Below are 57,671 nucleotides of genomic sequence, written 5' to 3'. Positions count from 1 at the left end.
GAATGCCGATTTTTTTGTGGTCGACAGTCGTCAGCCAGTCCATGAGACCGGTATGGCGCTTGACCGGATGTGCGTGAGCCAAGGCTGGTACCCCCTTCAATACCGATAGGTGAATGCTACTTCTGCTTGTATTCGGACAGATACTTGGCGATGCCGTCGATCTGTTCCTTAGTCAGGTCAACCTTCGGCATGGAGTTGCCCGGCTTAACCGCTTGCGGATCGGAGATCCACCGTTTCAGGTTGTCGTAAGTCGAGCCTTCGTTTTTATACTTCGGATCGTCCGTGTTGACCAGGATGCCGCCGATCGTTTCACGGTCGCCGATGTTGGTCAGGTTCGGATACAGCTGCAGGCCTTTGTCGCCTACCGCATGGCAGGTGAGGCATTGCTTCTGGAACACGTCGCTGATGGCCGCATCGGCCGGCAGCTGTCCAGGCTCCTTCATTCCCGCTACCCAGCGGTCGAAGGAATCGCTGCTGACGGACTTCACCTTGAAGTCCATGAGAGCATGGGAAGGTCCGCACAGCTCGGCGCATTTGCCGAGGTAGACTCCGTCATGCTTGGAGCTGAAGTACATTTTATTGACGTTGCTTCCCGGGTTCGTATCGATCTTGCCGGCAAGCGATGGAATCCAGAACGAGTGGATGACGTCCGCGGATTTGGCGGAGATGGAGATCGTCTTGCCTGTCGGAATCATCAGTTCCTGAGCGGTCTTGATTCCGTACTGAGGATATTCGAACTCCCACCAGTATTGATGGCCGGTCACGATGACCTGTACGGCGTTGTCGTCCTTGGAATAATCCTTGGCCAGGCCGAATACCGACTGGACCGTAGGAACGCCAAGAATCAGAAGGAGAACGATCGGAATGACGGTCCAGATGATCTCGAGCTTGTGGTTGCCTTCCACTTGTACCGGAACCTTGTTGTCTCCGGGACGACGGCGGAATTTGACGATTACATAAAAGGATAGTGCGAAAACAACCACGATAACGAGCACCATGATCGTGATGGTGAGCTTCATCAGATTGAATTGTTCGAGCGCCACCGGACCCTGCGGCCTCAGCGTGGACAAGTCGGCCCGTCCGCATGCCGATAGGAACAGAGCCATTCCTGCGAGCAACGGCAGGAGACGTCGTGCAAGATGCCACCGTTTCATCATTCATCAACCCCACTTTTGACGTTTTCGGCATTTGCCCAAGCAAAAACGGAGAACCGCCGGAAGGCAGTCATCCGTTTACGGAACGATTGTAGGAGTTGGAAAACCACCCGGATTCAACCGGTGAAACGCTTTCTCTTCCTTATGTACGTCTTGAGGCAAATGCTTCATGCACAGCTGTAAAAATGGCAACTCCTGCATGTCAATTACTTTATTAAATATAAAGTTGAAGCCCCTAATTGTCAATGTTCCACAGAGAGTTCACAAATTGTTCTCAAAGCTGTCAAAAAGAGCTTCGGACACCGAAAAAGGCTTCCAATTCATGGTTTGAACGCCTGTCCTCCTTATCATTGTTCACCAAACCCATGGTCAATTATGTATAGGTCCGGGACCGCATATTTACTCCTCCGGGGCGAATCCTATAGGCACTCGCCACAAACGAAAGGGGAGGCCCACTTCATGAGACAGCCATCACGGGTACTTGCTTCCGCCCTGATCTTATCCTTGCTGCTCGGAGGCTGCAGCTACAAGCAGCATGTCCAGAACAGCGACCAGAATTACGGCACCCGCCAGAAGAACGATCCCAAAATGCAAGGAAGCCGGATGTACGGAACGCTCGGCACCGATTCCACCCAGCACCATAACCGCTTCTTCGAATACAGCTCTCAGCTCTCCCGCGACGTCACCCGCCTCAACGGGATCGGACAAGCCATCGTCATGCTGACCGACAAGAACGCCTATGTCGGGATCGTGCTCGACGGCACAGCCACCCATGCGGTCCGCAGCGGCAGCAAGGTCATCCGCGAGCAGAACAACGGCGGCTGGATGGAGGGCGTTTACAACCATCAGACCGGCAGCGACAAGTGGGACAACCGCCAGCTTGTCACACCCTACAATTCGTATTTCTCGGTCAACGACCACAACGAGCTCTCGAGCAAGCTGAAGCAGACGATCGCCGTGCGCGTCCGCAAGCTCGCTCCTGCGGTTCAGGAGGTTCACATTACGGCCAATCGCGATCTGGTGAACCAATTCGTCGAGTACTCCCGCGAATCCTGGGCCGGCAGCGATCTGAGCCCTTATGTGGAGCCGTTCAACATTTTGGTGCAGAAGCATTTTGCCGGCGGCAACGAAATGCCCGTTCCTCTGCAGATCATCAAGCAAAAGGCCGATAAAAACGGCGGCAAGGCAATCATCGGCAAATACAGCGGCTCCGATCCGGAGACCGGAAGCTTCGGCAATCCCGGCGACGCCGGCGGCGCCAGCCAGAATCGCTGACAAGCTTCTATATAATATAGAAACAACACGGGGAGCGTCACTTCAGCTCCGGCTGCGCGAGGCGGATGACTTGATCCAGCTGGCGCGATCCGGACAGAAGGGCCTCCCTTTCTTCGTCGGTGCGGGCGAAGTGGCCGAACTGATCCAGATCCGCCTTGGCCTGCTGCAGCGTTGCGAGCAGCTGCTGTCTGGGCGTCAGGCTATTCGGTTCGAGCGAGCCGTCCAGTGAACCCGTTTGTACCGTCAGCTGCTTCTTGGCGTCGACCTGCGCCAGAAACACGTTTTCCGGCTTCACCTTGAGCTTGGCCAGCTCATGGCGCAGCCAATCCTCGTCCAGCCCCGTCTCCTTGAGCGGCTCCTGCAGCACTTGACCGTCCATCATGACGGTTTGCGTCTCCTGCTCCCTCGACATTTTCCAGCCTAGCATGGAAGGCGTCAGCGGCTGGTTTTCCTTTTTGAGCAGCAAGTTGATCTCCCCGCTTTTTTCCATCACGGCAAATTCGATTTCAGAAACCTTGAACACGCTCTTTTTTCGCAGCTGTTCGAGAAGCTCGTCGAGCGTCAGCTTTTCCTTGAATAGGTTCTTCTCGAGAATGGAGCCGTTCTTGATGAGCACGGTTCCTTTTCCGTCGACAAAACCGCCGACAGCCCGGCTTTTCATCGTGGCATATTCCATGCCGATCGACATAAGCGACCAAGTGCCGATCGCGACAAACCCCAGATACCATTGCGTATCGGTGTCCATGGAGATATAGCCGGCGATATTGCCGATGGATATGCCCGTTATGTACTCAAACAACGAAAGCTGGGAGATTTGGCGTTTGCCGAGCAGCTTCGTTACGATAAACATGACCACCACCGAGCTGAGCGTTCGAAACACGATTTCCAGCCATTGCGGCATTGTTGGACTCCTCCCTTCCGTATCTTTCCTATGTTGTCCAGAGAATACGGAAAAATGCGTCAAAAAGGGATTGCGCCGAAAGCATGTATTGGTATATGATCTTCTTCCGCTCTCTTACGCATTTCACCTAATTTGGAGGATATCCCCTTATCTGAAGAACTGAGGTGACTCATGCTTTTCTATGCGCTGTCTCGCGCCAGCTTCAACCGCAACCTGCAATACCGCGCATCCCATCTGCTTCACAACGTTGCCAGCGCCTTGTTCGGCTTCATCTACCTGTCGATATGGACCGGAATCGGCGAGACCAAGGATCTCGGAATTTACGGGCTTTCCGGTCTTGTGTCCTATGTAGCCCTCAACCAGTGCCTCCTATGGGTGACTTCCTTCACCTCCAACGGCCTCGGAATTCCGCAGCTCGTACGTACCGGAGCGATCGCGACCGAGCTCGCCAGGCCGGTGCATTTGTTCTACCAGCTGATGTGCAGGGAATGGGGACAGATCGCTTACCAGGCAATGTACAAAAGCTTGCCGATCTACATCGTCTACCTGTTCGCCGTTCCGCTGCGGCTCCCTGCCCTGCCTGCCGCCGCTGCCTCGGCGGCTGCCGTAGTCTGCGCCGCCTATCTCTCCATCTGCGTTCACTATCTCATCGGCGCAGCTGCGCTCTGGACGACGGAATCCTCTTGGTTCCAGTGGCTGAACTACGCTTTTTCCACTCTCTTGTCCGGCTTCCTGATCCCGATCGAGTGGCTGCCCGGCTGGCTGGGATGGATCAGCCGCTGGTCTTTCTACCCCAGCCTGAGTTACATACCGAGCCGGATCTACCTTGGCTACGACGGCATCGCCGCCATCTATCCGTCGCTGATCTGGTCCGTCGTGCTCACTTTCGCCTGCCTGGCCGTCACCGGCTTCATGCGGCGCAGGGTGGAGGTGCAAGGCGGATGAACCGAGCCGAATGGAGCCGATTCATGACTATGTACCGCATTCTGATTCGCTCCAGCTTCCGAAGCCGGATGCAGTATACATTCAACTTCTGGGTCGGCACTGCCGCCGCGGCGATGATCAATGCGGTCGAGTTCGCGCTGCTAGCTGTCGTGCTTCACCGGTTCGGCACGATTCAGGGCTGGAGCATCGCAGAATCCGGCTATTTGTATGCCGTAATCACTTTGTCCAAAGCCATGTACCGCAGCTTCGCATCGGATGTCCATCATCTGGAGAAATACCTCGTCAGCGGCGATCTCGACGGACTGCTGCTGCGCCCGGCGCCCGTGCTGCTGATCTTGATGACGCAAAACTTCTCTCCCAGATTCGGCGAGACGCTGCTCGGCGCGTCCATGCTCGCCATCTCTCTCGGAGCGATCTTTGAAGACGATCCCGCCATCTGGACCGCAATCCCGCTGACGGTACTCGCTATCGCATCGGGAGCCGTCCTTATGTTCGGAATTGGACTGCTGACAGCCTCGTCCGGGTTCTGGCTGACCCGGATCGATGCGCTTCAGGTGCTCACCGAAGACGCTGCCCGAACTGCCGCCCAATATCCGCTCACCATTTATCCAGGCTGGCTGCAGGGGCTGCTTACCGGACTTATTCCGGTCGCCTTCATTAATTATATGCCCGCTCTCTATATCATTCGCGGCACCCATGGCGCCTGGACGCTCGGACTCAGCGTCGCCGTATCGGGAGCGATGCTCCTCCTGTCCCTGAAGCTGTGGAAATTCGGCCTGTCGCGCTATCAAAGCACCGGCTCATGAAGAAAAGGAGAATGGAAATGATCGAGGCGATCGGACTTACAAAGGAATTCCGGGTGCCGGACCCGGATGCATCGGCCAAGCGGCGCGGCTTGTTCAGCCGCCGCTCCATTCCGAAACAGGCCGTTTCGGACATCAGCTTTACGATTCCTGAAGGCGAATTCGCCGGATTCATCGGTCCGAACGGAGCCGGCAAATCCACGACCATCAAAATGCTGTCCGGAATTCTGCATCCCACCCAAGGAGAAGTCAGACTGGGGGGAATCAATCCCCACCGCAAGCGCAAGGAAGCCGCGCGCACGCTCGGCGTGCTGTTCGGCCAGCGCACCCAGCTGTGGTGGGATTTGCCGCTGCGCGATTCCTACGATATTCTGGCCGCTATGTACGGCTTGACCCCCGAACGGAAAAAAGACCGGATCGAAGAGCTTGAGAACCTGCTGCGCCTGTCGGATTTCATGGACACGCCGGTCCGCAAGCTGTCGCTCGGCCAGCGGATGAGAGGCGATCTGGCGGCGGCGATGCTGCATGAGCCGTCCATTCTCATTCTGGATGAACCGACGATCGGCCTCGATGCCGCATCCAAGCGGGATATCCGTTCTCTCCTGCGCGATATTAATGAGAGGATGCGGACGACCATCCTTCTTACGACGCATGATATGGACGATATCGAGCAGCTGTGCGGCCGGGTGCTCGTCATCAGCAAAGGCAAGCTCGACTATGATGGCGGCATCGCGCAGCTGCGGGCCCGCATCGGGCTGCCCGCCGTCATGGAGGTGACCTTCCGGCAGGCGGAGAGCGCCGCGGCCGCGGCCGGCGAGCTTCAAAGCCTGGGCGATAGCGCCACGGAGGCGGCAGGCGGACTTCATGGTCCGGAGCCGCTCTCCCCAGCTGCTGCCGGCATCCGCCTGAAATCCCTTGAAGACCGTACGCTCGTCCTTGAATGCGATCTGAAAACCTCCAGCAGCGTCCAGGTGCTTCGTGAGCTTGAAAAGTACGGGGAGCTGGAAGATATCCGGATGAGGGAGCCGGAATTCGAGGATGTCGTCCATAAGCTCTACTAACGCGGAAGGAAAGGATGACAAAGGCGCCAAGCAAACCGGAAACCGGTCTGCTTGGCGCCTTTTGGGGCTTAAAGCCAGCTGAAAGAAGACTTAAACCGATATGAGAGGTTTCTCATTTTATTCTCACAAAAGGCCAGAAAGCCGCATGAAATCTAGTTCTTAGGTCTCAGAGGAAAGGGTTGGCAGCTTTCAGCTGTGTTATGGTGTTTATGCGGAATTGATCAGCCGCTCCAATACTTCCACAAGAAGAGAGGAATCATACATCATGAAATACAACCTCAACCAACTTACAAAAAAAATCGCAGCCGCTGCGATTGCACTTAGCATCGCCATTTCCGGAGGCGCTCTCCTGTCGGCACCGAAAGCAGAGGCGGCAACCGCATCGGCTTCCTCGAAAGCCACGACCGTCATCAATGCCGCCAAAGCGCAGATGGGCACTCCTTACAAATTCGGCGCTTCGACCAGCACGACCAAGTACTTCGACTGCTCCAGCTTGATGAAGTACGCCTACAAGAAAGCAGGCATCACGCTTCCGCGTACGTCCAAAGCACAATCCAAGGTCGGCACCTACGTCTCCAAGAGCAATCTCAAGCCCGGGGATCTCGTCTTCTTCTACTCTCCTGTAACGCATGTCGGCATGTACATCGGCGGCGGCAAAATCGTTCACACCTACGGCAAGCCGGGCGTCACGACCAGTACCATCAACTCCGGCTGGTGGAAAGACCACTACAACACGGCTCGCCGCGTCCTCTAGGACAAGCTCGGCCGCTGCCGGATCGATCAGCTCCCTTCGGGGAGCTTTTTTTGTCTTCCCGAGGAAATGCTGCGGGATCACAATGCGCACAGAAGCAGTCTGCCCATTGTCTTTTTCCTCTATGTTACCTTTGACGCATCTCCGGGCTCTACGGTTGCAGGCAATCCGTGGAAGCCGGCTTCCCATGAAAAAAAGCGCGCTCCTACGAGCGCGCTTCTTCCTTGAGCGGGAGCCACGCCAGCACGCGCTGGATCGCCGCATCCCAATATCCCCATTCATGCTCGCCCGGTCCTTCCTCATAATGAAGCGGCAGGCCGAGACGAAGAGCATGCTCCTTGAACTCGACGTTCTCTTCATACAAGAAGTCCTCGGTTCCGCAGCATTGATACAGCATCGGCTGCCGCTCCGCCGGGAGCGCCGCCGTCTGCTCCGCCAAGTGGAACAGATCATTGATGCTGCCGGGAAGCTGCTCCTCCGGACCGAATATATTCTCGATCTCCTGACGTTCCGTCACGCCCTGATCGTATCGGCGGCGGGTGTCCATCGCCCCTGACAAGCTGGCGACGGCCGCGAAACGGTCCGGGCGCGCAAGGCCCAGCTTCATCGCTCCGTATCCGCCCATAGACAGGCCGGCTGCAAAGCTGTCTTCCCGCTGTCGCGAGATCGGGAAGAACTGGCAGGCGAGCTCCGGCAGCTCCTCGCTTACGAAGGTCCAGTACCGCCCGCCGCGATGCATGTCCGTGTAGAAGCCGCGATGCACGGCCGGCATGACGACGGCAAGGCCGAGTCCGGCTGCATACCGTTCAATGGATGTGCGCCTCAGCCAGATGGAATGGTCGTCCGAAAGGCCATGGAGAAGGTACAGCACCGGGTAGCGGCCGCCTTCTCCCGCCTTTCCTTCCATCCCGATCTGACGGGTCGTCTGCTGCGGCAGGATTACGTTCATGGAACAGGACAAGCCGAGAACGTCGGAGAAAAAATCGCATTGGATAAGTGCCATCGAAAGACTTCCCTTCATCGATAGATTAGCGGGATGCGAGATCCCAGATCTGCTTGAGGATCAACAACGAGCTGACGGCAATGAACAGGGGCCGAACGTACTTGGCTCCCTGGCGGATGGCGAGCCGGGATCCGGCGAGCGAGCCGGCGACCATGAAGACGCCCATCGTCAGGCCGATTGTCCAATCGATGCTTCCCAGGCCTGCGAACGTAATGAGGCTGGCGATGTTGCTGCCGAAGTTGAGCACCTTGGCATTTCCCGCCGCTCGGACGAAGTCGAACCCTGCCATAAGGAAGGCGAAGATGAGGAACGATCCCGTTCCGGGTCCGAAAAAGCCGTCGTAGCCGCCGATGAGCAGAGCCGCGGCAGCCAGCAGCAGGCCCGCCCGGCGTGTCAGGCTGCCGCGGTAAACGCCTTCGCCGCCCCAGCTGCGCTTGAGCAGCGTATATACGGTGATGGCCAGCAGCAGCACCACGACAAGCGGCTTCAGCCATGCGGATGGCACCGCTTGCAAGAGCAGCGTGCCGCATGCTGAGCCGATGAGTGTCAGCGGGAACAGCCGCTTGACGACACTCATCTCCACCTTGCCGGATCGCATGAAAGCAAGCGTGCTCGTAAGCGAGCCCATCGTGCCGGCAAGCTTGTTCGTCCCGAGCGCCAGATGCGGCGGCAGTCCGGCCGTCAGCAGGACGGGCACGGAGACGAGGCCTCCGCCTCCGACGACAGAATCGACAAATGCGGCCAGAAAACCCCCGGCCGCCACTAAAGCGAAGATGTCCCCTGTCATGAATGTTTTCGACCCCGTTTGTCATAAAGTGGACGGCAAGTGAGTTCATTGTAAAGCGAACGGGGCATGGATGTCCATGCCCCGTCGGGATGTTCAGGCTTCTGCAGCTGCTTTGGTTCCCGCTCCCGGCCCCGCCTTCTTTCCGGTCGGCTTGCGGCGCGCTCCCTCGTTCACTTCCAATCGCTTGGAAAGCAGGGAGAGGCCGTAGTTGACGAGGAAGTAGAGGAGGGCGGCGAGGAAGATAACCGGGAAGAAGTATGATTCCTGCTGGCCTCTCACAATGCCTACATTGTGCATGAGCTCCGGCGCGGAAATAATGACGGCCAGTGACGTGTCCTTCAGCAGCGAGATGAACTGGCTGACTGTAGGCGGAACCATCCGGCGAAGACCTATCGGCAAAATGATATGCCGGAGGGTCTGGATGTACGTGAGACCCGAGGAGCGCGCTGCTTCAATCAGTCCTTTATGGACAGACGCCAGCCCGCTGCGGACAATTTCGGAAATCATCGCAGCCTCGAATGCCGTCAGTGCCAATACAGACGCCCAGAAAATCGATAGTTTGATGCCCATCTGGGGAAGCGCGATATAGGCAAACAAAATGAGCAGCAGCAGCGGCAAATTGCGGAGTGTCTCTACAATCGCGCCGACGATAGCCGACAAAACCGGAATTCGCGCGTAACGGATGACTCCGCTCGCAACGCCCAGAACAAAGCTCAATATTATAGCAACAAAGGCAAGTTTCAGCGTATAGCCGAAGCCTTCCAGTATAAATCGCAGATTATGCCAGGAATAGGCGCCTCCAAAGTCCATATGTCGCGTCCTCCTCCCGACCTAAGCCGCATTGGCCATCCGCCGCTCCAATACGCGGGTCGCATAGGCAAGCGGAAAAGTCAAAATAAGATAAAACATTCCTACGAACAAGTACGTGCTGACCGCATCGTAAGTGTCCAGATTTACTTGATCGCCGAAATACATGAGATCCAATCCGGCGAATACTCCCAGGATGGAGGAGTTTTTGACCAAGTTCAGGAACTGGTTGCTGATCGGCGGAATTACGATACGGACTGCCTGAGGCAGAATGATGAATCTCATGGCCTGAACGTACGTCAATCCCGTCGAGCGGGCTGCCTCCATCTGCCCTGCCGGTACGGACTGGATTCCGGCACGGATCGCTTCGGCAATGAAGGAAGACGTGTATACCATAAGTCCCAGAGTTCCGGAGGTAAACCCATCCAGTTGAAGCCCAAACGAAGACAGACCGTAATAGAAAAGGAAAACGACCAGAAGCAGTGGAATATTGCGGAAAAATTCCACATAAGCCGTGCCGAAGCCGCGAAGAGCCGCAAAAGGCGAAATGCGGAACACAGCGATCAGCGTGCCGAGCACGAAACTGCCTGCCAGCCCAAGCAGGCTGGCATAGATCGTATACTTGAATCCTTCGAGGTAATCGTCCATGTTGTTGGTCAGTACCGAGAAGTCCAGCATAGGCCTACTCCGTCGGAGGCTTCTCGCCTATCCATTTTTCATAGATGGTGGCGTATTCGCCGCTGTCCTTCATTTCTTTCAGCGTTTCGTTGACCAGAGCGACAAGGTCGGTATTGCCTTTCTTGGCGGCGATGCCATAAGGCTCATCCGTGAACGTGCCGCCTACGACCGTGTAGCCCGGATCTTGCTTGGCCATGCCGTACAGAATGGCGTTGTCGGTCGTGAGCGTATCTCCTTTGCCCGCCTTCAGAGCGGCGAAAGCTTCCTGGTAATTCTCGAACTGCATCACGCGCAAGCCCGGGACCTTGTCTTCGATGTTCTTGATTGAAGTCGCTCCTTTGACGCCAAGCACCTTGGAATCCTTCGTGATGTCCTTCAGGCCTGTGATCGGGCTGCCTTGCTTGACGAGCAGCGACTGGCCGGCTTTGAAGTACACGTCGGAGAAGTCGACCTGCTTCTTGCGCTCGTCGGTAATCGTCATCGTCGCGACGATGAGATCGATGTCGCCGTTGTCGAGCATCTGGATGCGGGTCTTGCTCGTTACTTCCTTGAGCTCGATCTTGCTCTCGTCGCCGAAGATCTTCTTGGCGATCGCCTTGGAGATGTCGATGTCGAAGCCTTCGACGTTGCCGGAAGCCGTATCCTTGAGGCCGAACAGCTTCGTGTCGTATTTGACGCCGACGATGAGCTTGCCGCGGTCCTTGATATCCTTGATGACGCCTGATTCCTCGCTGCCTCCAGCGGAACCGTTGCTTGCGGAGCCGCCTCCATTGTTATCGTTTTTCGCGCCGCATCCGGAAACCACGAGGGCAACTGCCAGCAGCAGAGACGCGCCTGCGCCCCAAAGCTTGTTTTTCTTCATTGTCCGTTTCCCCTTTTCTTTATCTGGTTTAGTGGTTGATGACCCGGCTCAGGAAGTCGCGGGCGCGAGGCTGCTGCGGACGTTCGAAGAAGTCCGCCGGCTTCGCTTCCTCGACGATCCGTCCGCCGTCCATGAACACGACCCGGTCCGCCACTTCGCGGGCAAAGCCCATCTCATGGGTAACGACGACCATTGTCATGCCTTCCTTGGCAAGCAGCTTCATGACGCTGAGCACCTCTCCGATGACCTCCGGATCCAGCGCCGAGGTCGGCTCGTCGAACAGCATGATCTTGGGCTTCATGGCCAGGCCTCTGGCAATGGCAACCCGCTGCTGCTGGCCGCCCGACAGCTCGGACGGGTATGAATCCGCCTTGTCGGGAATGCCGACCTTTTCGAGATACATCTTGGCGGTCTTGCGCGCTTCTTCCTTGCTTACCCCTCCGGCATTCACCGGAGCGAGCGTAATATTGTCGATGACCTTGAGATGCGGATACAGGTTGAAATGCTGGAAAACCATGCCGATGCGGCGGCGGAGAGCGTTGATGTCCGTCCCCTTGTCATGCACGGCCGCGCCGTCCACCTCAAGCACGCCGTCCGAGATGTCCTCCAGCCGGTTGATGCAGCGCAGAAGCGTGCTTTTGCCCGATCCGGAAGGCCCGATGATGACGACGACCTCGCCTTCGGCGATATCGAGGCTGATGTCCTGAAGGACATGAAAATTCCCGAAGTGCTTGTTGACCTGCCGGAAAGAAATCATGGCATACCTCCGTTCCGATAAAGTGAAAGTAAGAGGCTGATCGTGCTGTTACGCTTTTTTCAATAAGAATATGTTAACTATCATAACTTATAATCTGCTCATTTTGAACTATATGCCGAAAATTTTCTCCTCCATGTCATAGCAAGCGGTTACAAAAAGAAATGAATTCTTACTCATGAAAGATATTTTCCCATGAATAAGAAAGATTTTAGCCCTTTAGGCCCAGGTTCTTCCATTAAGCCTCTATACCCGGTTTCTTCAGCCTCATAAACAGCGCTGCCGCCGATTGCATCGCATAGACGGTCTCGACCGGCTGGCCGTTCTCCAGAATGACAAGCGCGGGCACGCTTCGGATTTGCCACTTCTCGCGCAGCTTCGGAGCGAAGTTGATATTGATTTTGCTCACCGGCACCGTGCCGCCGATGGAAGCGGCAGCTTCCAGCAGCCTCTCCGCCACCCGGCATGTTCCGCATAAGGGGGTCGAAAAGAAAAGAGCCTCCCTGCGGTGGATGCGCCCAAGCGCGAGGAAGGTGTTTTCGTTCATTTCCGTCAAAGCCATCCGTTCTTTCCTGCCTTCCTTTGGGACAGAAAGCCTAACCTTCCTGCTCGTAATTGATTATATGCTCCTGCTTCATTCGAATATAATCCGGGTCTTTCCGGGCTGAATCCCAGGCTTCCTTGAAAATAGCTGCGGAACGGGCCTTAACCTCGTCGATTTCCCGCGGCAATTCCTTTCCCGTCTCCGGGTCGTACTTGCGGCCGCTCCGATGATTGGCGTACCTTCTCGCTCTCGTATAGCCCATCTGCAGAAATTTGCGTGCCATGTCCATGCCGGGAAAGTCAGCTGTTTCCTTATAACCGCGAAACAGCTCCAGGATCTTTCGGGAGGACTCCTCCGCTGCATCCGGTGTTTTGAAACGCCAAAAAGGAAGAATCTCGCTCTTGTACGGCTCGATCATGAGCACGCCCTGCTCTCCCCTGCCGACCGTGTACAGTTCGGGCCGACTGCGGAAATCGATGGCTGCGAAATCCATTCCGTAGTCGAATTTCCTACCTTTCCTCACCGTCATCGGCGTTCCTCCTTGACGGCGCCCCGGAAGCCGAAACCGCCCGGCAAGAAGCTTGGATCGCTTCCTCCTCGCCATACAGCAGCACGAAGTCGCCGGCTTCGATCGGCGTCTCCCAACGGTCCTTGCGGATCTTGCGGCCGTCGCGCTTGATGGCCAGAGGGACGATCTCCTCGCCCTCGGGCAGCGCTTCCCTCAAGGTCAAGCCGAGCCATGGCGAATCCTCCGCGATCTGGATGCCCATGACGTCCTCCTGGTGCAGGTCGTCCGCCAGCTCCTCCACCGGAACCGGAGCTCCTTCCGTATGGGACGGAACCCGGTTCGCGATCCAGTGGGCGACTCGGCGGTTGACCGCAGGCACTCTCAGAAGAAGCCAGGCGCAGGCGAGCAGGGCAGCCACAGCCGCCAGCACGGACATATGGTCGTTCTCGGAGATGAGGCTGCTGATGACCGAGATAAGCACCGCCAAGGAGAAGGCGCCGAATAGAATGAGCGCCAGACCGATCCGGCGGCGGACAGGGTGGCGCAGGACGAGCTCCGATTCGGACGTCGTGAAGCCTGCCCCTGTCAGCATGGAAGCAGCCTGGAAGCTGGACTGGCTCGGCTCCATTCCGGTCATGACGAGCAGGATCGTGCTTAGACGGAGCACCATCAGGATAATCAGCAAGTAAAGCGCGATAAAGGCATAGCCCATGGATGTCGGCACCTTTCCTGTTCCCTTGTCCGGGAGCGCGTGTCGGATCGCCGGCAGCTTACGGTTCCCCCGGATCGGCCGCCCGCATCGTTCCCTTACCTTTCTTCTACCCGAGAAGGGTCCGTCTCATTCAACCTCTCTCAGGAACGCGACGCCAGACGTCTGTAGGCGATCAGGACCAGCCCGAGAAAAGCGATATACCCCACTGCCAGGGCGACGATGCGGGAAGGATGGGCGGCAAGGCTTTGGCCGGCGTACGCATAGACAAGCATGGCGGGCACCTTGCCAAGCGCCGAAGCCGCCGCATACAGCGCGAAAGGAATCCCCGCGACGGCGGCATAAGCGTTGACCGCATACTGCGGAATGACCGGAATCATCCTGGCGATCAGGATGGACAGGAAGGGATGGCGCTCCGTCATGCGCACGAAGCCGTCCAGATGCCTGACCTTGCCCAGCCACTGGCGTCCCTTGTCCTGGAAGAAATAGCGCAGCGCGCCGAACATCAGCAGCGCCGCTGTCCATGCCCCGAACAGGCTGATGAGCCCTCCCGCGAGAGGACCGTACATATAGCCAAGCGCGCCGATCACGATTCCGTACGGAATAATCGGAAAGAAAGCGAAGCCTGCCGCCGCCAGGGCCATCAGCGCCGCCGGGGCGTTGCCAGCCTTCATCCAGGCGATAATCGGCTGATGATAGAAGTAGACGGCCGCCAGAACGGCGGCATATGCGGCTGCCGACAGCCATTTGAATTTGTTCATCCCGGCTCCCGCCTCCTTATGTTTTCATTCTACATACAGTCCGGTTAGAAACTCAAATTAGGGCTACACGGCGGGCAATGCTTCTTCTGCCAGAACCAGATGGAGAGCCAATGCGGCCACTCCAACGACAATCACGATACAGGCGCCTACTTCGTCTATTCCGATACAGCCTGTTCGAGTGGAACATCAGTCTGCGCATGGGCCAGGCCCCCGTCATCCACTACGTGCCCGAGCTGTACAAGCAGATCAAGGAAGGCGTGTTCGATCCGACGGATAGCATCACCCACCGCCTGCCGCTCAGCGAGGCGGAGCATCAATACGATGTGTTCGACACCAAGAAGGAAGACTGCATCAAGGTCGCTTTGAAACCGTAACAGATGATCAAAACAAACAGGCTGCCGGTTATCTCCTGCAAGGTTGAAGGAGTTCTCCGGCAGCCTTTTTTTCCGGCGTCGATCTATCGATTGTTCAACTTTTTCTCCATGCACAGGCTGGATTCGCAGCCGGCGTATTCGCCGTATGCCGGAATGACCTCGTAGCCGAACTTGCTGTACAAGCCGACCGCTTCCGGCTGCGCCTCCCCGGTCTCCAGTCTCATGACGGCATGTCCGGCCTCGGCTGCCTTGCGCTCCAGATAGGCCAGCATGCGGGAAGCGATGCCCAGCTTGCGGCTGTCCCTCTCCACGAAGAAGCGCTTGATCTCCGCATACGGCTCTTCCAGAGGACGGAACGCCCCGCAGGCGACCGGACGGCTGCCGAGATAGGCGACTGCGAACGTCGTCTCATCCGCTTTGGGACTGTCAAAATCAAGCCCGAAAATCTCATCGGCGGGATAACGCTCCAGCAGCTCCTCGTCGAGCCTGCCTATCAGCTCATGCAGATCCCGGTCCCGCTTGCCGACGATTACGATCTCGAATTTCTCTTCACGGATGATTTCCGTTTTCTGATCAGGGGTCATAGGTTCCATTTCTCCTCACACTCTCCTTGTCCACTCTCTGTCTAATCCCAGTATAATCGCATGTCCGGAATTCGAATAGAAGCCTCTGCGAGGAGGAAAAGGGAAAGAACATTTCTCATAAGAAAAAGAAGGCGGACATATCCTCTTAGTCCAGTCTTATTTGGTCCAAAGGAGGTCCAGCATGCCTTATATTGAAACCCGGGACGGCACCGCCCTCTATGTCCATGTCTCCGGCCCCTCCGCAGGCGTTCCCTTGCTGCTGGTTCACGGATGGCCTCTGAACCATCGGATCTTCGATGCGCAGCTGGCGCGGCTGCCCGCTCTCGGCTATCGATGCATCGCTCCGGATTTGAGAGGCTTCGGCCGTTCGGACGCCGCATGGAACGGTTATTCCCATGACCAGACCGCTGACGATTTGGAAGATATCAGACAGTCGCTCCGCCTTGAACGATTTGTGCTGGCCGGCTTCTCCACCGGAGGAGGAGCCTCGATCCGGTATGCGGTCCGCCACGGCAAGCAGAAGCTGGCCGGACTCGCCCTTGTCTCCGCCGCCGTCTCCCTTGCCAGGAGCGCCGAGTGGCCCCATGGCTTGAATGCGGCTCAAACGAAGGATCTGATCGACAAAGCCAAGGCCGACCGTCCGGCTATGGTGACCGGGTATGCCAAACAAATGTTTTACCGCTACCACAGCCCCGAATTCATGAGCTGGTTCGCCTCGCTCGGGCTGGAAGCCTCGCTGGCCGGAACCGTCTCGGGGGCCGAGGCGGCGCTGGCCGAGGATTTGAGCGGAGAGCTGAACAGGCTCGCAGGGCTGCCTTCCGCCGTCTTTTACGGCGTTCACGACCGCATTGTCCCGCGAGCCGCCTCCGAACAGCTCGCGGCCGCTCTGCCCGGAGCGGCCGCCTATCGGTTCGAGAAGAGCGGGCACGGCCTGCTGTTCGACGAGGCGGAGCTGTTCCAGCGCAGGCTGGAGGATTTCCTGGCGGCAGTCCGGCCGCAAGCATGAGAAGCTTGGAAGACGATGAAAGGCTGGAGCGAGAAGATGGTGAGAAGCTGGTGCGAGATGCTGGAGTGTGAAGCTGGGGCGTGAAGCTGGAGCGTGGAGCTGGAGCGTGGAGCTGGAGCGTGGAGCTGGAGCGTGAAGCTGGAGCGTGAAGCTGGAGCGTGAAGCTGGGGCGTGAAGCTGGGGCGTGAAGCTGGAGCGTGAAGGCTGAAGGACCGGGTAAGAGAGGTTTCGCTCGGCCATACAAGGAAAAGGCAGCCGGAAGTTCCGGCTGCCTTTTTGTCTATTGGGACCTAAGCGCTCGCATCCCGCAGCTCAGCGGAGTACGGCTGCCGGCGGCTCGCTCCAGACCAAGCCGGTCTGTTGCTGGCTCCATCGCCAGAGCCGAGCGGCCATTTCTTCATCCAAAGCCTTGCGGGAAGGCTCGGCCGGCTTGCTTTTGATATAATACAGGCTTCCTTCCTCTTCTCCCTCTTCCGACAGTGCCAGGTAGATGGCCGTAGAAGCGCCTGCCTCAGCCGTCTGGAAGAACGGGTTCAGCAGCTTGTAGACAGCCTTGCCGAAGCCGGTGTCGCGGCTGACGCCAAGACTGGTCGAAACGGCCCCCGGATGAAGGGCATGCACGTGAATCCCTCGATCGCTGTAGCGCTTCCTCAGCTCCAGCGCGAACAGCAGGTTTGCGAGCTTGGACTGGGCATACCCCTTGACGACATTGAACCCTTTTGTAAGATGCGGGTCGGGAAAATGAATGCTGCCCGCCTTATGGGCGCCGGAGGAGACGATTACGATCCGTGAGCTCCCCGCTGCAAGGAGCGGTTCCATCAATCCGTGGACGAGCGCGAAATGACCCAGATGGTTCACGCCGATCATCCGCTCGAAGCCGTCCTCCGTCGTCTCCCGCTTCACGGTGACAACCCCGGCATTGTTCACGAGCACGTCAAGCCGGGAGTAGCGGGCACGGAAATCTTCGGTGAACCGGTTAATGCTGTCGAGAGAACCGAGATCGGCTGTCATCAGCATGATATCTCCCGATCCGCTGCGCCGGATGGCTTCCTCCCTCGCCTCCGCTCCGCGCCGAGCGTCGCGGCAAAGCATGACGACCTTTGCTCCCGATCGGGCAAGCTCGACGGTCGTAGCCAGACCCATGCCGGAATTCGCTCCGGTAACGAGCATCAACGGCTGCTGCATGGCTGCGCCTCCTCTCCAGAATAGCCTGAATCCGGTCAAGCCTGCACGATACGGATCTATCTCCGCTCGCCGCCGGCTCCAAATCCCGGCCTCTGCGTTCAAACTATGTCCTATTACCCAAGAAGGAGAATAAGCAAGCTTCGAAATCCGGGAGGCAAGCTTGCTGTCCGAAGACAGGCTCACTATCCGGTGGCAAGCCTTCATTCCGAATTAAGCTCCAATGGCCGGCTGTCAGCCGCCGCCCTTCCGATACTCGTAGTTCTCCTTGCACAGCTGCAGCAGCGCATGCTTCAATCCGCGCTTGGGCTGCGTAATGAGAAGCGGGCGGGCCCGGCCTTCTCCGGGCATGCGGAGCGCCCTGCGAACCGCTCCCGGATCGGACACGGCATTGACGATGAGCTCGTCCGGCTTGGTGTTGTGCCGATAACGATGGATCAGGAAACGGTCGCAGGCCGCCTCGCCGTACCCGCGCTCCAGCTCGTGCAGCTGCAGGTCTCGGAGCATGCCTTCCTGAACCTTGGCGATCATGACGCCTTCCTCGCCGAAGTACAGAACCTCCTGGTTCACATTCGTCTCGCGGTCGACGATCTGCTTGTCCGGCGTTTTCTCAAGGTTGCGGATATGGCCCAGCATATTCTGGGCTTTCTCGAATTTCAGCTGCTCGGCATATTCGCCCATTTGACGGTACATCTGCGCGATCAGCGCCTCCTTGCTGCCGCTGAACAGCAGCTCGGATACCTGCTTGACCTTCTCGCCGTACTCCTCCTCGGTGATATGGCCTTCGCATATTCCGCTGCATTTGCCGATGTGGTAGAGCAGGCAAGCCCGCTTGGGCAGCTTGGTGCAGGAACGCAGCTTGTAGTGGTCGGCGACGAACTCCAGCAGCTCGTTGCGGAAGCGGGCGCTCGCGAACGGCCCGAAGCGCTTCGGCTCCAGTCCCGCATTCGTCGCCCTGTTCTTGCCCGCAGCCGAGGCTGTTGAAGCTGAAGAGTTCCACCCGCTTCTTGATGCGCCGGGAGCGTTAGGCTCGTTCGAGGCGTTCAAGGCGCCCGGAGCATTCGATTCTTTGGACTGGAAGGGCCGGCATGTTTGACCAGCCGCCTCGGCGGAAGAGGCGGTCTCGCTCCCCTGCTCGCGGCGGTCGCGATAGTAAACGTCCAGCCTTGGAATCCTTTCGGCGGTCAGCATCAGGTAGGCGTAGCCGCTATTGTCCTTTTTCAGCGCTCGATTGTAAGGCGGCTTATGAATCTTGATCAGATTGTTTTCCAGCAGCAGGCTCTCGGTTTCGTTGTTGACGAGCAGCACTTCGATGGAATCGATGAGGCCGACAAGCTCTCTCAGCCGCTTGCGTTTATGATTGGTATGAAAATAGGAACGCAGACGGCTCCTCAGCTTCTTGGACTTGCCGACATACAGCAGACGGCCCGATGCGTCGCGCATCAGGTAGCAGCCGGGCGTGTCGGGATAATCCCCGGCCTTGAACTGGAACGGCATCGCCTGTCCTCCTCCGTTGTTCGGCGGCTCCAAACATTTGTTCTAGAGCCTCATTTTAACGCCGGTATACGGAAAAAGGAAGATGATGAGCCATTCCGTCAATAAAATGTAAAAAAGTGGATTCATGCGGGCCGATTTGATACGCTGTCACCGACAACGGACATAAGGAGAAAGGAGGGTTTCCATGATTCGAAACAATCCCAGCGCCATCATAGAAAGAGACGTGGGCGCTTCGTACGAACTGGTCTGGTGCCTCTACGGTATCGTCCGGATTTGCGCAGCCCTTTGCGGCGGTCGCAGCAACCGGTTGGAGAGCTGGAAAGTCTCGCTTGGCGAAAGGCTGGATCGCGCTGGGCGGCTCGACTGTAAGAACCGCCGCATGTAGACACTGAACCCGTCCAACGTCCACTGGCCGATATCCGAATCGTCATGACAAAGATCGGCCACCCGTCCGAAACGGGCTCGGCAACTGTTACGCTGATTAGCGTTTCCGGAATTTCACGGTCAGGTCCGGTGAATGGGCCACGACAACATGCACACTCAGATTGTCGGAGAACCCGCTCCATTTCTGGACATCCTAAACGCTGGCTTCCAATTAAACTCAAGGAATAAGACGAAAAATTCGTCTTACTCGTTCCTATCTCCCCTAAACTCAGAATAAGGCGGAAAATTCGTCTAAATCGTTCCTATTTCCCCTAAACTCATGGAATAAGACGAAAAATCGTCTTACTCGTTCCTATTTTTCCTAAACTCATAGAATAAGACGAAAAATTCGTCTAAATCGTTCCTATTCCCCCTAAACTCAAGGAATAAGACGAAAAATTCGTCTTACTCGTTCCCATATCCCCTAAACTCATGGAATAAGACGAAAAATTCGTCTTACTCGTTCCTATTTTTCCTAAACTCAAGGAATAAGACGAAAAATTCGTCTTACTCGTTCCTATTTTTCCTAAACTCATAGAATAAGACGAAAAATTCGTCTTACTCGTTCCTATTTTTCCTAAACTCATAGAATAAGACGAAAAATTCGTCTTACTCGTTCCTATTTTTCCTAAACTCATAGAATAAGACGAAAAATTCGTCTTACTCGTTCCCATCTCCCCTAAACTCAAGAAATAAGACGAAAAATTCGTCTAACTCGTTCCTATTTGCCCTAAACTCAAAGAACAAGGCGGAAAACCCGTCTTTGTCGTTCCTACCATCATCCTATTGTATCTCCCATAATCCAACTAATAGGCCGCTTCGTCTCCTGGAGACCTCTCACGACCACAAAGAGGGCTGCCGGATCGCCGGAAGCAAAGCTTCCTGCCATTCGTCAGCCCTATCTGAACCAGACGGTTGCCCGCAACTGCTGATAAGTACAGCCACAGCCTGTTTCCAATGCGCAGCAAAACGTTCCCCTTCTCCTACATTCTACATTCTACATTCCTACATTTTACATCCCTACATTCCTACATTCTGCATTCCTACATTCCTGCATTCCTGCATTCCTGCATTCCTCCAACTCTATTCCCTGCTCAGCCGCTGCCTCCAAAGGCCTCAGCGCCTTGCTCCCATCCTTCTCGATCAAGCTCTTGTGAATCCAGATCGCCGCCTGGCAGCCATCGCCCATGGCGATGGAAGCCTGCTCCGAATGCGCAAGGACGTCGCCTGCAGCCCACACATGGCGGATGTTCGTCATTTTGGTGCGCGGATCCGCTTCGATATGGCGGTTCCCGTGGAGCGTGACGCCGAGCTGCGCCGCCAGTCCGGAACGCACCTCGTTGCCGCCGAAGGCGACGAAGGCCTTGCCGCCCTCGATTTCCTTGCCCGACTCCAGTACGATTCCCTGCAGCTGCTCGTCCCGGATGATCAGTCGGCGGATCGGCTCCTCCATGATTTCGACGCCCTTCTGCCGGAGCTTGTCCATGAGCTCGGGAGCGATCTCCTTCTCTTCATGGTTCACATAAACCAGATCCGGCGTCCAGTAAGTCAGGATATCCGCCATATGCGCTCCCGGATTTCCCGATCCCATGACGATCGCCCTCCGGCCCGACAGCTCGTAGCCGTCGCAATCCGGGCACACGTAGATGCTTATGCCGAGACACGGAACCAGTCCCTCGAGCGGCGGCAGCCTGTCCATGACGCCTGTCGCCAGCAGCAGCCTCCGTCCCTCGAACCGCTCTGCGGCATCCGTCTCGATGACGAACTCTTCCGCTCCGTACGCCTTCGCTGTTACAGCTTTGCCCTTGACGAATTCGACGCCGACCTTCTCCGCCTGCTCCTTGCCCGCCTGGCGCAGCTCCGGCCCGCTGACCCCGTTCTTCCAGCCGATCAGATTCTGGTAACGAAGGCAGAAGTTCGATCTCCCGTTATCGGAATCGATGACCAGCACCTTATGGTTGTAGCGGCCCAGTTGAACCGCCGCGCTCAGTCCCGCAAGTCCGCCCCCGACAATGACGACATCGTATCGCATGACTCTTTTCGTCTCCTTCCGGCATAGCTTTCTTCCTGCTATTATTACCGAAACTCAGCTGAAGCTAATCGGCATACCCGGAATTGGCCCTGCGCCCAACTTGCCTTTGAGGGTTGGATTCCGAGAGGGGGAGGAGTAGAATGGAAGATGACGGCAACGATCGGAGAACACCGCAAGCAACCGGGTATAGGAAGAATTTTGAACCCAATATAGGCTAGAACCAGGGTCCGGCCAGCCCCCAGAAAGGACTTGATACCCCTCATGGCGGATTCATTCTTATGGAAGCGCAACCTCCTTGTGTTGTGGACCGGCGTCTTTTTTTGCAGCACGGCCTACTCGATTTCCATCCCCTTCATCCCGATTTTTCTGCATAACGAGCTTGGCGTCTCGAGCCGGCTCACCCTCTGGTCCGGTTTTGCTTTCGGCATCACGTTTCTCGCGAGCGCGCTGATCGCTCCCTACTGGGGCTCCCTCTCGGACAAATACGGCAGGCGCCCGATGCTCATCCGCTCCGGCTTCGCCCTCGCGGCCTTGTACATGCTCACCTTCTTCATCCACGATCCCTATCTGTTCCTGCTGCTCCGCGTCGGCCAGGGCCTGCTCGCCGGATACGTGCCCGCGGCAATCGCGCTCGTGGCGACCAATACTCCGGAGGAGAAGACCGGCTACGCGCTCGGCATCATGGCGACCTCCGGCGCGACAGGCGGCATTCTAGGCCCGCTCATCGGCGGCATCGTCAGCCATTACATGGGCAACCGCGAAAGCTTCGTCTTTTCGGGCTGCATCGTGCTCGTCTCCGCTCTTATTGCTGTCTTTTTCGTCAAGGAGCAGAATTTCAACCGCAAGACGGTACGCTCTTCGGTCCGTCAGGATCTGAAGGAAGCCTTCTCGAACCGCGTCTTCGTCACAATGCTGGGACTGGTCGCGCTGGGAACGTTCTCCGTCATGATCTTGGAGCCATTGCTGACTGTCTATGTGATCGAGCTCGGGGCAGGCAAGAGCGACGCCACGCTGCTCTCCGGCATCATTTTCTCCGCCGTCGGCATCGCGACGCTGATCGCGGCTCCCCAGTGGGGCAAGTTCGGCTCCCGGATCGGCTATACGAACGTGCTCGTCATCGGCCTGATGGGAGGCGGAATAGGCAACCTGCTGCAGTTTTTCTCCAGCAGCTATGTCGGCTTCGGCGTGCTCCGCTTCTTTTACGGCCTCTGCTTCGCCGGCGTATATCCGGCCCTGAACGCCATGATTGTGAAAGTGACGGAGCCGGAATTCCGCGGCCGCGCCTTCGGGCTGAACCAGTCCGCTACCCAGCTCGCGACGATGCTCGGCCCGATGATCGGAGGGCTGCTGGGCGGCTGGATTCCGATCCGATACGTGTTCGTCATCAACGGACTCATGCTCGTCGGCGCAGCCATCCTCATCCGCACCCGGCATCTCGAGCGGCGGGTAACCCGGACGGCCGAGGCCCGCAGCTGACAAGAAATGCCCAAAAAAACCAGCCGCTCAGCGGCTGGTTTTTTTGGGCAGGCTCCTTAGCGTGGATTGACGTGCATGCTTCTGCTCTGCACGTGCATGCCTTTGCTCTGTACGTTCATGCCTTTGCTCTGCCATCGGCGTGCATGGTTTTGCTTTGCCAATGGCGTGAATGCCTTTGCTCTGCACATTCATGCCTTTTGCTCTGCGCGTTGATGCTTTTCCTCTGCACGAGTGCCTCTGCCAAGGCGTGCAAGCCTTTTGCTCTGCGCGTCGATCCTTTACTCTGCACCGGCATTCATTCTTTTCGCGTGCATGGGCATCCACGGTTCAGTATGAACCCGCCATCTTGCCGCGAAGCTGCCCGCATTCAGCCGATCCATGCCGAAACCTATAGCAGGCCGACAAGCTCCAGGCCATGCTTGATGCCGTCCTCGGCTACATCCTTCGTCACATGCTTGGCAGCCTTCTGCACGCTCTCGATCGCATTGCCCATCGCCACGCTGTTGTGCACGAGCTGCAGCATCTCGATGTCGTTCAGCCCGTCGCCGAACGCGTAGACATCCTCCGGGCGGACGCCGGCAAGCTTCACGAACGTCTCGATGCCCTTGGCCTTGGAGCCGCCGAGCGGAAGCACGTCCATCGAGAACTGATGCCAGCGGATGAAGTCCAGCTCCGGGAACGTCTCCCGGTACTTCAGCTCGTCGCCGATCGTGCAGAAGAGCAGGCACTGGTAGATCTCGCGCCCGATGTAATACTCTTTGTCCCATTCCATGACCTTGTTCTTGAGCGCCAGGGAGCTCATGCTCTCGTCGATGTAGTCATGCTGCTCGATATTGGCCTTCATCGTCTCTTCGTTCATATACACGATCGGATGGTCGTTGGCCACGGCGGCATCGGTAATCCGCTGCAAATATTCCGGACGGATCGGATTGCGCACGATCACCTCGCCCTTGCGGACCGCATACTGGCCGTTGTAGCTGATGAACGACTCGATGCCGAGCTCCTCGCGGATTTCCTTGAACATGAACGGTCCGCGTCCCGTAGCGATCGCCACCTCGTGGCCCGCTTCCTGGAGCCGCCGCACGGACTCCTTGGTTGATGCCGGGATGTTCTTGTCATGGTCGAGCAGCGTTCCGTCGATATCGAAAAAGATCAGTTTGCCGGTCATGATGATTCCCCCTCTAGATTTTCTATGTCAAATGCGTTCCACGATCCTATGCGTCCACTGCCTGAAGCGCTTCGCGCAGCCGATCGGGCAGCTCCCGGCTGCGCCGCTCGGCTGCATCCATGCAGACGCTCGTCACCTCGGCGTCGGCCCTCACGACTCCCGCGGCATCCACGAGCTCCTGCTTCAGGACATAGCTGGTCCGGCCGGCGCGCCGCGGATGCGTACGCACGGTCAGGCGGTCTCCCTGCACGCATTCCCGCCTGTAGTTGATGTTGACGTTGACCGTCACCGTCTGGATGCCCATCTCGAGGAAGGCCGAGTAATCCAGTCCCGCCCGCTCGTACCAGTCTTCCCGTCCCCACTCCAGATACTCCAGGTACTTGGCGTTGTTGACATGTCCGTTCACATCGATCTCCGTGGACCGGACGACAAGCTCAAGCTCCGAAACCATCGGACCGCCCCCCTTCCTGACTACGCTTCCTTGTCCCCGACAGCCGTACGGCGGGAAGCACGCCCATTCGAAGCTGCCGCAGCCGGCTCAACCCGCGATGCAGCAAAAAATCCGCCACGAGGGACGGATTCATGTAACCGCTACCGCCGGGTCGCTTCCGCGAGCCTCGACCGGATCAGTCGGATATTTTGTTCGGCGGCGATTCTCTGCTGGAGGAGCAGGTCCTCCGAGGTCGCCGTTCCGGTGGCGAACAGGAGCGCGTCCCGGGGCTGAATGCCGTCCGCCTCGGATACTCGGCCGTTCTTGGATACCCATACACAGCTTTTCATTGCCGCATCCCTCCCAGAAATAAGCTCACCAGCCGGATCATCTGCGTGTTAGGCCCTATTATAGCATTATTCACGCTGTCTTTGTAGCGCATATAGCGGAGGTTGCTCCAGGACGGTCCCGCCGGAAAATGGAATGTCGCCACATAAGGGCCGCTGCGGACACAGTAGAAGAACTTTTGGCGGGCTTCCTTGTAGTATACGCCCTCGGCCCGGCTTCCCATGCCGTACGTGAGCGCGACATAGGAGCTCTGATCGTCCAGGGCAAAAGCCCGCACCGCCGACGTCTGTCCGCAGCAGGCGACGAAGCGCAGCTCCCCGCCCTCATGCCGGTAGAGAGACGCCCCGTTGCAGGCCTCATAATGGCCGACGGTCTCGCGGCTCCAGCTGCCATAGGCATGCTTCACCTGGCGGCCCTGCAGCCGCTGGCTCACCGTGGCCAGCCAGTCCGCCCAGCTGCCCGGAGGCTCCAGCCGAACTTGCGGCAGCAGCGCCGTCATCAGGTCGAAGCTTTGGCCGGCCTGCTCCAGCCGCAGGCTGTTGTCCATGATGGACGGCTCCAGCGGGAGCAGCAGCAGGCCGCGGCGCAGCAGATCGCTGAAGTAGCTTTTCCAGTCGATCGGAACCGCTGCCGCCAGATCCTCCACATAGATGCCGCGCTGGCGGAGGTCGTACAAGAGCAGCCAGACATAGGGATCGACATGGGCGTCCGCCTCCTCGCAGGTACGGAGAAAATCCAGCAGCCGGCCATTATCGGGATACTGGCCGGTCTCCTCGACCGAACGATCGATATAGGCATCGAGCCTGTAAGCCACCGAGGCAAAAAAGCGGGCCTTCACCTGGACGTCGGCCCAGACGAGAGCCGCGATCCCTTTGTCGAGCGCTGAGATCAGCTCCGAATGGGTCACCGTAATGCCTGAGACGGGATCGTAGGTCCCTGCCTTCGTTCCAATGAAAAGCACATAGAGGTCGGACTCCTCTACCGCTTCCAGGCATTTTTCGACCGGGTTGAGATAGGAGGGCCAAGGGCCCAGATTTTCTTCCCACATCAATGGTTCATGGCCAAGGCTCTCCAGTTCCCGGAAAGCCGTCCGCCGCAGCGGCTTCAATCCGTCCTCGCTGACGGAGCTGATGAATATTTTGGTTTTGCCCATACCGGCTTCCCTCCCGTGCGGCCGTGCAGCCAAGGCTCGTTTCCTGATTGTACCATATGAAAAGAAGGGATCGAGGGACAAAAGGCGCAATCCGAGCGCGGGCTTCATACGAAGGCGGCTGGAAGAAGCCCACCCCTAGCGCGGCACGGCTGCTTTCTGCGGAAACAGAAGACGGGCAGAAGGGCAAAACCATGCCGCATGGTTCCACTGGAAATGGAAAAAAGGCCAGCCGGAATAACCGGCTGGCCTGAGAGCTGGCAAATCCGAGCTGTACCGATCAGCCGATCAAGCCCTCTTGCTGCATGAACCGCTTCAGCATGACGGCCGCTTGGGCGCGGCTCGCTTTCGCCTCAGGGGCGAAGGAATCTGCGGTCATGCCGGTAAGGATGCCTGCATCGACGGCTTGCGCGACGGAGACGCGGGCCCAGTCTGCAATGCCCGCCTTGTCCTTGAAGCCGTCGAGCGAAGAGGCTGCGGAAGAAGCTGCCGAGCCTTGCGCGAATGTCATCGCGCGGCCGATCATGACCGCCATCTGCTGGCGCGAGATCGTGTCGTTCGGCTTGAAGCTGCCGTCCGAGAAGCCTTCCGCCAGCTTCGCCTTCACTGCTGCGCCGACGGCGCCGGCATGCCAGTCGCCTGCGGCGACGTCGCTGAAGGCGGCTGCCGAAGCATCCGGCGCAAGGCCGAGGGAGCGGACGAGCAGCGCTGCGAATTCCGCCCGCGTGATGCTGCCGTTCGGAGCGAACTTGCCTGCAGCCGCTCCGTTGACGACGAGCTTGGAGGCGAGCAGCTCGACATCGGACTTGGCCCAATGTCCGCTGAGGTCCGCGAACGATCTGTCCGCCGTCAATACCGTGTAGATGCTGTTGCCTGTCCGCTTGAAGCTCGCCTTGACCGTACCGTCCGCCTGTTTGGCGAAGAGCGCGGGAACGAAGCTGAACGTACCCGTCTGCGGATCATACAGCGCGACGGTCGCATGGTCTCCGTTCTGGATTCCCGTCACGACGAGCGTGCGGGACACATAAGTCGAGCCGAATTCGTTCAGCTCGACGGTCTTCCCGCCGGCTGCCGCCGACATCGAGAATCCGATCGCTCCGCCAAGCGGCGATGCGCCGAGCGCCGCAGCGCTCTTCTTGATGCGGCTGTTCAGATCATCGCCCGCCGGATCGATGGCGATCTGCAGGGTGATGTCGACAGCCGGAGCGCCCAGCTGCTTCGCAATTGCTGCAAAGTCCAGCACCGACAGAGGCAGCGAATATTCGCCGTCCGCCGTCTGCAGCGATACGAGCATGCCTGCGGCCGCATCCTTCAGTGCGGAGAGCGGCAGCTCGAAGCGTACCGTTTGGCCCGGCTTGCCGTCAAACGCGATGTAGACGACAGGCGCCGCGCCATGGTTGTCCTGCTTGGCCGCCTTGGCCAGCGCGTCGGCAAGCGCAGCCGCATCCGGGGCGACGACCGTTGCCGGACGGCCTGCGCCGTCGGCCGATTCGGAGACTTTGATTTTGCTCGCGTCCACGACGACCGGAGCCGCTCCGGAGCCGATCGGCGTGATCGGCTTGCCGGCTGCAGCCGGCGGCGGTGTCGGTGCCGGAGTTGCCGCAGCGCCGCCGCCTGTGGAGCCGCCTCCTGGCGCCGGCGTTGGCGTCGGCGTCGCTGTTCCCGTTGGCGTTGCTGTTGGCGTCGATGACGTCGTCGGCGCCGTTGTCGGCGTCGAAATCGTTCCATCGCCGCCTCCATTGCCCCCGCCCGTTGACGAAGCCGTCACGTCAAAACGCCTGCTGTCCACCTGGGTTCCTTTTCCGGCAACGGCCGTATAGGTACCTCCAGGCTCTCCCGCGCCAAGCGTGAACGGAGCTGCGAAGCTGCCGCCGGTCACCGGCACGATATCGAAGTAGACGATGCTGCCGTCGGGCCGCAGCACCTTGACGATGATCTCGTCCAGGGAAGAGCTGCCCTTGAGATCGACCCTTTCCCCCGCCTTGACCGCCGGAACGGCATCAAGCGAAACGGCGGCGGAACCGGCGGCGGAAGCCGCCGGCGCCACGAGGGCGAGGCACAGCGTGAGCATCATGACAAATTGCAGCACTCGCGATTTCACGTTTGGTTTTCCCCGCTTCCTCATTAGTCGTTGTAGCCGTTCCGCAGCATGGCTTCGTCGATTTCCGCCTGTGTCTTGACCGTGCCGAGACTAAGGCCGAGATCCATCGTGCCGCTGTCGAAGCTGCTGACGAGGAACGCCTTGACGGTATAGGCTTTGGATGCCGCATCCGATACGTTGAACTTCACGGTATAGGTGCCCGTTCCGACCATGAGCTCGCTCGAGGCGATGCCGACCGGCGTCGTGCCGTCGAACAGCTCGAAGACGACAGACTGGGTTCCGGCATTGTCCGACTGCGCCTGGTTGTAGATGAACACTTTGGCGGCAATGCCGTTTGTTTTCGTGACTGCGGGCGCCGTCATATAGAAAATATCGGAAGATTTGAAGGCTTCCCCGTCGAATGCTCGGGTGCCGTAGCCTTCAGCCTCGACCTCGATCAAATATCTGCGGTCTTTCAGGAAGACGCCCTTGGCGATCGTCAGCTTGCCGCCGGCGACGCTGTACTCCGCATCGGTCAGATCCCGGTCTCCGGAACCACTCCATCGGTCCCATACCTTCACGTTGCGGATACGGCTGCTCCAGCCGCTGTCGTCATCCGATTTCAACACCGTATCGGCATCGCTGAACAGATAGCCGGTGAGCCGGGAGTCGCTTTGAGCAATGGTCATTTTGAGCTCTCCGCTCGCCCTGTAGCGATGCGAATCGATGAAGGCGCCGGCGGCGATCTTCACCTGAACGGTTCCCGCCTTGATCGGATCTTTCAGGAAGATGCCCGCCTGATTTCCTTGCAGGACGACTTTATCGCCAGCGGACAAGGTCTGATACGTCGCTCCGTTGTCGCTCGAGATTGAGATCAAATCGTACAGACGGGATCCGCCGTTCTCGTCGGCTGTCAAATCCACCAACTCTTCCGAGTAAGGATTTCCGAAGTAAAGGCCCAGGAAACCGCCCTTCAAGCCGACATACCCGCCTTGCAGACTGATTCCGTTCCCGTTGTTGACTTGGAAATACCACGTACTGAAACTGCTGTTTGAGTAGTTGCCTGCAAGATCCTTGACGGCTGCCAGATTGCCATAGATATAATAAATCGAGCTTGAAAACGATTCAAAATGGATCGTCAGGGTACGGCCCGAAACGGTTACCGTCGAACTGGACGGGAGAGGCTGGTTCATCCAGTTATTCCGCCAATAAACATTGTTTTTGAACGTTGCGATGTCTTCCTCGCTCATGGCCAGATCCTCATTGAAGATAAGCGTCAGATCCTTGAGATCGGGCGAAAGCAAATAATTGACATATTCCGGAGGTGTCGTATCCGCTATGTCTCCATCTGCATGTGCAGCCAGGTATGCGGTAACGACATTATCATTCGAATAATTCCCATTCGCGTCTTGGAGCGTCCCGCCCTGGATAGAGATCTGGGTCGTCTCCCCGCTCAGCGCTTTCTCCATATGCAGAAGCAGCTTGTTCCCTGTGATCGACGCCGTATCGCCAGCGCCCGGATTCCAGTTTCTGTTCGAATCCATCAGCCGGATTCTGGACTTCAGCTCGTCCAGACCAAAAAACGGCGTTGCATAGACCAAGCGGTCGAACGTAACCGTCACGTCATGATTGTCCGCGCTGAGCTCTGCGCTGCGGATCGCAGGCGGGCTCACGCTCAAGGTAAGCTCCGGAGTCGAGTTGCCCGAATCATCCTTCAGCAGGCCGGCGGCAAGCTTGAGCTTCGTCTTCGGCCCGGACACGAGCTTGAGATCGCCATTATAGCCGATAACCAGCTTGCTTCCGTTGACGCTTCCGTAGGCAAGACCATTCACGAGCGGGGAGAAATGCTCCCCATCCTGTGCGATCTGCAAGCTGCTCAGCAGGTAGGCTTCCTCATTCGTTTCGTCCGTGACATCGGCCGGATAGGAGATCTGTAGCGACTCGTCAAAATGCAGGCTGATCTCATAACCGCTGTTTCTCTTCTCGGCTCCGATGAAGGCTGGCGGCGTGATGTCCGCTCCGATGATGGAGTCAATGACAATGGACTGGGCATAAGGCTCCGTATCCTCGTCCAATACGAGTGCGTTCGCAGCGATAGCTACCGCGTTGCCCTTGCCGACCAGCGGCTCTGCCAGCGACAGAACGAGCTTGTCCGGATCGGCTGCGTCATAAGAGACTGTATCCGCCGTATCAAGAGGCGCAAAGTCTTCGGTGCCCGTCTTCCGGACGGTCACGGCGCTTTTCAAATCCTCTGCCTCATCTGCAGGCACGACGCTGCGATCGAAGGCGATGGTCAGCGTTTTGAAATCCCCGCTAAGAAAGCCCGTCACCTCCGGCGTGCCTTCCGACAGCAGGTCGCGCATCTCGCATTGCTTCCGCACGCCGCCTGCAGGATCATTTTCGAATGCTGCAACCGAGCAGGCGATCCCGTTCGTTGCCGTAGCGAACATGTAGCTGCTGCCGGTTCCAAAACGGACTTCCTTCGTTCCTTCAAACGAGCAAAAACCATTTTCATCCGCGCATTTCGTCCACGGACGATTGGTCGGCAATTCGCCTGCCGCCGACGCGGACGGCACAGGCAGGAAAGAAGAGGCAACCATGATTCCAAGCAGTCCTGCGATTAGACCTTTTTTCATACTCCCTTAGTCACTCCCAAAGAGATTAATAGCTTCTAAAGGAGTATAATGAGAGCCGATGACGGTTAAATGACAAACTTCGACGAAAAATCTATCTTTCATATGAAACAAAAGACCCATTCCGTCATTCGAAATGGGTCTTTTTCAATCATTGCGGTTCAGTTCCTTTCATTCAGACTGTCCAGAGACTCGGCATAAAGCTGGTTGATCTCCATGGAAGGCCCTACGCCGAGCTCCTCCCTCAGCATCAGCTCGTATTCCTTGTAGCGGCGGATCAAGCCTTCCCGATTATGCTGCATGACGAGCGCTCTCATCTCCAGCCTGAACGTTTCTTCGTCCAGCTCGTTGTGGAGGCTCAGCTTGCCGAGCAGCAGCAGCGCGGCCGGAGCGTCTCCGAGATTCAGCAGCGCCACACATAGCCGCTGGGCGAAGCCGGAATACAGGAGGGAGAGCCGCTCGACCTCGCTCCACGCCCATGGATAATCCAGATCGCCGAACAGGCTGCCGGCATACATCCGCTCCAGCTCCATCGCCTGCTCCAGATTGCTCTCGTCGATGGACGCCAGCTCCCGGCATTCCTCCTCGAAACGAACCATGTCCACCTGGGCTTGGCTGAGATCGAGCGCATAATGATTCGGATCCGAATGAAGGCTTCCCTTCAGTCCGACCGTATCGAGCAGCTTGCGCAGCTGATAGGCGGTCGTATTGAGGTAGATTTCGGCATTCTTGAGCGGCTTCCCTCCGAAAATATCCTCGATGAGCCGGGCTCGCGATACAAGGCTGCCGCGCTGCAGCAGCAGGTAGGCGCACAGCTCGGCGCTCTTGCTCGACTTCCATTTGACCAGTCCCAGCGTGCTGCTGCGGATCTCCATCCGCCCGAGGCAGTTGATCTGCGCCTGCGGCAATACCCCAGCTGCGCTCTCCTGACGGCTCGTCTCCCGGCCCAGCTCCGCCATCGCCCGCAGCACCGTCTTCTGCAGCCGTTCCTGGACGACAGGCTTCACCATATAGTCGTAGGCGTACAAATCATACGCCGGCAGCGCGTAGGCCGTATGAGAGGTGACGAAAACAACCCTCACCTCGCTGCCGCGCTCGCGGAGCCGCTGGGCGAACGCAAAGCCGTTGTCCCTCGGCATCTGGATGTCGACGAAAACCATGTCCACCTCCTCCCCGCTCAGGAACGCTTCCGCCGAAGCGGTATCGGTGAAGCTGCCGGCAATTTCGATCCCGTCGCCGATTTTAGCCAGCATCCGTTTCAGGATCAGATGCATCGCTTTTTCATCATCGATAAGGACGACTCTCATCGTATCTCCCTCTTGTCCTCTTCCGCGGCATTCGCGGACGGCATGGTGAAATAAAAGGTGCTTCCTTGACCGGGAACGCTGTCGAACCAGATTTCCCCGCCGCTCAGCCGGACGAACTCCCTGCACAGGGTCAAGCCGAGACCGACTCCCCGTTCCCCGCCCGTTCCCTCGGAAGGAATGGAAAAGTCCTCGTTCAGCAGCGTATGGATCTGATCTGCGGGCACTCCCATGCCCGAATCGCGGACGGACACCAGCATGCTGTCTCCGGAGCTTGAAGCGCGCAGAAGGATGCGTCCGCCCGGTTTCGTGAATTTGACGGCATTGGAGAGCAGATTGCGGAGGACCAGGTCCAGCATCTCCTTGTCCGCATACACCGTCGCATCGGGAGCGATTTCGGATCGGATTTCGATGCCCTTGTCTTCGCTGCGGCTTCGGAGCAGCCGCACGTTGCGCAGGACTGCATTTTCCAGGCCGATGGCGACTGGAGCGAAGTTCATGCCGCCGCGCTGGCTGCGGAACCATTCCAGCAGGCTTTCGACCAGCTCAAATATGTTGCGCACCTGGCCTCCCATCTCGCGGACGATCTCCTGCTCCTCCTCTCTGCAGTCCGTCGTCTCCTCCTCCAGCAGCTCCATCAGGTTGTGGAGCACCGCGATCGGATCCCGGATATCGTGGGCCACGACATTGAACATCTGATCCTTGAAGGCGTTCAGGTCGCTCAGCTGCCTGGCGTTCTCCAGCAGACGCTCCTCCGAGAGAACCGTATCCGTCACGTCGCGCAGGAGCAGCATCTTGCCGGTCGGCCTGGAGCGGTAGTCGTGGATTTCCGACAGCTGGACCTGGTAATGCAGGCCCGATGCCTCATCCCGAATCCGCTCCCGTCCGCTGAAATCGCCGCCAAGCGCAATCCGGCGTATCTCCGGCTGCCCCCCGAGCAGCGCCGCGACCGGCAGCCCGATGCCGTTTTTGCGGCCCAGCCCGGGAATGGCGCGGCAGGCCGCCTGGTTGAAGCCGCTTATGTTGTCATCGAGATCGAGCAGGAGAACGGCGTCCTGCATCGACTCGAACACTTTCTGCAGCGCCATGGGCGCCAGCCGAAGCAGGTTGAACTGATAGATGCCGAGCAGGAAAAAAACGCCCGAGAGGACGAATCCGAAAGGAGAGATGTCGATAGGAGTGTGCAGGCCCCCGCTCAGATGGACCAGTGTGAATCCGTAAGGCGCGCAGGAGCCGATCAGCATGAAGCCGACCTGCTTCCGCATTCGCGGCGCCGATCTCCAGTACATCTGAAGCAGCATTCCGGTCCCGATGAAGAAGAGCAGATAGGAATAAGCGGCATGAAGGAGGTAGAGCGGTCCGCGGACGATCCGGGCGAGCGGGAAGCCCTCCGAATAATCGAGCGTCAGGCTTCGGTAGAACAAATGATGCCATTCGTTCGTGTTGTGGGCAACGAACGTAACGATGGGGATGGCCATCGCCAATGCGACGGTCCACTTGCGTATGTAGGCCTCTCTGCCAGTGTAATGAAGCACCATGATCATCCAGAACACCGTGCCGAACGGAATGCCGATATATTCGACGCGCAGCCAGAAGCGGATCGCTTCCAGCGACGAGCTGACGATTTCGAACGCATATCCGAACGTATACAAAGCGGTTGTCAGAATGCCGAGCCCGTAGCTGACGGCGATCGGCAGCTCCCTTCTTTTCCAGCAGAGAAAGACGACGACGGCCGAGCAGGACGTAGCTGCCATCAACAAGGCCGATAGGTAAAGATTGAAGTTCATGCAGGGGGAGCTCCTCAGCGGAAGATAGGCCTTTCCTCCATTATACGCGCTCCCGATGACAGTACAATGACAAGATTCGACAAGGTTCAAGAGGTTGAAAAAAAGCCTCCGCCGGACGATTTCGTCCACACGGAGGCCGTTTCGGATTCAAGTCCGGGCGGGGGGCAGTTTCGAATACAAGTCCGGGCGGAAGGCAGTCAGCAGCCTTCTTCCCGCGGAACCGCCGCCTCTGACCGGAACGCGCTGGCCAGCGGCTGGCCTCAGCGGGTACGACGGCTGCCGAGCAGCGTCGCCATCGCGAGCAGGGCCAGAACTTCGGCGGCGGCGATAACGACCGCGAGCGGGAGGGCGCTGCCCTCGCCTCCGAGTCCCGACAGCGCAGAGAACGCCATTCCGGCGGCGAACTGCAGCATGCCGATCAGCGCGGATGCGCTGCCTGCGGCGCTGCCGGCATTTTGCATCGACAGAGACGTCGATGCCGTGCCGACGATGCCCACGCTCGACACAACGATGAACAGCGAGGCCATCACCGGGGCAAGGCCGCCCCCAAGCAGCACGGTCCCGAGCAGAGCGGCGCCGCCGCAGAGGGCGATCAGGACGCCGCTGCGGAACAGGCGCTCCGTGTCCATGCGCATGGCCAGCCTTCCGGTCAACTGGGAGGCGAGGATGATTCCGGCTCCGTTGAGCGCGAAGATGAAGCTGTACTGGGATGGCGACACCCCGTACAGCTGCTGCAGCACGAAGGACGAGCCGGAGATGTACGCGAACATCGCTCCCGACACGAGGCTCATCGTCAGCACGAAGCCCATGAAGGAACGGTCGCGCAGGAAGAAGCCGAAGTTGCCGACCGTCTGCCTCAGACCGCCCTTGGCGCGGCGCTGCGGAGCCAGCGTCTCCGGCAGCGCGAGCCAGGCGGCCGTGAGCAGGATGACGCCGAGAATAGCGAGGAACACGAACGTCCCGCGCCAGCTGACGAAGCGCAGCAGCTGGCCGCCGAAGATCGGCGCCAGAATCGGGGCGGCGCCGTTGATCAGCATGAGCTGCGAGAAGAATCGCGTCATCTCCTTGCCGGAGTAGAGATCGCGCACGACCGCTCTGGCGATGACGATGCCGGCCGCTCCGGAGAGGCCCTGGATCAGCCGGCAGGCGAGCAGCATCGCGATGCTGCCGCTGAAGGCGCAGAGCAGCGAGGCAGCCGCGTAGATGGCGAGAGCGGCGAGCAGCGGCTTTTTGCGGCCCCGGGCGTCGCTGAGCGGACCGGCCAGCAGCTGCCCGGCAGCCAGGCCGAGCATGCAGAACGTCAGGCTGAGCTGTCCGAGCAGCTTGGTCCCGCCGAGCTCGGCCGTCATTTCCGGCAGCGCGGGCAGGTACATATCCAGTGAAAAGGGCCCGATCGCCGTGAGCGACCCCAGCATAATCGCCAGCCCCCAGCGGCGCGGCGCTGCGGAGCCGGCTCCGGTATCAGGACGCCCGGCTTGCGCCGCTTCCTCCAGGCTGCCGGAAGGTTCCTGGCCGGGTTGCGGCTGGGCTTCAGTGGTCGTCGACAAGATGCATCCTCCTTGGATTCCGCCGTAGCTGCCGGGAAGCAGGCGGATGCGCGCTACGCTCCCGGCCGGCCGAATCGATCGAATTCACCTATCGTACCCGAAATCCAGCCTCCCGCCAACCTCTCTTTTTTTCCCCTTGCCGGATGCGGTCTGCTCCTTCAGCCGCCTAAGGCGCATGCCTCTTCACAGCTTGCTCCCCGCAGAGGAAGGCTTCCTCGCGATCAAGCCGGGCAAGACGAATTTACTTGGCTGTCTTGAGAAGGCTGGTGATCGTTCCCAAGTGAATGGCTTCGTGGACCAGGGCGAAATTGAACAATTCTCCCGCCGTGTCGAAGCGGAACGATCCCATGATGAATGGCGAATCCAGCTGCTGCTCCAGCATCGCGCCCGTCAGCTCGGACAGACCGTCCAGCTGCGTCCCCAGCATCCCGACGAGCTCCTCCTTCGACGGAGGCGTCATCTCCCAGTCCGCGGGCTTCGTACCGGAGGAGAACAAGGTTCCGTAAGAGTCCGGAACGGAGGAGGGGAGCCCGAAGCTCATCGATGCATACCGGTCGAGCCAGTAGACGATGTGGCCGACATTCCAACGGATCGTATTGTTGAAGCCTGCAGGCTGGCGGGCGAACAAGGATTCGTCGATGGCTTGAATGTGGCCGATCGCGATTTGACGAAGCACCTGGCTGGTGTGAAGAACGGGCTGGGACATGATTCATTTCCTCCTTGGGATCGATTGGGTTTTGTTGAACCTCTTTCATGGCTTTATTGTAGTCTCGCGTCGCTTGGGGAACCATCACACGTTTCCGATGCTATCGATCGCTTTTACTAATGATATAATGGAAAAAAGTGCCGCAAAAATGTCCGTAATCATGCCTTCGTCAAAAGTCGAAAGAAAAACAGCCTTCAACAGAGGAGAGCGATCGGATGGAACTCAGACAGCTGGAATATTTTGCGGCCATCTGCAAGGAGATGCACTTCTCCCGAGCAGCCGAAAACCTCTGCACGACCCAGTCAAATCTCAGCCAGCAGATCAAGTTTCTGGAAAACGAGCTGGGGACGCCTCTGTTCGACCGGATCGGCAGGAGGATCGCCCTCACGGATGCGGGCAAAATGCTGCTGGAGCAGAGCGAGCTGATTTTCGAGCGGGTCGCCTATATTCATGGCGCTGTTTCGGATCTGAAAAGCATGGAGGGAGGCAAGCTGGATATCGGTATCCTGCCCGGGGACGGGGACTTGCTGTTTGACGCCTTGCTGGTCGACTTCCACCGGAAATACCCCAAGCTTTCCATCACGGTGACGGAAACGGCGGATGTATACGAGCAGGTCGCAGCCGGCACGCGAGATCTCGGCGTGACGACGGTTCCTGCCAAGCCCGACGGCCGGATTGAGGTCGTACCGCTCTTCCACGAGGAATTCGCACTCGCCATGCGATGTGATCACCCGGCGGCGAAATCCAGGGCGATCCCGTTCGACCAGCTGCAGCACTTGAAGCTGATTCTGTTCGGAGCTGACCATCAGATCACGAAGCTGATCCATTCCTGCTCCAGGGATAAAGGAATCTCCTTGGACAATCCAATCGTGACATCGACGTTGTCGACGATGCTGTCGCTCACCGAGCAAGGAATCGGAGCCTGCATCCTTCCCCGCCTGCTGCTCGATCATCTGGACCGCAAAAACCTATCCGTCGTCACGCTGCTGAATCCGACGCCGAGCCAGAATATCTGCATCCTCTACCGGACCGACCGGTTCATGGGTCAGGCAGCCCGGTTGTTCATGAGAGAGCTGCAGGACTATATCCGGAGCGTTGTGGAAGCCGCCCGGCGTTCGTCCGGGTAGCGGGCTGCGGCCGCGGCTTCTCTCCCCAACGTGCTGCCGCCCCTCCTTGCGTACGGTGGCCATGAACACGGAATGGCAAAATAGGGAGCCTCCGGAGAGGCTCCCTTTCTTGCTGCCTGAATGAATAGGGCCAAAGCTGTCACGGGTCCTCCCCGTTCCCATGCGCCGAACTCCACGGCTCGGCAATGCCCATATACTCAAGGCGCCTTCGCGGCACCCGGCTCATTATGACCGGCCTCGTGAAAGCACGCGGGCTTTTGTCTTGAACATTCGCTCTCCCATTATTCGTCTATGAGCCCGGCTTGAATAAGCAGCTTTTGCAGCATTTGCGCCGTTTCCGCTCTCGTCAGGGAATGGCCGGGCTTGAGCGAGCCGTCTGAGTAGCCCTGCAGCAAACCCTTGCCGATCAAAGAGGAAGCCGCCGTTTGGGCCCAGGCTGGAATCCTATCCGCATCCTTGACTCCGCCGAGCTTGCCGTCCGAATCCTCCCCGGCGGCCAAGCCAGCCAGCTCCGCAGCCCGGTTCAGGATAACGAAGGCTTCCGCGCGCGTAATGCCGCGGTTCGGCTGAAACCTGCCATCCCCATCCCCGTAACCGGAGATGAGCCCGTTCGCGGCTGCGGCGGCAACAGCCTGCGCATACCAGGCCGACGAAGCAACGTCGCTGTAGGCCGAAGCTGCTCCGTCCGCATCAAGGCCGAGAGACCGTACTGCCATGGCGGCGAATTCGGCTCTGGACACCTTCTCGTCCGGGGCGAACGACGTATCCGTCCTTCCGCTCAAGACGAGCCGCGAAGCCAAATCCCCGATCGCGGCTTGCGCCCAGTGTCCGGCCGTATCGCCGAACGACTTCGAATGCGTCACGACAGCAAAGGTCCCGTCTGTCAGGTTGCTCAGCAGCGCCCAGTATTGCCCGGTCTCATCCTTCAGCACTCTCGTCGGAACCGGAACCAGGCTGCCGCCGGCTGCCAGACGGACTCCGGCTGCGGTTCCTGCGGCAGCTGCAGGGTCCGCGATCGCAAGCGACCTCGTCACGAAGCGATCCAAACGAGCCGCTTGGGTCCTGCCTGCTTTATCCACGTAAGAGATGCCGAAGCCGACCGGGCCTGCCAGCCATGCGGCGCCTGCCGCCGCGGCTTGAGAAGCTGCGCCTTGCCGGATGTCTTCGGTCCGGAAGGAGATCGAAATCTCGACTATGGCCTTATCTTCTGTCAGGCCCGCGCCCATGTTCCGCGCGACAGCAGCAGCAGGAACGGAGAAGGCCGCCGCTGCGGAACGGAACTCCAGCACGGCGCCTGCCGCAGCCAGCTTCTCCAGCGAATGCAGGCTCAGCTCGCCGATGAACGTCCCCGACCTATTCGATACCGGAACGACGATGACCGGAGCCTTCATACTGCCGGCGATCTCCTCCAGACGTTCCTCGATGAAGGTCAGCCTCGATACGGCGGCTCCCTCTTTCATGCTGTCGCACAGCAGTGCGATGTCATGCTTGGCGCCGTTGATGATGACGCCGACCGTGGCCGTCGGGGCCGGAGACGGCGAGGAGGACGGTGCTGCAGGTCCTGGCCATCCCGGCCCGGGAGATGCGCTTACTTCCGGCGTTGCACCCGGCGAAGGCGTTCCGCTCGGACCAGGCGTCGCGCTCGCTCCCGGCGTTCCGCTCGGACCAGGCGTCGTGGTCGGTATCGGCGTCCCGCTCGGACCAGGCGTCGAGGTCGGTATCGGCGTCCCCGGCGGGAAGCCGTAGCCGACTTTCACGGTCATTGCTTGGCTCGGCCCGCTTTCACGGTGAAGGCGGTCGACGGCCGTGACGACGTACGTATACGTCCTGCCCTCATCGACCATCCGGTCGTTGTACGTTTGCAGGCTCCCTTCCTGCTTGCGGATGTACGCCGCGATATGGGAAGCATCGTCGATATCTCCCGACTGGCTGCCGTCGAAACGGTAAACGACGTAGGAGGTCTCGTCCGAGGAGGAATCGGCGTTCCAGATGACGCTGACTCCGTCCGCCGTTTGCGCCGCGCTCGGCATCGGTGCGGACGGCGCTTTGCCGCCCAGCCATGGCATGACCGGAATCAGCGCCGGATAACGGTACAGATCGCCGCGCAGGCGATCCCCGAAACCAAGCGGATTTTGTCCGAACTGAGTCGCGCTGAAGTACATGCTGCCCTGGACGGAATCATAATTGCGGTTCAGGATGACCTGGTTCGGCATCTCTTCGGGATTGCTCCAGCCGTCGGCCGCTCCGATCCGGTAGATCGCCTGTCCGCTGTACAAGTGCACGTTCTTTCCTTGGACGGCGTCGTTCCACCAGGCGATCAGCTTCTCGTACGCAGCCGGGGAATAGCCCATATACCAGTAAGTTTGCGGCGTCACATAGTCGATCCAGCCTTCGTCGATCCATGTTTTCGTATCGGCGTAGATCGCGCTGTAGCTGCTGAGCCCGTTCGTATCGGAACCGGACGGATCCTCGCTCTTGTTCCTCCAGATGCCGAACGGACTGATGCCGAACTTCACATATGGCTTCGCGCCCTTGATCTGGAGGCTCATCCGCTCGACAAACAGGTTGACGTTGCTCCTGCGCCAATCATCCTTCGTCAGGCCTCCGCCGGAAGCCTGATAGGCCGCGTACTGATCAGCGTCCGGGAAATCGACTCCCGCTACCGGATAAGGATAGAAATAATCGTCGAAATGAACGGCGTCGATATCGTAGCCGCGGACAACCTCCATAATGCCGCTTTCGATATATTCCCTTGCTTCGGGAATCGCCGGATTGAGGTACAGCTTGCCTCCGTACTCGACTCTCCACTCGGGGTGCAGGATCGCCGGATTGTTCGGGGCGAGCGCGGACAGGTCGTTCTTGATGCTGACCCGGTAAGGATTGAACCAGGCATGAAACTCCATGTTGCGCTTATGGACTTCCTCCAGGACGAATGCGAGCGGATCGTAGCCCGGATCCTGCCCCTGCTTGCCCGTCAGCCATTCCGACCACGGAGCCAGGTCCGACGGATAGAAGGCGTCGGCAGTCGGCTTCACCTGCATGATGACCGCATTGATTCCGTCCGCCTTCAGCTCGTCAAGCAAGGCGATATAATCCCGCTTCTGCCGGTCGGCATCAGTGACGCCTTTAAGCGGCCAGTCCACATTGTCGACGGTAGCGATCCAGGCCGCCCGCATTTCCCGCTTGGGATTCGGCAGCGCCGCGCTGACGACGAGGTAGACGCTGCTCGTCTTGCCGCCGAACGTCGCCGTAATCTGGGCGGCGCCAGCCGATCGGGCCGTCACGAGTCCGCCGGCATCGACGGATGCTACTTCCGGCTTGCTGCTCTTATAGCCCACTCCTTCCGTGACCGGCACGGGAGCGGGCAGAATACTGTACGCAGCCTCCACCACGGTCCGCGCGCTGTCTCCGACGTTCATCGCCGCCAGGCTGGCGAGGGAAATGCTTTGCAGCACCGGTACCGGATCGGCTGCGACGACATTCAAGGACGCCGACAGACCGCGGTATTCGGCCGTCAGAACGGCCTCTCCAGGTTGAAGCGCTTTCATTTTCCCTTTCGAATCGATCTCCACTGCATTTGGCGCACTGCTCCGGTAAGCGGCTCCCGACAACACCGATACAGGATTCGCCAGACCTCCGTAATAGGCATAAATTCTTAGCGAATCGGCCGATCCCGTCACGAGCCGAGGAGGTCCCGATACTTCCAGCTCCGACGGAACAGGAGCTTCGTCCGCGACCGTTACTTCCGCATAGGCCGCCGCGCCGTAACCGGACATCATGGCCGTAATCGTTGCATGCCCCGCCTGCTTCGCCTGGACGATACCGCTCCCGTCCACCGAGGCGACGCTTTCGTCGCTGCTGCTGTAGGTCAGCGCCGAAGCAGGAACGGCTGCGGGAGCGGTCCTTCCCGCATATGTGGCCTCGACGACGGTCGGCCGGCTTTCTCCGGTCTGCATCGGGCCGAGCCCGTTCAGATCCAGACCGTACAGAGACGAAGAGGAGCCGAATGCGCTCAACTGGTCCACGTACAGAACTCCCTTGTTTTTATTATCGTCCTTCGTTTCGGCCAGATAGATCTGGGTGATCTTCAACGGCCTCGGCATGCTGGCGGGTATCGGGGCGGTTATGTATTTCCAGCCGGTCCAATCGACCCGGGCTGCGAGATCGATCGCCGTCTTCGCGCCTCCCGAATCCATCAGCTGGGCCCTCAGCCAGTGATTGTCGCCTGCTCCGTACACCCAGACTCCAATCTGCTTCGGATCGCCGGGAAGGCTTCGTCCGGCGGAGCCGTTGTCGTCCTTGAAATTGATATAAGATGCCGAAGTGCCTGTCGTGCCGGTAAAATCATAGGACAGCTTGGCCGCATGCCTGCCGTAGTAGATCGTTGCCGGCCTGCTCGCCAGCTCCAGCGTCGTGACCGACTTGACGGAAGAAGCCTGAAGGTAATCGGTTTTCTCGAATCCTTCGACCAACGAAGACGAATAAGGCAGGTCGTACGCTTGCTCGGCCGAGACAGGGGATGTCCCTATTCCGGGAATTATCGTGCCGATGCCAAGCATGATGGCGGTGACGACGGGAATCGACTTGCGCAGCTTTCTAGTCCAGCTCATCTTTTGCCTCCCTGAATGCCCGTTGTTTTTGACTCCATGAACGCGGATCTGATTCTGCTATAAAGCGCTGCACCTTTCTTCGCTCCTGCACTTTCTTCGCTCCTGCATTTTTCCTCGCTCCTGCTTCCGGTTTCTCTCCCCCTCACCTCCAGCGGCCAGGACTGGGTCTTCTCTATCAGACTAGTAGATAAATTTTACATTTTCAATATATTTCGATTTTTTATTTTATTATGGAATAATATTTCAGCGTGTTGGAACAAAAAAATCCCCTCGGCCGACCACAATTCCGCCGCCTTCAAAAGGCGGCAGCGTGATCACCCTCGGGGAATTCAGCTATCCGGCAAGCTCGAAGCTCTCTGCTTCAGCCTGAAACCGCGGAACTTGCTACTTCAACGCGCCAGGGATGCGGACGGCAATGAGCTTGCTGTCCGTCTGCACGATCAGGACCGGGCCGGTCCGGAGAGTCGGTCCGAACAGGCGGGTTCCCGCGTTCACTTTCAGGACGGGTTCCGTCGATTGGAGATTGAACGCATACAGGAAGCCGTCCGACTGCGCGGAATAAACGCCGTTGCCGAATACCTCCGTGCGGACCGCAGGATTGTCTCCGGCCCAGGACACGGGATCTCCGTTGGAAGTCTTGAGCCCCCGCAGCGCTCCGCTGTCCCGGTCCACCAGGAAAAGCCTTCCGGAGGCCGGCTTGCCCGCCAGCTCCGTCCGCTCGCTGCGCTTGGCGTATGTCTTCGAAGGCTTCTGGCCCGAGGCATACCGGCTGAAGTCGAACTTCAAAACATTGGCGCCCGTATCCAGATAGAGGTCGCTTCCGTCCAGAAATGCCCTCTCCCCTCCGTACGGGTAGGGAGGCTGGCCCGGCAGCTTGTAGCCGTACTCCCGGGTTTCCTGGGACTTGCCCGTGCGCAGGTCGAGCACCGAAACCTTGAAGACGCGATTCGGACTCGCGTCCAGATCGGCATTGGGCAAGCCGTCCTTGACCGCATAGACCTTTCCGTCCTTCACGTCGAGCAGGCTGCTCGTCGAGCCCGCTTTCCACAGCAGCTTGCCTGTCCCCTTGTCCACGGCGTCAAGCTGGATGGATGTTATCGCTCCGGACACGACATAGGACATCAGCACGACGCCGTCATGCTCCTGGATTTCATAGGGCGCATAGGTTGCGGACTTCTCCGTCTGCTTCCACAGCTTCTTGCCGTCGGAAACCCGGAGCGCCGTGACGACATTGCCCGTCGTCGCGTACACCGTGTCGCCGCGCACGATCGGTATGCGTCCGTCCTCTTGGGCGCCTGCGGACGATATCCATCTTGGCTTGCCGGTTGCGGCGTTCAGAGCGGCGATCTTGCCGTCCCGCTGCACGACATAGACGGAACTGCCCTCATAGACGACAAAGGGTCGAAGTCCCGTCCCGTAGCGGAACGTCTCTTTGCCGCTCTCCGCGCTGCGGGCGATGAGCTTTCCGCCGCCGATGGAATAGACGACTCCCTTCTCCGCGACCGCATTGGTCGCGTAGAGGAAGCCTTGCGGCCCGGGCTTGTCGATAGCGGCGGTCCATAGAGGCTTGGCCAGCGGCGCGTTCAGCGCTGCCGGCGCGTATCCCGGCGCGGACAGCACCGGCGCCTCGGCGCTCGCCGGGGCGGAGGGAATCGCCGCTCCGAGCAGCAGGGATACGCCAAGCAGCGTGGAAGACAGCCGCAGGGCGGAGTTTTTTCGGGTAGAAGCGAACATATGGGCAGGCATCCTTTCCAGCTTGGAGGTAGCGGGACAGGGATACGCCGGAACAACCGGCGGCGCCCCATTTCCCGTCTGGGTAATAGTCCCAGTTGCCATCTCTAGACGGAGCCTGCGGGTAAAAGTTGCTTCCGGACTCTAAAAAACTCGAGTTTAAAAGGCGCTGTTAGCTGCGATGAAGGCCCAAGGGCTGCAAATCAAACAGTTCCGTCAGCTCCAGCAGATCATCGATGACGGCGTCAGCCTGCATGAGCTCCTCTTCCTGGGCAAAGTCAAAGCGGCAGCCTACCGCCATGAGGCCATTCTTTTTCGCGGCAAGGATATCGGACAGCCTGTCTCCGACCACGGCTGCTTGTTCAATGCGATGTTTCTTCAGGATATGGCCGACCAGATCCGCCTTGTTTTGCGACTGGATGTGCTGGATGCTGAACGTTTCGGCAATCCAGGCGTCCAGCCTGTAATAGCCGACAATGGCGTTCAAATACTCGGCCTGCCCATTGCTCGCGATGAAAATCGGGCAGCCCGCTTGCTTCAAGCGCTCGAAGAGCTCGATGACATGAGGGTATAAAGCTCCTCTGCCGTCCGCAATGTTCCCAAGCAGCTTTTCATGAAAATAGTCGTTCGCCCTATGCCTGATTTCATTTGAATGATCGGGCAAGAGCGTTTCCCATACGACAGGCAGCGGAACTCCCATGATCTCTCGGTATTTCTCGATTGGAGTCGCGCTCGCCCATTCGCCAAGCGACTTCAGATAGCCGAACGTCTCCTGCAAGGAGATTTCTAAAATCCTGTCCGTCTGAAACAGCGTTCCGTCCATGTCGAATATAAGCGCAAATGGCACTGTATTCCTCTCCTCCGTCCGTTTATTTCCGCCTATCCATTTCATTCCACCTGCCTTCCAATAATCCCTCTCTTGCCGGCGGCACGCTCCGCGCCTGGGATGCGGAAGAAGCCAAAAAAACCTGTCCCGGAATGCCTGGAGGCATAGGCGGGAACAGGTTTTTTTTCGGGGATTTAACGAAGCACGCTACGCTTACTTCCGGTGCATCTTGAACTCCAGGAACAGCTCGTTGTAATGCGAGAGCATGCGCTTGCCGAGGTTGTCGTACACCTCGAGCCGGCCCGTCAGCTCCTCCGGCGGATAGAAGCGCTCATCCGAGGATATTTCCTCGGGCAGCAGCGGTATCGCGTCCTTGTTCGGCGTGGAGTAGCCGACGTACTCGGCGTTCTGGGCGGCATTGGCCGGATCGAGCATGAAGTTCATGAATTTGTAGGCTCCGTCGAGATTGCGGGCCGTCCTCGGAATGACCATATTGTCGAACCAGACGTTGGAGCCTTCCTTCGGAATGACGTAGTCGAGCTTGTCGTTCTCGTCCATGATCTCCGACGCATCGCCCGACCAGACGACGCCGGCGGCCGCTTCCTCGTTCGCGAGCAGCATCTTGATCTCGTCGCCGACGATCGCCTTCACGTTCGGCGTCAGCATCTGGAGCTTGCGCAGCGCTTCCTGCAGATGCTCCTCCTTGCGGTCGTTGAGCGAATAGCCGAGGCTGTTGAGGCCGAAGCCCATCACCTCGCGCGCGCCGTCGACGAGCAGCAGATTGTTTTTGAGCCGCGGGTCCCACAGGTCGTCCCAGCTGTCGAACACGAGATCCTTGGGCGTCAGCTCCGGATTGTAGATGATGCCGACCGTTCCCCAGAAATAAGGAATGGAATATTGATTGTCCTTGTCGAAGCTCAGATTCAGGAAACGGGAGTCGATATGCTTGAGATTGGGCAGGCGGCCGTGGTCGATCGGCAGCAGCAGGTCCTCCTGCTTCATCTTGTCGATGGCGTACTCGGACGGGACCGCGACGTCGAACGTCGTGCCTCCCTGCTGCACCTTCGTCATCATCGCCTCGTTGGAGTCGAACGTCTGGTAGATGACGGTGATGCCCGTCTCCTTCTGGAATTTCGTCAGCAGATCGGGATCGATATAATCGCCCCAGTTGTAGATGGTCAGCGTATTGGACCCGGAATATCCCTGGCTGGAATTGAGATAGGAAGCCAGATACATGCATCCGAGGGAGGCGACCAGAATGGCGGCGAAAGCCTGGATCAGGCCCTTCATCGCGATCCCCCCTCTCCCGCTCCGGTCATGACGCCGCCGCGCGACGCCGAGCCGGCTCTCGATCCGCTGCGCCGGGTGATGAAATAATAGCCCGCGACAAGCAGGATCGTGAACAGGAAGATGAGCGTCGACAGGGCGTTGATCGACAGCGAGATGCCTTGGCGGGCACGCGAGTAGATCTCCACCGACAGCGTGGAGAAGCCGTTGCCCGTGACGAAGAACGTCACCGCGAAGTCGTCCAGCGAGTAGGTCAGCGCCATGAAGAAGCCGGCGAAGATGCCTGGACGGATAAACGGCAGCACGACGCCCGTAAGCACCTGCCAGCGGCTCGCGCCGAGATCCCGGGCGGCATCGATGAGCGTCGGGCTCATTTCCTGCAGCTTGGGCAGCACCATGAGCACGACGATCGGCACGCTGAAGGCGATATGCGACAGCAGGACGCTGAAGAAGCCGAGCCGGATGCCGATCATCGTGAACAGGATGAGGAACGAGGCGCCGATGATGACGTCGGGGCTTACGATCAGCACATTGTTGAAGCTGAGCAGCGTGTTCTTGTTCCGCCTCCGGCGCACCTCATAGATGGCGAGCGCGCCGACGATGCCGAGCACCGTCGACAGAAGGCCGGACAGCAGGGCGATGACGAGCGTGTTCAGCACGATGATCAGCAGCCGGGTATCGGCGAACACTTCCCTGTACCAATCCAGCGTGAACCCTTCGTAGCCGTGCATCGTGCCGCCGCTGTTGAAGGAGTAGAACGTCAGATAGAAGATCGGCGCGTACATGACCGCGAAGACGGCGATCAGATACAGATTGGACCATGGCCATTTCTTGGTGGCATTCACTTCTACCTTCTCACCTCCCGTTTACCGGCTGCGAACATGATCAGCACCATGACGATAATCAAAAACACCGCGATCGTGGAGCCCATGCCCCAGTCCTGCGTGACGAGAAAATGCTGCTCGATGGCCGTGCCGAGCGTTATGACGCGGTTGCCGGCGACGAGCCGCGTAATCATGAACAGCGACAGCGCCGGGATGAACACGGCCTGGCAGCCGGCCTTGACGCCGTCCAGCGTCAGCGGGAACACGACCCGGCGGAACGTCGTCCACGGCGATGCGCCGAGATCCCTCGCCGCGAACACGAGAGACTGATTAAGCTCTTCAAGCGAATTGAAAATCGGCAGAATCATGAACGGAATGAAAATATAGACCGAGACGAACACGAAGCTGAAGTCGGTGAACAGAATCTGCTGCGCCCCGATGCCGAGCCACTCCAGCGACCGGTTGACGGCGCCGTACGTCCCGAAGATGCCCAGGAAGGCGTATACCTTGAGCAGCAGATTGATCCAGGTCGGCAAAATGATGAGCAGCAGCCACAGCTGCTTGTGCTTCGTCCGCGTCAGCAGCCAGGCGGCCGGGTATGCGATCAGCAGCGAGAACAGCGTGATGAGGAACGCATACCAGAACGAGCTCAGCGTCATCTTGAGGTAGACCGGCGTGAAGAAGCGGACATAGTTGTCCAGCGTGAACGCACCGTCGACGTCGAAGAAGGACTTGTACAGCGTCAGCGCGATCGGCGCCGCCACGAACAGCACAATCCACAGGACGTAGGGAACGAGGAAGAAATTGCGGTTGCGGACGGCCACTAGCTGTTCCCTCCGGGCCTGCCCGTCTCGATGGACGCCGGCTCAGGCGCTCCCGAACCCGGCTCGGCTCCTCCGGCCGCGCCGGCGGCATCCGTGCCGCCGGCAGCTCCGCCTGCTTCGGCCGCCTCGCGCGTTCCGTCCGCTTCCTCGTAGCCCTCCAGACGCTTGTCGAAGTCCGCCTCCGACTCCCCGAACCTCATGACGTGAATCGCCTCCGGCTCGAAATCAAGGCCGATGATTTCTCCGACGATCGCCTTGCGGGTCGAATGGACCATCCACTCGTTGCCGATGTCGTCGCGGCAGATAATCTCGTAATGCACCCCGCGGAACAGCTGGGTCTCGACGACGGCGCGCAGTTGGCCCTCGTCTGCCGGCTTCATCTCCAGATCCTCCGGACGCAGCACGACCTCGACCGGCTCTCCCCGGCGCAGGCCGCGGTCGACGCAGGTGAAGGCTTGTCCCGCGAACTCCACCTTATAGTCCTCCAGCATGCGGCCCGGCACAATGTTGGATTCCCCGATGAAGTCGGCGACGAACCGGTTGATCGGCTCGTCGTAGATATCCGTCGGCGTGCCGCTCTGCTCGATGATCCCCTTGTTCAGGACAAAAATCTCGTCGGACATCGCCAGCGCTTCCTCCTGGTCATGCGTGACGAAGATGAACGTGATGCCGAGCCGCCGCTGCAGCTCGCGCAGCTCGTACTGCATCTCGTAGCGCAGCTTGAGGTCGAGCGCGGAGAGCGGCTCGTCGAGCAGCAGCACCTGCGGCTCGTTGACGATGGCGCGGGCGATCGCCACGCGCTGCCGCTGGCCGCCGGACATTTCCCGGATCTCGCGCTTGTCGTACCCTTCCAGGTTGACGAAGCGGAGAGCTTCCTTCACCTTGCGTTCGATCTCGGCCCCCTTGAGCTTGCGGATGCGCAGCCCGAAGGCGACGTTGTCGTAGACGTTGAGATGAGGGAACAGCGCATAATCCTGAAAGACCGTATTGACCTGCCGCTTGTTGGCCGGGACCGAGTTGATGCTCCTGCCGTCCATGAGAATCTCCCCGGAAGTCGGCTCCATGAATCCGGCGATCAGCCGGAGAATGGTCGTCTTGCCGCAGCCTGACGGCCCCAGCAGCGTGTAGAACTTGCCCCGCTCGATGTCGAAGCTGACATCCTTCAGCACGGGAACGTCGTCATCGTACTGCTTGGTCACCCCGCGGAACGAGATGACCTTCGAATCGTTCATCGATGCTCCTCCTCTCCTGCGGCCTGAGCCGCGCCCGCCGGCGAATATCCGGTCCGCCGACGATCTTTATGCCTCATTATACCTGATTGCGCCCCTATTGGAATCATTCGGCGCTGCGGCGATCGGCAAAAAATTACGGTTCGAAAGACCCAGAAAATACCTCCGATTCTTCCTGACTGAGCCGTTGGGCCTTTGTTCCGATCCTTATCCTTCCATTTTCACGGATAATAAAGGCCTCCATATCTCGATAACTGGATATCGTTGTATATATGTCTTGCGCCCTAGGTCCGATTATCTTCAATCGCTATCCTGTTATAATACGGAAGGATTTGACGAAATTCGTCCTACATACACCAAGATTCAGTCAGGAGTGAGCCTATTGAGGCGAATCATTTGGACAGGTACGGCCATTGCCATGCTTGCAGCAGGGGGAGGGGCCGCTTACGCGGTTCCGGGCACGGCATCCTATGAATCGGGAGCAAAAGCAGGACAAGAGACATCTCCCGTTGCCAGCGGGCAGGGACTGCGGTCTCAGCAGCCGGGCCATGAGGAACCGGAGACCCGGGGCACAGCCTATGCGGACGGAACCGCAGCCAAGGCTTCCGCAGGCATGCTCGGCGGCTCGCAGACGCCCGCAGTCTCGGCGGCGTCAGGCGCGGGCGGCAGCTCCGCATCGGCGGCGCAGGGAACGCAAGCGGGCGGCAGCCCGCAGGCGGCATCGGCAGCAGGAAGCGCTGACCGCCAGCAAGCTGCGGGAGCTATCGCCGATTACGCCCTGGATCAGCTCGGCACTCCCTATGCCTACGGCGGCGCGTCGCCAACGGGCTTCGACGCCTCAGGCTTCCTCTACTACGTCTACCGCTACTCGCCCGCGGCCTTGAACTTGCCGCGCACGATCGCGGAGCAGTTCAAGCAGGGAGCCGACGTAGGCGGACAAAGCCTGCTTCTGCCGGGCGACGCCGTCTTTTTCCGCAGCGGCTCCGCGATTACTTTCGCCGGCATCTATACCGGCAACCGCGAGTTCGCCGCCGCCACGGTGGATGGAGTCAAGCTGTCGAGCCTCACTTCGGCATACTGGCAGGAGCGCTACGCCGGCGCCCGCCGCATGACCGGGACGGGCACGGGCAGCGCTTCCTCCGGCTCATCCGGCAGCGGCAGCGGCTCCGAGAGCGGCCTGACCGCTCCGGACAGCCCTTCCGGCACGCTGGCCGGCACGGCCTATTTCAGCGGCATATCGAAGTATTTGGCGGCGGCGAAGCCTGTGCTGCCGCCATCCGCCTACAACCGCCTCGAGGAGAAAGCCGAGCTTGGCCTGCAGCAGTATGAGCACGGCTTGTACGCCGACATGCTGGAGAGCCACCAGGAAGTGGCCGATCTGATCGAAGCGCTGCCCGCCGCCGCCCGGACCGCGATCGGGATCAAAGGCAGCGAGATCTACGGCTCTACCCTTCCGGCCGGCCTTTACGACATCAGCGCCGCGGGGGGGCTGAACCTGCATCCGGAGAGCGGATATAAAGTCACCTTGATGCAGCAGGCCGCCGCCGAGCAGCTGTGGACGCAGGTAAAAGCCATGTATCCGAAAGCCTATCTGTCCCTCATCAGGCAGTTCCGGCTGGAAATCAAGCGGGGAGCCGTCTCCCGGACGGAAACGATCGGCAAAGCCCAGGTCCGGCTCGTTCTCGATCCTTCCGACCTGACGCCGGGAGCCAAGGAGCGCACCCGCTGGGCGCTCGCCCATGAGCTCGGACGCCTGGTCACCCAGCAAGGTCCCGGCGGCTCCGAGCTGGACCATCTGGGTTCGCCGTCCGCGGCTGCGGACGGAGCGGGCGGAATCATCGGCTCGGCATATGGAGGTCCCGCTCCGGGAAGCGGCCAATGGGCTTATTTCCGCAAGGACTCGCTGATGACCCGGTACTACAGCAAATTCTGGACGCCGGAAGTCGTGCGGGATGCGCGGGCCGGCAAGCCCATGACCGCCATCTACACGAAGCTGTTCTTCCGCGAGGCCAGCGCCTATCAGGCGGGAGAGGACATCGCCGACGCCTGGGCCGCGTTCATTCTGTACGACAAGCCGATCAAGCCCGTCGACCGGCGCGACGAGAAGGTGCTGTTCTTCTATTCCAGTCCCGAGCTCGCCGCCGTCCGCTCCGAAGCCCGCAAAGGCATGGCTTTGGCCAAATCCTATCCCAAAACGACCACCTTCGCCGACCTCATCGGTCCGCGGACCTGGTAGAACCGAGGGCAGTCCGGAATATCCGGGCCGCCTTCTTTTGCGTATCCGCCCGATTTCACGTCCGGATCCGGTGAAATCACCGAATGTCCCATTCCATGACCGGCTTGAAAACATATGTAAATAGAGAAGAAGAAGCGGCTGCTCGGCAGCCGCTCCTTGAAATGACCGGCTGCCAGATCCCATCCAAAGGAGTGACATCAAACGGGTATGAAACTGTCGGATGCCGTCATGAACCTGCTCGCCCGCCACGGAATCCGTCATCTGTTCCATGACCGGTCCGCCGCTTCGCCGGAGAAGACATCCTTACTCGCCGCAGCGGCCCGCTCCGGCATCGCCGCCGAAGCATTGCCGGATCTCGCCTTGGCCGAGGCTGCGGCCGAAGGCTGTTCGGCTGCAGCCGGCCGGCCTGCGGCCGTCATCGGGACAAGCGGGCCGCAAGGCGGCTGCACTGCGCTGTTATTGCTCTTATACAGCGAGAAGGAAGGATTTCCCGCCATGCCTTCGGGCAGGCTTGCTGCCGATGGAGCGACGCCTCCGTTCCATTCGGAGGACGCCGCCTCTTTCGACGCTGTTGCGGGCGCTGCAGACCTGTACGCCAAGATCGGCAAAGCCCTCTTTTTAGCTGACCGCGCCCGCTCTCTCCGGGCATCGTTCCGCTTGACCGGAATCACTCTGGAGCAAAACGCCGATTCCCTTCCGCTGCAGCCGTTCAAGGAATCGGAGGCCTACTGGGAGCTGCTCGCCTCGGAGCCCCCGATTCGGGATTCCGACCTCGACGGCTTGATCGAGAGCCTGCGCGTATCTAAACGTCCGCTCCTCGCTGTCGGGGCGGGGGTCCGCCTCTCCGGCGCCGCCGCAGAGCTCCGGGAATTGCTTGAGCTGACCGGAATTCCCGCCGCAGCAAGCCTGGGAGGCCTGGACTCGCTGCCCTCCGGCTCGCCGCTCCATCTCGGCCTCGCGGACGGTTCCCGTCCATCCAAGCCGGATTTGGTGCTGGCGCTCGGATGCACCTCCGCCTTCTGCGGCTGCCTGCGCGGCACGGGAGCCAGGGTTATCCGCGTGAATTACGAGAGCTGCCGGTACGGGAGCCCTGAAGGCTCGCCGGATTTCAACAGCGATCCCCGGCTGTTCCTGACCGCGCTATGCTCGCGGCTGCGGGCGATCGGATTTTCCCGCTCCCCAAAAGCGACCCGCCGCAAGCTCCCGGCTTCCGGGAGTCCTCTTCCGGCTGTTCTGCTTCCGGATGCTTTGCTGATCGCACGCCCGGACCTCCCCGGTCTGAGGAAGCTTTTGAATCGATCGCCTCTTCGTCCCGGCCAGCGGCTCATTTCCATTGCCGGCGGTCCGGAAAGGACGGCTGCAGCCGCATACGGAGCGATGATCGCAAGGCCGGATCGGGCAGCAGCGCTCATGGCGGACAGCCGCAGCCTGTCCGCCATTCCATCCGAGCTGCTGAAGCGGCTCGCTCCCGCCGGTTCGGAGCCTATGCCGAGTCCATTGCCTGGCAGCCGCATCCTGCTGCTCCCGCTTCGGAAGCCTGCGGCTTCCGGCCCGTCTGTGATATAATTCAGCCGCAAGCTCAGCGGCCTTCAAGTCCCTTCACGACGGATTCCAGATTTTCCTTGGACACTCCGTTCAGCTCCGGGAAGCCTTGACGCTCCAGGCTCACCGTCTTTCCAGCCTGAATCGGGTATACGCCCTTCAGCAAGCCGAGCACCTGATAGCCGTCCTGTCCTTCCAGCTTCTTGAGGAAGATCAGGTAGTCCGGCCCGGATGCCCAGGCTCCTGGATACCGCTCGTTGGCCTCCGTCTGCGAAGGCGGCGGCAACGGCTCGATGCCGGTCGTTATGATTCGGACCGTGCTGCTGGACGGGCATTTGAGCATCCGCTCCACGGTGAACGGCTGGACAAAATTAACCAGCCTCCCCTGAGGAGCCGTGCGGTCGGTCAGAACCATCCGGTCGCTGTCCGAGAAGCGGCCGACGGCGATGCAGTCGGCTTGCTTGGCAAGCTGGGATGCGCTGACGACCGTCGTATCGTCCACGACATCCTTGTCGAGACGGAACGGAGCGGCTGCGGCCCCGGCGACGGCAATAGCAGCCAGCAGCAGCACGGACGCCATTGCCGGCGATATCCGTCTTTTACCGGAGGGTGATCTTCTCTTCCAGGCTTTCATCGTTTGCTGCACCTCGATTCACTCGGATTGCCAATATAGCCGGCCTAGCGCTAGTATGGATTGGAAGCGTTGGAATATTCGCGGCATCGGCCCGGCCCGGGCCGTCCATCACCAGTCAAGGAGGAATATAACCATGGAATACCGCAAGCTGGGCGCCAGCGGGCTGCGCGTGTCGGCCATCGGTCTCGGCACGAACGCCTTCGGAAAAAGAGCCGATGAAGAGACCAGCATCTCGATCCTGCACAGCGCCTTCAGCCACGGCATCAATTTCATCGACACCGCCAACATCTACGCCGGCACCGAAAGCGAGCGGATCATCGGCAAAGCCATTCAGGGCCGAAGAGCCGACATCGTTCTGACGACGAAAGCCGGGCTTCCGAGGGGCGAAGGACCGAACAGCCGCGGAGCGTCCCGCAGCCATCTCATGACGGAGCTGGAAGGAAGCCTGCGCAGGCTCGGAACGGACTATGTCGATCTTTACCAGATCCATACGTTCGATCCCGAGACCCCGCTGGAGGAAACGCTCCGCACGCTCGATGACATGGTCCGCTCCGGCAAGGTGCGGTACATCGGCGCCTCCAATTATCAGGCCTGGGAGCTCATGAAAGCGCTCGGAATCAGCGATCGTCTCGGCCTGAGCCGCTATGCCTCGATTCAGACGAGCTACTCGCTTGCCGACCGTACGCCCGAGATCGAGCTGGTGCCTTTATGTCTGGATCAAGGCCTCGGCCTGATTCCCTACTTCCCGCTCGCAGGCGGAATCCTTACCGGCAAATATGCAGCTGGAGCCGACGCCCCGGCAGGCTCCCGGCTGGAGACGGATCCGGCGTTCGGCCGCTTCATGAAGGGCGATTATATCGGCCTCGGCCAAGACGTATCCGAGCTGGCCGAGGAAGCCGGATGCGAGCCCGCGGCCCTGTCGATGCGCTGGCTGCTGGACAAGCCGGCCGTGGCGAGCGTCATCGCCGGCGCCACAAGCGCCAGGCAGCTGGAGGCGAACCTCCGCAGCCTCGAGCTTGCTCTGGAGCCGTCCATCAAGGACGAGCTTGAGCGGATCAGCCGCCCGTTCCGCTACGGCGAGCCCTTTGCGAGCTACCGGTTGTAGAGAGGCGGCCAGCCGGCAGGCCTCATGCCTTCCCTCCCGATCATGAACCCCCTGGTTGCGCTATGGTTCAATGTGACGGTTTGGCAGCGCGGCCGTGCCGGATGCCGATGGGCTAGACAACTGGGCGCTCTATCCGGATAATCGGCTTCCGCGGAACCATGTCCGGCCTCTTGCGGCGATCGCCTCTTTGGCGGCCTTTATCCTGGATTTCCGCAAGCTTTCTTGATGTTTGGGTTTGAAGCGCATCCTTTCCATTCCATGTTCCCGAGTGCTTCAAAGGGCATGGTTGGCGTGTATGAATGCACAGACCTATGAAAGCTTAAAGGAGATTCCTATGCCCTCTCCATCCCTGTCCAAAGCCCATCGCACGACATGGCCTCGTCTGGTCGGCCTCATCCTGTTCGCCATTCTCATGATTTCAGCCTGCTTGTACCATTTGCGCGAGCCGGAAGGCTTCGCCTCGATGCTGCCCGGCTGGGTCCCGCTGCGGGTCCCGATCATTTACGCGACGGCCGTGCTGGAAGCGGCCATTGCCGTGCTGCTTCTCCTTCCGGCTGCGCGCGGCTGGACTGGAAGGGTTGCAGCGCTGTATTTGATCCTCATTTTTCCTGCCAATATATATGCGGCGGCCCAAGGAATTCCGTTTCCCGGAACCGAGCACACCTCCCCTGCGGCTCTCTGGCTCCGGCTGGCGTTTCAACCGCTGCTGGTCTGGTGGGTGCTCTGGTGCTCGCGTTACCCGTTTCCCGGCAGCTCCCGGACCGCTCCTCGCCCGGAATAGCTTCCCGAAAAGAAACGGCGCTGCAGGAAACAAGCGGCGCTGCATGGGCGGTTTATGAATCAAGCGGCGCATGGGAGGTTTAAGACAAGCGGTGCATGGGCGGTTTATGAATCAAGCGGTGCTGCTTGGAGACTCAAGCATGGCATGAACGCTTCTGGAACAAGGTTCCGGGCTCGACCTTCGTTGGTTTGAAATACAGAACGCCCTCCGGCCATGCCGGAGGGCGTTCTGCTTTTTGTAGAAAGAATCAGGCAAGAGCAAGTGTGCCATGGCGATTAGCCGTTGAAGACATCAGCCCACGTCTCTTTCAGTGGCCGCCCATCATCATTTGCGGTTCCGGACTCCGTTCGCTTCCGTCCGCGCCTTTCTGAGGCTTCGGCTTATTCAGCAGGAATCCGACGAGAACGCCGAGCACGGCGACCCAGATCAGAATCGCGAAGGTATCGCCATAAGAAGCTGTCAGCAGCTTATGGGGATCCTGGCCGAGCTGCGGCGAATAATGCTTGATGCGGCTCGTCACGTAAGTGGACAATCCGGCGATGGCCAGCGACGAGATGACCTGCTGAAGCGCGGCCGTCAGCGAGGTGACGCGTCCGACCAGATGAGCCGGAGCCGATTGGATGATATGCGTGTTGAGCGGCATCATGGAGATGCCCATGCCGGCGCCAAGAAGGACCAGCGGCAGGATCATGCCCGATACGCCGGTGTCGACGGTAATGCGGGAGAACAGGAAGGCTGCGCCCGTAATCAGGGTCAGCCCGCTGATGACGAGCGGACGAGCGCCGATGCGGTCGTACAGCCTGCCTCCGATCGGCATGAAGAGGCCCGCCGCCAGCGCTTGCGGCAGCAAGACGAGGCCGGTTTCCAGAGGCGTATAGTTTTTCCCGGTTTGGAGGAACAGCGGAATCATGAAGATCGTGCCGAAGAGCGCGATCTGGGAAATCCACTGGACGATGACGCCCCGAGAGAAGTTGGCGGATTTGAACACCCGCAGCTCAAGCAGCGGATTGCGTCGACGAAGCTCGACGATAATGAAGATAATCAGCGATACGCCACCGACAACAAGGCCGGTAATCGTTCGCGCAGAGCCCCAGTCGGTGCCGCCTTCGGATACGCCATAGGCGAGACCGGCGAAGGCAAGAGGGCCGAAAATCATGCCTTTGATATCAAGCTCCGGAACGCTCTGCCGATCGATGGCAGGCAGCGTGCGCAGGCCGAGCAGGACGGCGACGACGCCGATCGGCAGGTTGATGAGGAAGATCCAGTGCCAGGATACGTCCTGAACGAGCCAGCCAGCAACGACCGGGCCGAGCGCCGGAGCGAGCAGCATCGGAATGCCGATCATGCCCATTACGGCTCCGACCTTGCCTGGAGGAGCGATTCGGTAGGTGAACGCCATGGCGATCGGCGCAACCATGCCACCGCCGAGCCCTTGCAGCACGCGGTAAATGATCAGCTGATCCACAGTCGTCGCCAAGGCGCAGAGGCCCGAGCCGACCGTGAACAAGATGACGGAGACGAGAAAGATCGTTTTGGCCCCGAAACGGTCGGACAGCCAGCCGGCGAGCGGAATGACGGCTGCCTGGGCAAGCGCGTAGCCGGTTACCGTCCACTGGACCAGAGTCAGCGAGGTGACGCCGAAATCTTGCTGCAGCTGGGGCAGCGCCACGTTCATCGCCGTCCCGTCCAAAATGACCATGAACATGCCGATGATGATGGCGACCAGCGGCACCATGATGGCGCGCATGGATACTTCCGCTGCTGCGGAAGGCGAGGCTTGAGGTTGGCTCGACACCGGTTTCCCACTCCTTGTTTCCACGGTTTCCGTGGTTTCTCTTTGTCGCGTTCATTGACCGTCTGCCAGCAAAAAGATACAATATGGACACTGAGCAACGATGCCCCGACTGACAGCGGACAATTGTCCGCTAATGAACGTATTGACTATAGCGGACAATTGTCCGGGTGTCAATACGGCTATTTTGCTATAGAAAGATGTGACGTTCATGTCTTCGATTTATAAGCGCAAGGAGTCCCAGGAACTCAGCGAGTCGATTCTAGAAACGGCCCGCGCCTTGTTCGCCGAGCACGGCGTCGACGCCGTGAGCATGCATCAGATCGCCAAGACGGCCGGTGTCGGCCAAGGCACGCTTTACCGCCGCTTTTCACAGAAGGGCGAGCTGTGCATGGAGCTGATGGAAGATTATTTCAACGGGCTTCAGGAAGACGTCCAACGGTCTCTAACCGAAAACGCTTCCTTGGCGGTGAAAGAGAGAGCGACGCTCGTCATCCGCGAGCTTGTGCTGAATCTGATGAACAATATCCAGCTGATGGAAACGATCTACGCCGCCATTTTCGCCGGACGCAGATGCGAGAAGGAAATGTCGACCTTTTTCGACTCTCCTCCTTACCAATTCCTGTTCGGCACGGTGCAGGGACTGCTCCAGGAGGCCGTAGATACCGGCGCTGCCGCAGCGGGAGTCTGTCCGCCCATCAACGCCCATCTGCTCATATCGACGCTCGCCCCCCAATCGCTGAACCATCTTCGCGACCAGACCGGCTATACGCCGGAGGAGCTTGCCGGGGTTATCAACCGGACCATCGTCCATCCCCTGTTTGTCTGAAGCGAATGAGCCGGTTGTTGTCCTGCCAGAATGAGCCGGCAGCAAGGATGATTCGTCTGCAAGGATGATTCGGCAGCAAGCAAGGGCTTGCATCTTTAGCACTTCATTTTCACCCCCATATTGTCAGCCGGTCATGAAGAACATGCCGCCATTGGTACGCAGCTTTGCTGCGGCCAGGGCGGCTTTTTTCTGCCCGTTGGATGGGTTGCATCATACCTGGTTAACCAATCTAAAGGGAGTGATAGCTATGCAATCTTTATTCGA

At 59.2% G+C, this 57,671-nt stretch carries 50 protein-coding genes and 2 pseudogenes (2 of these 52 running past the window's edge); 16 read left to right on the top strand and 36 right to left on the bottom strand.

Going from position 1 to position 57,671, the window contains the following annotated elements:
- Positions 1-82, bottom strand: partial view of a cytochrome c oxidase subunit I gene (gene ctaD / locus VE23_RS21635; RefSeq protein ID WP_048745274.1) — the beginning only. The gene continues 1,808 nt to the left of window position 1, outside the view; 82 of the gene's 1,890 nt are visible here — the first part of the coding sequence; the start codon lies at positions 80-82; its stop codon lies off the left edge, out of view.
- A 34-nt stretch (positions 83-116) separates the two neighbouring features.
- On the bottom strand, positions 117-1,157 hold the full coding sequence (gene coxB, locus VE23_RS21630; protein WP_048745275.1) for a cytochrome c oxidase subunit II: 1,041 nt from the start codon (positions 1,155-1,157) through the stop codon (positions 117-119).
- Between the two features lie 456 nt (positions 1,158-1,613).
- Between coxB and VE23_RS21625 the strand changes: the two genes are divergently transcribed.
- The gene (locus tag VE23_RS21625; protein ID WP_069202510.1) at positions 1,614-2,429 is read left to right on the top strand and encodes a YhcN/YlaJ family sporulation lipoprotein; all 816 of its coding nucleotides are present in this window, start codon (positions 1,614-1,616) and stop codon (positions 2,427-2,429) included.
- 37 nt (positions 2,430-2,466) lie between these two features.
- Here the strand turns inward: VE23_RS21625 and VE23_RS21620 are convergent, their stop codons facing one another.
- Complete coding sequence (locus VE23_RS21620; protein ID WP_048745276.1) at positions 2,467-3,330, bottom strand: DUF421 domain-containing protein; 864 nt, start codon at positions 3,328-3,330, stop codon at positions 2,467-2,469.
- 171 nt (positions 3,331-3,501) lie between these two features.
- Here VE23_RS21620 and VE23_RS21615 point away from each other — a divergent pair, with 171 nt between their 5' ends.
- The 4 genes from VE23_RS21615 to VE23_RS21600 all read left to right on the top strand — a co-directional run bounded on the left by VE23_RS21615 (position 3,502) and on the right by VE23_RS21600 (position 6,893).
- The gene (locus VE23_RS21615; protein WP_021878458.1) at positions 3,502-4,275 is read left to right on the top strand and encodes an ABC transporter permease; all 774 of its coding nucleotides are present in this window, start codon (positions 3,502-3,504) and stop codon (positions 4,273-4,275) included.
- Positions 4,272-5,081, top strand: coding sequence for an ABC transporter permease (locus VE23_RS21610; protein WP_048745277.1), 810 nt, complete (start codon positions 4,272-4,274; stop codon positions 5,079-5,081). The genes VE23_RS21615 and VE23_RS21610 overlap by 4 nt, the downstream gene beginning before the upstream one ends.
- A 17-nt stretch (positions 5,082-5,098) precedes the next feature.
- Complete coding sequence (locus VE23_RS21605) at positions 5,099-6,139, top strand: ABC transporter ATP-binding protein (protein WP_048745278.1); 1,041 nt, start codon at positions 5,099-5,101, stop codon at positions 6,137-6,139.
- 265 nt (positions 6,140-6,404) lie between these two features.
- Positions 6,405-6,893, top strand: coding sequence for a C40 family peptidase (locus VE23_RS21600; protein WP_048745279.1), 489 nt, complete (start codon positions 6,405-6,407; stop codon positions 6,891-6,893).
- A 202-nt stretch (positions 6,894-7,095) separates the two neighbouring features.
- Here VE23_RS21600 and VE23_RS21595 read toward each other — a convergent pair whose 3' ends face one another.
- The 10 genes and pseudogenes from VE23_RS21595 to VE23_RS21550 form a co-directional block, all read right to left on the bottom strand.
- Positions 7,096-7,893 (bottom strand): alpha/beta hydrolase, encoded by a 798-nt coding sequence (locus VE23_RS21595; RefSeq protein ID WP_048745280.1) that lies wholly within the window; start codon positions 7,891-7,893, stop codon positions 7,096-7,098.
- A 25-nt stretch (positions 7,894-7,918) separates the two neighbouring features.
- A complete protein-coding gene (locus VE23_RS21590; RefSeq protein ID WP_021878454.1) occupies positions 7,919-8,680 on the bottom strand; it encodes a TSUP family transporter in 762 nt (253 codons plus the stop codon).
- A gap of 171 nt (positions 8,681-8,851) precedes the next feature.
- A pseudogene (locus VE23_RS21585) lies at positions 8,852-9,490 on the bottom strand (amino acid ABC transporter permease); the annotation flags it as partial.
- A 21-nt stretch (positions 9,491-9,511) separates the two neighbouring features.
- On the bottom strand, positions 9,512-10,165 hold the full coding sequence (locus VE23_RS21580) for an amino acid ABC transporter permease (RefSeq protein WP_048745281.1): 654 nt from the start codon (positions 10,163-10,165) through the stop codon (positions 9,512-9,514).
- 4 nt (positions 10,166-10,169) lie between these two features.
- Positions 10,170-11,027, bottom strand: coding sequence for a glutamate ABC transporter substrate-binding protein (locus VE23_RS21575; protein ID WP_021878450.1), 858 nt, complete (start codon positions 11,025-11,027; stop codon positions 10,170-10,172).
- 28 nt (positions 11,028-11,055) lie between these two features.
- Positions 11,056-11,784, bottom strand: a complete 729-nt coding sequence (locus VE23_RS21570; RefSeq protein ID WP_049869078.1) for an amino acid ABC transporter ATP-binding protein — start codon at positions 11,782-11,784, stop codon at positions 11,056-11,058.
- 235 nt (positions 11,785-12,019) lie between these two features.
- Entirely contained in the window at positions 12,020-12,343 is a 324-nt protein-coding gene (locus VE23_RS21565; protein ID WP_048745282.1) for a thioredoxin family protein, read from the bottom strand.
- A 34-nt stretch (positions 12,344-12,377) separates the two neighbouring features.
- Positions 12,378-12,854 carry a DUF4385 domain-containing protein gene (locus VE23_RS21560; protein WP_048745283.1) on the bottom strand — a complete coding sequence of 159 codons (477 nt, stop codon included), beginning with the start codon at positions 12,852-12,854 and terminating at the stop codon, positions 12,378-12,380.
- Entirely contained in the window at positions 12,835-13,545 is a 711-nt protein-coding gene (locus tag VE23_RS21555; protein ID WP_049869077.1) for a TrkA C-terminal domain-containing protein, read from the bottom strand. The genes VE23_RS21560 and VE23_RS21555 overlap by 20 nt, the downstream gene beginning before the upstream one ends.
- Positions 13,546-13,685: 140 nt before the next feature.
- The gene (locus VE23_RS21550; RefSeq protein ID WP_049869075.1) at positions 13,686-14,303 is read right to left on the bottom strand and encodes a TVP38/TMEM64 family protein; all 618 of its coding nucleotides are present in this window, start codon (positions 14,301-14,303) and stop codon (positions 13,686-13,688) included.
- A gap of 170 nt (positions 14,304-14,473) precedes the next feature.
- Here VE23_RS21550 and VE23_RS26115 point away from each other — a divergent pair.
- Positions 14,474-14,677 (top strand): annotated as a pseudogene (locus VE23_RS26115) (glutathione-dependent formaldehyde dehydrogenase); the annotation flags it as partial.
- An 83-nt stretch (positions 14,678-14,760) separates the two neighbouring features.
- Here VE23_RS26115 and VE23_RS21545 read toward each other — a convergent pair.
- A complete protein-coding gene (locus VE23_RS21545; protein ID WP_048745285.1) occupies positions 14,761-15,261 on the bottom strand; it encodes a GNAT family N-acetyltransferase in 501 nt (166 codons plus the stop codon).
- 181 nt (positions 15,262-15,442) lie between these two features.
- Here VE23_RS21545 and VE23_RS21540 point away from each other — a divergent pair, with 181 nt between their 5' ends.
- Entirely contained in the window at positions 15,443-16,267 is an 825-nt protein-coding gene (locus tag VE23_RS21540; RefSeq protein WP_049869074.1) for an alpha/beta fold hydrolase, read from the top strand.
- A gap of 312 nt (positions 16,268-16,579) precedes the next feature.
- On the opposite strand, the gene VE23_RS21535 is transcribed toward VE23_RS21540, so the two are convergent.
- Together VE23_RS21535 and VE23_RS27505 are read right to left on the bottom strand one after the other, a co-directional pair.
- Positions 16,580-17,452 carry an SDR family oxidoreductase gene (locus tag VE23_RS21535; protein WP_049869073.1) on the bottom strand — a complete coding sequence of 291 codons (873 nt, stop codon included), beginning with the start codon at positions 17,450-17,452 and terminating at the stop codon, positions 16,580-16,582.
- A 231-nt stretch (positions 17,453-17,683) separates the two neighbouring features.
- Positions 17,684-18,946, bottom strand: coding sequence for a GIY-YIG nuclease family protein (locus tag VE23_RS27505; RefSeq protein WP_049869072.1), 1,263 nt, complete (start codon positions 18,944-18,946; stop codon positions 17,684-17,686).
- Between the two features lie 184 nt (positions 18,947-19,130).
- Here VE23_RS27505 and VE23_RS21525 point away from each other — a divergent pair, with 184 nt between their 5' ends.
- Positions 19,131-19,331: a hypothetical protein gene (locus VE23_RS21525; protein ID WP_049869071.1), complete on the top strand. Its 201-nt coding sequence runs from the start codon at positions 19,131-19,133 to the stop codon at positions 19,329-19,331.
- A gap of 1,050 nt (positions 19,332-20,381) precedes the next feature.
- Here the strand turns inward: VE23_RS21525 and VE23_RS21520 are convergent.
- The gene (locus VE23_RS21520) at positions 20,382-21,401 is read right to left on the bottom strand and encodes an NAD(P)/FAD-dependent oxidoreductase (protein ID WP_069202509.1); all 1,020 of its coding nucleotides are present in this window, start codon (positions 21,399-21,401) and stop codon (positions 20,382-20,384) included.
- A gap of 261 nt (positions 21,402-21,662) precedes the next feature.
- Between VE23_RS21520 and VE23_RS21515 the strand changes: the two genes are divergently transcribed.
- A complete protein-coding gene (locus VE23_RS21515) occupies positions 21,663-22,877 on the top strand; it encodes an MFS transporter (RefSeq protein ID WP_048748632.1) in 1,215 nt (404 codons plus the stop codon).
- A 388-nt stretch (positions 22,878-23,265) separates the two neighbouring features.
- Here VE23_RS21515 and VE23_RS21510 read toward each other — a convergent pair whose 3' ends face one another.
- The 10 genes from VE23_RS21510 to VE23_RS21465 form a co-directional block, all read right to left on the bottom strand.
- Entirely contained in the window at positions 23,266-24,045 is a 780-nt protein-coding gene (locus tag VE23_RS21510; protein WP_048748633.1) for a Cof-type HAD-IIB family hydrolase, read from the bottom strand.
- A 46-nt stretch (positions 24,046-24,091) separates the two neighbouring features.
- On the bottom strand, positions 24,092-24,496 hold the full coding sequence (locus VE23_RS21505; RefSeq protein WP_048748634.1) for an acyl-CoA thioesterase: 405 nt from the start codon (positions 24,494-24,496) through the stop codon (positions 24,092-24,094).
- A 140-nt stretch (positions 24,497-24,636) separates the two neighbouring features.
- Positions 24,637-24,825, bottom strand: a complete 189-nt coding sequence (locus VE23_RS21500) for a hypothetical protein (protein WP_021881857.1) — start codon at positions 24,823-24,825, stop codon at positions 24,637-24,639.
- Entirely contained in the window at positions 24,822-25,976 is a 1,155-nt protein-coding gene (locus VE23_RS21495; RefSeq protein WP_049869070.1) for a DUF4062 domain-containing protein, read from the bottom strand. Before VE23_RS21495 ends, VE23_RS21500 begins: the two co-directional genes overlap by 4 nt.
- 277 nt (positions 25,977-26,253) lie before the next feature.
- Positions 26,254-28,074 carry an S-layer homology domain-containing protein gene (locus tag VE23_RS21490; RefSeq protein WP_157054016.1) on the bottom strand — a complete coding sequence of 607 codons (1,821 nt, stop codon included), beginning with the start codon at positions 28,072-28,074 and terminating at the stop codon, positions 26,254-26,256.
- 23 nt (positions 28,075-28,097) lie between these two features.
- The gene (locus VE23_RS21485) at positions 28,098-30,689 is read right to left on the bottom strand and encodes a hemoblobin-interacting domain-containing protein (RefSeq protein ID WP_021881659.1); all 2,592 of its coding nucleotides are present in this window, start codon (positions 30,687-30,689) and stop codon (positions 28,098-28,100) included.
- A gap of 158 nt (positions 30,690-30,847) precedes the next feature.
- On the bottom strand, positions 30,848-31,993 hold the full coding sequence (locus tag VE23_RS21480) for a response regulator (protein ID WP_049869068.1): 1,146 nt from the start codon (positions 31,991-31,993) through the stop codon (positions 30,848-30,850).
- Positions 31,990-33,777 (bottom strand): sensor histidine kinase, encoded by a 1,788-nt coding sequence (locus VE23_RS21475; RefSeq protein WP_048748324.1) that lies wholly within the window; start codon positions 33,775-33,777, stop codon positions 31,990-31,992. The genes VE23_RS21480 and VE23_RS21475 overlap by 4 nt, the downstream gene beginning before the upstream one ends.
- Before the next feature lie 260 nt (positions 33,778-34,037).
- Positions 34,038-35,324, bottom strand: a complete 1,287-nt coding sequence (locus VE23_RS21470; protein ID WP_232317015.1) for a multidrug effflux MFS transporter — start codon at positions 35,322-35,324, stop codon at positions 34,038-34,040.
- Positions 35,325-35,565: 241 nt separating this feature from the next.
- Positions 35,566-36,030: a DinB family protein gene (locus VE23_RS21465; RefSeq protein ID WP_049869067.1), complete on the bottom strand. Its 465-nt coding sequence runs from the start codon at positions 36,028-36,030 to the stop codon at positions 35,566-35,568.
- 215 nt (positions 36,031-36,245) lie between these two features.
- Here VE23_RS21465 and VE23_RS21460 point away from each other — a divergent pair, with 215 nt between their 5' ends.
- Entirely contained in the window at positions 36,246-37,157 is a 912-nt protein-coding gene (locus VE23_RS21460) for a LysR family transcriptional regulator (RefSeq protein WP_021881126.1), read from the top strand.
- Positions 37,158-37,438: 281 nt separating this feature from the next.
- On the opposite strand, the gene VE23_RS21455 is transcribed toward VE23_RS21460, so the two are convergent.
- From VE23_RS21455 to VE23_RS21425, 7 genes are all read right to left on the bottom strand, one after another.
- Complete coding sequence (locus VE23_RS21455) at positions 37,439-41,767, bottom strand: family 10 glycosylhydrolase (RefSeq protein WP_069202508.1); 4,329 nt, start codon at positions 41,765-41,767, stop codon at positions 37,439-37,441.
- A 384-nt stretch (positions 41,768-42,151) separates the two neighbouring features.
- On the bottom strand, positions 42,152-43,501 hold the full coding sequence (locus VE23_RS21450; protein WP_049869066.1) for an outer membrane protein assembly factor BamB family protein: 1,350 nt from the start codon (positions 43,499-43,501) through the stop codon (positions 42,152-42,154).
- A gap of 169 nt (positions 43,502-43,670) precedes the next feature.
- On the bottom strand, positions 43,671-44,345 hold the full coding sequence (locus VE23_RS21445; protein ID WP_198156198.1) for an HAD family hydrolase: 675 nt from the start codon (positions 44,343-44,345) through the stop codon (positions 43,671-43,673).
- A gap of 192 nt (positions 44,346-44,537) precedes the next feature.
- The gene (locus VE23_RS21440) at positions 44,538-45,614 is read right to left on the bottom strand and encodes an ABC transporter substrate-binding protein (RefSeq protein ID WP_049869064.1); all 1,077 of its coding nucleotides are present in this window, start codon (positions 45,612-45,614) and stop codon (positions 44,538-44,540) included.
- On the bottom strand, positions 45,611-46,396 hold the full coding sequence (locus tag VE23_RS21435; RefSeq protein ID WP_048748896.1) for an ABC transporter permease: 786 nt from the start codon (positions 46,394-46,396) through the stop codon (positions 45,611-45,613). The genes VE23_RS21440 and VE23_RS21435 overlap by 4 nt, the downstream gene beginning before the upstream one ends.
- Before the next feature lie 62 nt (positions 46,397-46,458).
- Complete coding sequence (locus VE23_RS21430) at positions 46,459-47,259, bottom strand: ABC transporter permease (protein ID WP_049869062.1); 801 nt, start codon at positions 47,257-47,259, stop codon at positions 46,459-46,461.
- Entirely contained in the window at positions 47,259-48,491 is a 1,233-nt protein-coding gene (locus tag VE23_RS21425; protein ID WP_084781615.1) for an ABC transporter ATP-binding protein, read from the bottom strand. Before VE23_RS21425 ends, VE23_RS21430 begins: the two co-directional genes overlap by 1 nt.
- Positions 48,492-48,870: 379 nt before the next feature.
- Between VE23_RS21425 and VE23_RS21420 the strand changes: the two genes are divergently transcribed.
- A complete protein-coding gene (locus VE23_RS21420; protein ID WP_049869060.1) occupies positions 48,871-50,724 on the top strand; it encodes a C40 family peptidase in 1,854 nt (617 codons plus the stop codon).
- Between the two features lie 207 nt (positions 50,725-50,931).
- Complete coding sequence (locus VE23_RS21415; RefSeq protein WP_049869058.1) at positions 50,932-52,290, top strand: hypothetical protein; 1,359 nt, start codon at positions 50,932-50,934, stop codon at positions 52,288-52,290.
- A gap of 13 nt (positions 52,291-52,303) precedes the next feature.
- On the opposite strand, the gene VE23_RS21410 is transcribed toward VE23_RS21415, so the two are convergent.
- Positions 52,304-52,846 carry a hypothetical protein gene (locus VE23_RS21410; protein ID WP_048749805.1) on the bottom strand — a complete coding sequence of 181 codons (543 nt, stop codon included), beginning with the start codon at positions 52,844-52,846 and terminating at the stop codon, positions 52,304-52,306.
- 187 nt (positions 52,847-53,033) lie between these two features.
- Here VE23_RS21410 and VE23_RS21405 point away from each other — a divergent pair, with 187 nt between their 5' ends.
- Entirely contained in the window at positions 53,034-54,005 is a 972-nt protein-coding gene (locus VE23_RS21405) for an aldo/keto reductase (RefSeq protein ID WP_049869057.1), read from the top strand.
- Between the two features lie 334 nt (positions 54,006-54,339).
- Positions 54,340-54,786 carry a DoxX family protein gene (locus tag VE23_RS21400; protein WP_049869056.1) on the top strand — a complete coding sequence of 149 codons (447 nt, stop codon included), beginning with the start codon at positions 54,340-54,342 and terminating at the stop codon, positions 54,784-54,786.
- 307 nt (positions 54,787-55,093) lie between these two features.
- Here VE23_RS21400 and VE23_RS21395 read toward each other — a convergent pair whose 3' ends face one another.
- The gene (locus VE23_RS21395; RefSeq protein WP_048747038.1) at positions 55,094-56,533 is read right to left on the bottom strand and encodes an MDR family MFS transporter; all 1,440 of its coding nucleotides are present in this window, start codon (positions 56,531-56,533) and stop codon (positions 55,094-55,096) included.
- Positions 56,534-56,789: 256 nt separating this feature from the next.
- Between VE23_RS21395 and VE23_RS21390 the strand changes: the two genes are divergently transcribed.
- Together VE23_RS21390 and VE23_RS21385 are read left to right on the top strand one after the other, a co-directional pair.
- Positions 56,790-57,407, top strand: coding sequence for a TetR/AcrR family transcriptional regulator (locus VE23_RS21390; protein WP_048747034.1), 618 nt, complete (start codon positions 56,790-56,792; stop codon positions 57,405-57,407).
- Positions 57,408-57,654: 247 nt separating this feature from the next.
- On the top strand, positions 57,655-57,671 hold the 5' end (the start) of the coding sequence (locus tag VE23_RS21385) for a hypothetical protein (protein ID WP_049869055.1). Its footprint extends 634 nt past the window's final position; only the first 17 of its 651 coding nucleotides appear in the window; the start codon lies at positions 57,655-57,657; its stop codon lies off the right edge, out of view.

Source organism: Paenibacillus sp. D9 (assembly GCF_001188365.1).
Taxonomy (GTDB): domain Bacteria; phylum Bacillota; class Bacilli; order Paenibacillales; family Paenibacillaceae; genus Paenibacillus_O; species Paenibacillus_O humicus.
The sequence above is the reverse complement of the archived record's forward strand: the minus strand, read 5'-3'. Positions and strand labels throughout refer to the sequence as shown.

Excerpts from the sequence above, each read along its gene's own strand:
- VE23_RS21480 (WP_049869068.1), bottom strand. The coding sequence starts at position 31,993 with ATGAGAGTCGTCCTTATCGATGATGAAAAAGCGATGCATCTGATCCTG.
- VE23_RS21485 (WP_021881659.1), bottom strand. The coding sequence starts at position 30,689 with ATGAAAAAAGGTCTAATCGCAGGACTGCTTGGAATCATGGTTGCCTCT.
- VE23_RS21455 (WP_069202508.1), bottom strand. The coding sequence starts at position 41,767 with ATGAGCTGGACTAGAAAGCTGCGCAAGTCGATTCCCGTCGTCACCGCC.
- VE23_RS21615 (WP_021878458.1), top strand. The coding sequence starts at position 3,502 with ATGCTTTTCTATGCGCTGTCTCGCGCCAGCTTCAACCGCAACCTGCAA.
- VE23_RS21540 (WP_049869074.1), top strand. The coding sequence starts at position 15,443 with ATGCCTTATATTGAAACCCGGGACGGCACCGCCCTCTATGTCCATGTC.
- VE23_RS21510 (WP_048748633.1), bottom strand. The coding sequence starts at position 24,045 with ATGACCGGCAAACTGATCTTTTTCGATATCGACGGAACGCTGCTCGAC.
- VE23_RS21505 (WP_048748634.1), bottom strand. The coding sequence starts at position 24,496 with ATGGTTTCGGAGCTTGAGCTTGTCGTCCGGTCCACGGAGATCGATGTG.
- VE23_RS21440 (WP_049869064.1), bottom strand. The coding sequence starts at position 45,614 with ATGAAGGGCCTGATCCAGGCTTTCGCCGCCATTCTGGTCGCCTCCCTC.
- VE23_RS21425 (WP_084781615.1), bottom strand. The coding sequence starts at position 48,491 with ATGAACGATTCGAAGGTCATCTCGTTCCGCGGGGTGACCAAGCAGTAC.
- VE23_RS21565 (WP_048745282.1), bottom strand. The coding sequence starts at position 12,343 with ATGGCTTTGACGGAAATGAACGAAAACACCTTCCTCGCGCTTGGGCGC.
- VE23_RS21395 (WP_048747038.1), bottom strand. The coding sequence starts at position 56,533 with ATGCGCGCCATCATGGTGCCGCTGGTCGCCATCATCATCGGCATGTTC.
- VE23_RS21435 (WP_048748896.1), bottom strand. The coding sequence starts at position 46,396 with ATGTACGCGCCGATCTTCTATCTGACGTTCTACTCCTTCAACAGCGGC.
- VE23_RS21475 (WP_048748324.1), bottom strand. The coding sequence starts at position 33,777 with ATGAACTTCAATCTTTACCTATCGGCCTTGTTGATGGCAGCTACGTCC.
- VE23_RS21460 (WP_021881126.1), top strand. The coding sequence starts at position 36,246 with ATGGAACTCAGACAGCTGGAATATTTTGCGGCCATCTGCAAGGAGATG.
- VE23_RS27505 (WP_049869072.1), bottom strand. The coding sequence starts at position 18,946 with ATGCCGTTCCAGTTCAAGGCCGGGGATTATCCCGACACGCCCGGCTGC.
- VE23_RS21625 (WP_069202510.1), top strand. The coding sequence starts at position 1,614 with ATGAGACAGCCATCACGGGTACTTGCTTCCGCCCTGATCTTATCCTTG.
- VE23_RS21620 (WP_048745276.1), bottom strand. The coding sequence starts at position 3,330 with ATGCCGCAATGGCTGGAAATCGTGTTTCGAACGCTCAGCTCGGTGGTG.
- VE23_RS21595 (WP_048745280.1), bottom strand. The coding sequence starts at position 7,893 with ATGGCACTTATCCAATGCGATTTTTTCTCCGACGTTCTCGGCTTGTCC.
- VE23_RS21525 (WP_049869071.1), top strand. The coding sequence starts at position 19,131 with ATGATTCGAAACAATCCCAGCGCCATCATAGAAAGAGACGTGGGCGCT.
- VE23_RS21410 (WP_048749805.1), bottom strand. The coding sequence starts at position 52,846 with ATGGCGTCCGTGCTGCTGCTGGCTGCTATTGCCGTCGCCGGGGCCGCA.
- VE23_RS21390 (WP_048747034.1), top strand. The coding sequence starts at position 56,790 with ATGTCTTCGATTTATAAGCGCAAGGAGTCCCAGGAACTCAGCGAGTCG.
- VE23_RS21465 (WP_049869067.1), bottom strand. The coding sequence starts at position 36,030 with ATGTCCCAGCCCGTTCTTCACACCAGCCAGGTGCTTCGTCAAATCGCG.
- VE23_RS21555 (WP_049869077.1), bottom strand. The coding sequence starts at position 13,545 with ATGGGCTATGCCTTTATCGCGCTTTACTTGCTGATTATCCTGATGGTG.
- VE23_RS21575 (WP_021878450.1), bottom strand. The coding sequence starts at position 11,027 with ATGAAGAAAAACAAGCTTTGGGGCGCAGGCGCGTCTCTGCTGCTGGCA.
- VE23_RS21545 (WP_048745285.1), bottom strand. The coding sequence starts at position 15,261 with ATGACCCCTGATCAGAAAACGGAAATCATCCGTGAAGAGAAATTCGAG.
- VE23_RS21600 (WP_048745279.1), top strand. The coding sequence starts at position 6,405 with ATGAAATACAACCTCAACCAACTTACAAAAAAAATCGCAGCCGCTGCG.
- VE23_RS21570 (WP_049869078.1), bottom strand. The coding sequence starts at position 11,784 with ATGATTTCTTTCCGGCAGGTCAACAAGCACTTCGGGAATTTTCATGTC.
- VE23_RS21550 (WP_049869075.1), bottom strand. The coding sequence starts at position 14,303 with ATGAACAAATTCAAATGGCTGTCGGCAGCCGCATATGCCGCCGTTCTG.
- VE23_RS21450 (WP_049869066.1), bottom strand. The coding sequence starts at position 43,501 with ATGTTCGCTTCTACCCGAAAAAACTCCGCCCTGCGGCTGTCTTCCACG.
- VE23_RS21500 (WP_021881857.1), bottom strand. The coding sequence starts at position 24,825 with ATGAAAAGCTGTGTATGGGTATCCAAGAACGGCCGAGTATCCGAGGCG.
- VE23_RS21520 (WP_069202509.1), bottom strand. The coding sequence starts at position 21,401 with ATGCGATACGATGTCGTCATTGTCGGGGGCGGACTTGCGGGACTGAGC.
- VE23_RS21590 (WP_021878454.1), bottom strand. The coding sequence starts at position 8,680 with ATGACAGGGGACATCTTCGCTTTAGTGGCGGCCGGGGGTTTTCTGGCC.
- VE23_RS21610 (WP_048745277.1), top strand. The coding sequence starts at position 4,272 with ATGAACCGAGCCGAATGGAGCCGATTCATGACTATGTACCGCATTCTG.
- VE23_RS21495 (WP_049869070.1), bottom strand. The coding sequence starts at position 25,976 with ATGGGCAAAACCAAAATATTCATCAGCTCCGTCAGCGAGGACGGATTG.
- VE23_RS21400 (WP_049869056.1), top strand. The coding sequence starts at position 54,340 with ATGCCCTCTCCATCCCTGTCCAAAGCCCATCGCACGACATGGCCTCGT.
- VE23_RS21415 (WP_049869058.1), top strand. The coding sequence starts at position 50,932 with ATGAAACTGTCGGATGCCGTCATGAACCTGCTCGCCCGCCACGGAATC.
- coxB (WP_048745275.1), bottom strand. The coding sequence starts at position 1,157 with ATGATGAAACGGTGGCATCTTGCACGACGTCTCCTGCCGTTGCTCGCA.
- VE23_RS21535 (WP_049869073.1), bottom strand. The coding sequence starts at position 17,452 with ATGCAGCAGCCGTTGATGCTCGTTACCGGAGCGAATTCCGGCATGGGT.
- VE23_RS21605 (WP_048745278.1), top strand. The coding sequence starts at position 5,099 with ATGATCGAGGCGATCGGACTTACAAAGGAATTCCGGGTGCCGGACCCG.
- VE23_RS21515 (WP_048748632.1), top strand. The coding sequence starts at position 21,663 with ATGGCGGATTCATTCTTATGGAAGCGCAACCTCCTTGTGTTGTGGACC.
- VE23_RS21560 (WP_048745283.1), bottom strand. The coding sequence starts at position 12,854 with ATGACGGTGAGGAAAGGTAGGAAATTCGACTACGGAATGGATTTCGCA.
- VE23_RS21405 (WP_049869057.1), top strand. The coding sequence starts at position 53,034 with ATGGAATACCGCAAGCTGGGCGCCAGCGGGCTGCGCGTGTCGGCCATC.
- VE23_RS21580 (WP_048745281.1), bottom strand. The coding sequence starts at position 10,165 with ATGCTGGACTTCTCGGTACTGACCAACAACATGGACGATTACCTCGAA.